Origin of the sequence: Gynuella sp., assembly GCF_050297175.1 — a bacterium.
Classification (GTDB): Bacteria; Pseudomonadota; Gammaproteobacteria; order Pseudomonadales; family Natronospirillaceae; genus Gynuella.
Map to the genome: position 1 here is coordinate 1 of NZ_JBNKSF010000056.1, position 57,671 is coordinate 57,671.

At 47.4% G+C, this 57,671-nt stretch carries 51 protein-coding genes (1 of these 51 running past the window's edge); 31 read left to right on the forward strand and 20 right to left on the reverse strand.

Annotated elements, in window-relative coordinates; all coding sequences use genetic code 11:
- A partial coding sequence (locus tag ACQY6I_RS20980; RefSeq protein WP_428243471.1) for a DUF6531 domain-containing protein occupies window positions 1-4,856 on the reverse strand: 4,856 nt, incomplete at its 3' end.
- A gap of 419 nt (window positions 4,857-5,275) precedes the next feature.
- Here ACQY6I_RS20980 and ACQY6I_RS20985 point away from each other — a divergent pair.
- The 8 genes from ACQY6I_RS20985 to ACQY6I_RS21020 all read left to right on the forward strand — a co-directional run bounded on the left by ACQY6I_RS20985 (window position 5,276) and on the right by ACQY6I_RS21020 (window position 12,393).
- Window positions 5,276-5,902 (forward strand): TetR family transcriptional regulator C-terminal domain-containing protein, encoded by a 627-nt coding sequence (locus ACQY6I_RS20985; RefSeq protein WP_428243472.1) that lies wholly within the window; start codon window positions 5,276-5,278, stop codon window positions 5,900-5,902.
- Window positions 5,903-5,951: 49 nt separating this feature from the next.
- Complete coding sequence (locus tag ACQY6I_RS20990; RefSeq protein WP_428243473.1) at window positions 5,952-6,932, forward strand: MDR family oxidoreductase; 981 nt, start codon at window positions 5,952-5,954, stop codon at window positions 6,930-6,932.
- A gap of 979 nt (window positions 6,933-7,911) precedes the next feature.
- Entirely contained in the window at window positions 7,912-8,523 is a 612-nt protein-coding gene (locus ACQY6I_RS20995; RefSeq protein WP_428243474.1) for a hypothetical protein, read from the forward strand.
- Between the two features lie 105 nt (window positions 8,524-8,628).
- On the forward strand, window positions 8,629-9,087 hold the full coding sequence (locus ACQY6I_RS21000) for an SseB family protein (RefSeq protein WP_428243475.1): 459 nt from the start codon (window positions 8,629-8,631) through the stop codon (window positions 9,085-9,087).
- Between the two features lie 317 nt (window positions 9,088-9,404).
- A complete protein-coding gene (locus tag ACQY6I_RS21005; protein WP_428243476.1) occupies window positions 9,405-9,809 on the forward strand; it encodes a DUF1801 domain-containing protein in 405 nt (134 codons plus the stop codon).
- 557 nt (window positions 9,810-10,366) lie between these two features.
- Entirely contained in the window at window positions 10,367-10,903 is a 537-nt protein-coding gene (locus ACQY6I_RS21010; protein ID WP_428243477.1) for a hypothetical protein, read from the forward strand.
- A gap of 45 nt (window positions 10,904-10,948) precedes the next feature.
- Entirely contained in the window at window positions 10,949-11,320 is a 372-nt protein-coding gene (locus tag ACQY6I_RS21015; RefSeq protein WP_428243478.1) for a glyoxalase superfamily protein, read from the forward strand.
- 161 nt (window positions 11,321-11,481) lie between these two features.
- Window positions 11,482-12,393, forward strand: a complete 912-nt coding sequence (locus ACQY6I_RS21020; protein ID WP_428243479.1) for a DMT family transporter — start codon at window positions 11,482-11,484, stop codon at window positions 12,391-12,393.
- Between the two features lie 7 nt (window positions 12,394-12,400).
- On the opposite strand, the gene ACQY6I_RS21025 is transcribed toward ACQY6I_RS21020, so the two are convergent.
- Window positions 12,401-12,607 carry a hypothetical protein gene (locus ACQY6I_RS21025; RefSeq protein WP_428243480.1) on the reverse strand — a complete coding sequence of 69 codons (207 nt, stop codon included), beginning with the start codon at window positions 12,605-12,607 and terminating at the stop codon, window positions 12,401-12,403.
- A 125-nt stretch (window positions 12,608-12,732) separates the two neighbouring features.
- A complete protein-coding gene (locus ACQY6I_RS21030; RefSeq protein ID WP_428243481.1) occupies window positions 12,733-13,110 on the reverse strand; it encodes a hypothetical protein in 378 nt (125 codons plus the stop codon).
- Between the two features lie 316 nt (window positions 13,111-13,426).
- Between ACQY6I_RS21030 and ACQY6I_RS21035 the strand changes: the two genes are divergently transcribed.
- Window positions 13,427-14,419, forward strand: a complete 993-nt coding sequence (locus tag ACQY6I_RS21035; RefSeq protein WP_428243482.1) for an FUSC family protein — start codon at window positions 13,427-13,429, stop codon at window positions 14,417-14,419.
- A gap of 48 nt (window positions 14,420-14,467) precedes the next feature.
- On the opposite strand, the gene ACQY6I_RS21040 is transcribed toward ACQY6I_RS21035, so the two are convergent.
- From ACQY6I_RS21040 to uxaC, 4 genes are all read right to left on the reverse strand, one after another.
- Window positions 14,468-15,028: a YgjV family protein gene (locus ACQY6I_RS21040; RefSeq protein ID WP_428243483.1), complete on the reverse strand. Its 561-nt coding sequence runs from the start codon at window positions 15,026-15,028 to the stop codon at window positions 14,468-14,470.
- A 50-nt stretch (window positions 15,029-15,078) separates the two neighbouring features.
- Window positions 15,079-16,566: a UxaA family hydrolase gene (locus ACQY6I_RS21045; RefSeq protein ID WP_428243484.1), complete on the reverse strand. Its 1,488-nt coding sequence runs from the start codon at window positions 16,564-16,566 to the stop codon at window positions 15,079-15,081.
- Between the two features lie 7 nt (window positions 16,567-16,573).
- Window positions 16,574-18,022 carry a tagaturonate reductase gene (locus ACQY6I_RS21050; RefSeq protein WP_428243485.1) on the reverse strand — a complete coding sequence of 483 codons (1,449 nt, stop codon included), beginning with the start codon at window positions 18,020-18,022 and terminating at the stop codon, window positions 16,574-16,576.
- 153 nt (window positions 18,023-18,175) lie between these two features.
- Window positions 18,176-19,594 carry a glucuronate isomerase gene (uxaC, locus tag ACQY6I_RS21055; RefSeq protein ID WP_428243486.1) on the reverse strand — a complete coding sequence of 473 codons (1,419 nt, stop codon included), beginning with the start codon at window positions 19,592-19,594 and terminating at the stop codon, window positions 18,176-18,178.
- A 390-nt stretch (window positions 19,595-19,984) separates the two neighbouring features.
- Here uxaC and ACQY6I_RS21060 point away from each other — a divergent pair, with 390 nt between their 5' ends.
- From ACQY6I_RS21060 to ACQY6I_RS21085, 6 genes are all read left to right on the forward strand, one after another.
- A complete protein-coding gene (locus ACQY6I_RS21060) occupies window positions 19,985-20,980 on the forward strand; it encodes a TRAP transporter substrate-binding protein (RefSeq protein ID WP_428243487.1) in 996 nt (331 codons plus the stop codon).
- Window positions 20,981-21,029: 49 nt separating this feature from the next.
- Window positions 21,030-21,542 carry a TRAP transporter small permease gene (locus ACQY6I_RS21065; protein WP_428243488.1) on the forward strand — a complete coding sequence of 171 codons (513 nt, stop codon included), beginning with the start codon at window positions 21,030-21,032 and terminating at the stop codon, window positions 21,540-21,542.
- Complete coding sequence (locus tag ACQY6I_RS21070) at window positions 21,542-22,843, forward strand: TRAP transporter large permease (protein ID WP_428243489.1); 1,302 nt, start codon at window positions 21,542-21,544, stop codon at window positions 22,841-22,843. Before ACQY6I_RS21065 ends, ACQY6I_RS21070 begins: the two co-directional genes overlap by 1 nt.
- 234 nt (window positions 22,844-23,077) lie before the next feature.
- On the forward strand, window positions 23,078-23,863 hold the full coding sequence (exuR, locus tag ACQY6I_RS21075; protein ID WP_428243490.1) for a transcriptional regulator ExuR: 786 nt from the start codon (window positions 23,078-23,080) through the stop codon (window positions 23,861-23,863).
- A gap of 313 nt (window positions 23,864-24,176) precedes the next feature.
- A complete protein-coding gene (locus ACQY6I_RS21080) occupies window positions 24,177-24,632 on the forward strand; it encodes a hypothetical protein (RefSeq protein ID WP_428243491.1) in 456 nt (151 codons plus the stop codon).
- Between the two features lie 86 nt (window positions 24,633-24,718).
- The gene (locus tag ACQY6I_RS21085) at window positions 24,719-25,270 is read left to right on the forward strand and encodes a hypothetical protein (RefSeq protein ID WP_428243492.1); all 552 of its coding nucleotides are present in this window, start codon (window positions 24,719-24,721) and stop codon (window positions 25,268-25,270) included.
- Between the two features lie 8 nt (window positions 25,271-25,278).
- On the opposite strand, the gene fepB is transcribed toward ACQY6I_RS21085, so the two are convergent.
- On the reverse strand, window positions 25,279-26,277 hold the full coding sequence (fepB, locus tag ACQY6I_RS21090; RefSeq protein WP_428243532.1) for a Fe2+-enterobactin ABC transporter substrate-binding protein: 999 nt from the start codon (window positions 26,275-26,277) through the stop codon (window positions 25,279-25,281).
- A 234-nt stretch (window positions 26,278-26,511) separates the two neighbouring features.
- Here fepB and ACQY6I_RS21095 point away from each other — a divergent pair, with 234 nt between their 5' ends.
- The 4 genes from ACQY6I_RS21095 to dhbA all read left to right on the forward strand — a co-directional run bounded on the left by ACQY6I_RS21095 (window position 26,512) and on the right by dhbA (window position 31,083).
- Entirely contained in the window at window positions 26,512-27,699 is a 1,188-nt protein-coding gene (locus tag ACQY6I_RS21095) for an isochorismate synthase (RefSeq protein WP_428243493.1), read from the forward strand.
- Window positions 27,700-27,702: 3 nt separating this feature from the next.
- Complete coding sequence (locus ACQY6I_RS21100; protein WP_428243494.1) at window positions 27,703-29,355, forward strand: (2,3-dihydroxybenzoyl)adenylate synthase; 1,653 nt, start codon at window positions 27,703-27,705, stop codon at window positions 29,353-29,355.
- Between the two features lie 94 nt (window positions 29,356-29,449).
- A complete protein-coding gene (locus ACQY6I_RS21105; protein ID WP_428243495.1) occupies window positions 29,450-30,322 on the forward strand; it encodes an isochorismatase family protein in 873 nt (290 codons plus the stop codon).
- Window positions 30,322-31,083: a 2,3-dihydro-2,3-dihydroxybenzoate dehydrogenase gene (dhbA, locus tag ACQY6I_RS21110; RefSeq protein ID WP_428243496.1), complete on the forward strand. Its 762-nt coding sequence runs from the start codon at window positions 30,322-30,324 to the stop codon at window positions 31,081-31,083. The genes ACQY6I_RS21105 and dhbA overlap by 1 nt, the downstream gene beginning before the upstream one ends.
- Window positions 31,084-31,290: 207 nt before the next feature.
- Here dhbA and ACQY6I_RS21115 read toward each other — a convergent pair whose 3' ends face one another.
- The 7 genes from ACQY6I_RS21115 to ACQY6I_RS21145 all read right to left on the reverse strand — a co-directional run bounded on the left by ACQY6I_RS21115 (window position 31,291) and on the right by ACQY6I_RS21145 (window position 40,043).
- Window positions 31,291-33,474, reverse strand: a complete 2,184-nt coding sequence (locus ACQY6I_RS21115; protein ID WP_428243497.1) for a cellulase family glycosylhydrolase — start codon at window positions 33,472-33,474, stop codon at window positions 31,291-31,293.
- Window positions 33,475-34,256: 782 nt separating this feature from the next.
- Window positions 34,257-35,081, reverse strand: coding sequence for a phosphodiesterase (locus ACQY6I_RS21120; RefSeq protein ID WP_428243498.1), 825 nt, complete (start codon window positions 35,079-35,081; stop codon window positions 34,257-34,259).
- Window positions 35,075-36,184, reverse strand: a complete 1,110-nt coding sequence (locus tag ACQY6I_RS21125) for an ABC transporter ATP-binding protein (RefSeq protein ID WP_428243499.1) — start codon at window positions 36,182-36,184, stop codon at window positions 35,075-35,077. Before ACQY6I_RS21125 ends, ACQY6I_RS21120 begins: the two co-directional genes overlap by 7 nt.
- Before the next feature lie 120 nt (window positions 36,185-36,304).
- Complete coding sequence (locus ACQY6I_RS21130) at window positions 36,305-37,117, reverse strand: ABC transporter permease (protein ID WP_428243500.1); 813 nt, start codon at window positions 37,115-37,117, stop codon at window positions 36,305-36,307.
- Window position 37,118: 1 nt separating this feature from the next.
- On the reverse strand, window positions 37,119-37,928 hold the full coding sequence (locus tag ACQY6I_RS21135; protein ID WP_428243501.1) for an ABC transporter permease: 810 nt from the start codon (window positions 37,926-37,928) through the stop codon (window positions 37,119-37,121).
- A 75-nt stretch (window positions 37,929-38,003) separates the two neighbouring features.
- The gene (locus ACQY6I_RS21140) at window positions 38,004-39,011 is read right to left on the reverse strand and encodes an ABC transporter substrate-binding protein (protein WP_428243502.1); all 1,008 of its coding nucleotides are present in this window, start codon (window positions 39,009-39,011) and stop codon (window positions 38,004-38,006) included.
- A gap of 12 nt (window positions 39,012-39,023) precedes the next feature.
- Window positions 39,024-40,043 carry a substrate-binding domain-containing protein gene (locus ACQY6I_RS21145; RefSeq protein ID WP_428243503.1) on the reverse strand — a complete coding sequence of 340 codons (1,020 nt, stop codon included), beginning with the start codon at window positions 40,041-40,043 and terminating at the stop codon, window positions 39,024-39,026.
- Between the two features lie 283 nt (window positions 40,044-40,326).
- Between ACQY6I_RS21145 and ACQY6I_RS21150 the strand changes: the two genes are divergently transcribed.
- Window positions 40,327-40,806 (forward strand): L,D-transpeptidase family protein, encoded by a 480-nt coding sequence (locus ACQY6I_RS21150; protein ID WP_428243504.1) that lies wholly within the window; start codon window positions 40,327-40,329, stop codon window positions 40,804-40,806.
- A gap of 22 nt (window positions 40,807-40,828) precedes the next feature.
- On the opposite strand, the gene ACQY6I_RS21155 is transcribed toward ACQY6I_RS21150, so the two are convergent.
- From ACQY6I_RS21155 to ACQY6I_RS21165, 3 genes are all read right to left on the reverse strand, one after another.
- On the reverse strand, window positions 40,829-41,629 hold the full coding sequence (locus ACQY6I_RS21155) for a DUF817 domain-containing protein (protein WP_428243505.1): 801 nt from the start codon (window positions 41,627-41,629) through the stop codon (window positions 40,829-40,831).
- 124 nt (window positions 41,630-41,753) lie between these two features.
- Window positions 41,754-42,251, reverse strand: coding sequence for an N-acetyltransferase family protein (locus tag ACQY6I_RS21160; RefSeq protein ID WP_428243506.1), 498 nt, complete (start codon window positions 42,249-42,251; stop codon window positions 41,754-41,756).
- A 395-nt stretch (window positions 42,252-42,646) separates the two neighbouring features.
- The gene (locus ACQY6I_RS21165; RefSeq protein WP_428243507.1) at window positions 42,647-43,057 is read right to left on the reverse strand and encodes a DoxX family protein; all 411 of its coding nucleotides are present in this window, start codon (window positions 43,055-43,057) and stop codon (window positions 42,647-42,649) included.
- 310 nt (window positions 43,058-43,367) lie between these two features.
- On the opposite strand from ACQY6I_RS21165, the gene ACQY6I_RS21170 reads away from it, so the two are divergent.
- From ACQY6I_RS21170 to ACQY6I_RS21210, 9 genes are all read left to right on the forward strand, one after another.
- Window positions 43,368-44,243: a HEPN domain-containing protein gene (locus ACQY6I_RS21170; RefSeq protein WP_428243508.1), complete on the forward strand. Its 876-nt coding sequence runs from the start codon at window positions 43,368-43,370 to the stop codon at window positions 44,241-44,243.
- 166 nt (window positions 44,244-44,409) lie between these two features.
- A complete protein-coding gene (locus ACQY6I_RS21175; RefSeq protein ID WP_428243509.1) occupies window positions 44,410-45,102 on the forward strand; it encodes a CTP synthase C-terminal region-related (seleno)protein in 693 nt (230 codons plus the stop codon).
- A gap of 130 nt (window positions 45,103-45,232) precedes the next feature.
- Window positions 45,233-45,745: a hypothetical protein gene (locus tag ACQY6I_RS21180; protein ID WP_428243510.1), complete on the forward strand. Its 513-nt coding sequence runs from the start codon at window positions 45,233-45,235 to the stop codon at window positions 45,743-45,745.
- A 653-nt stretch (window positions 45,746-46,398) separates the two neighbouring features.
- A complete protein-coding gene (locus ACQY6I_RS21185) occupies window positions 46,399-47,001 on the forward strand; it encodes a LemA family protein (RefSeq protein ID WP_428243511.1) in 603 nt (200 codons plus the stop codon).
- Between the two features lie 22 nt (window positions 47,002-47,023).
- Entirely contained in the window at window positions 47,024-48,139 is a 1,116-nt protein-coding gene (locus ACQY6I_RS21190; protein ID WP_428243512.1) for a hypothetical protein, read from the forward strand.
- A 285-nt stretch (window positions 48,140-48,424) separates the two neighbouring features.
- Complete coding sequence (locus ACQY6I_RS21195; protein ID WP_428243513.1) at window positions 48,425-48,808, forward strand: DUF5071 domain-containing protein; 384 nt, start codon at window positions 48,425-48,427, stop codon at window positions 48,806-48,808.
- 100 nt (window positions 48,809-48,908) lie between these two features.
- On the forward strand, window positions 48,909-49,676 hold the full coding sequence (gene blaOXA / locus ACQY6I_RS21200) for a class D beta-lactamase (protein ID WP_428243514.1): 768 nt from the start codon (window positions 48,909-48,911) through the stop codon (window positions 49,674-49,676).
- A 166-nt stretch (window positions 49,677-49,842) separates the two neighbouring features.
- Entirely contained in the window at window positions 49,843-50,193 is a 351-nt protein-coding gene (locus ACQY6I_RS21205) for a hypothetical protein (RefSeq protein WP_428243515.1), read from the forward strand.
- Window positions 50,194-50,541: 348 nt separating this feature from the next.
- Window positions 50,542-50,691, forward strand: coding sequence for a CGNR zinc finger domain-containing protein (locus tag ACQY6I_RS21210; RefSeq protein ID WP_428243533.1), 150 nt, complete (start codon window positions 50,542-50,544; stop codon window positions 50,689-50,691).
- Window positions 50,692-51,374: 683 nt separating this feature from the next.
- Here the strand turns inward: ACQY6I_RS21210 and ACQY6I_RS21215 are convergent.
- Window positions 51,375-52,601, reverse strand: a complete 1,227-nt coding sequence (locus tag ACQY6I_RS21215; RefSeq protein ID WP_428243516.1) for a hypothetical protein — start codon at window positions 52,599-52,601, stop codon at window positions 51,375-51,377.
- A 787-nt stretch (window positions 52,602-53,388) separates the two neighbouring features.
- Between ACQY6I_RS21215 and ACQY6I_RS21220 the strand changes: the two genes are divergently transcribed.
- Window positions 53,389-53,850, forward strand: coding sequence for an FAD-binding oxidoreductase (locus tag ACQY6I_RS21220; protein ID WP_428243517.1), 462 nt, complete (start codon window positions 53,389-53,391; stop codon window positions 53,848-53,850).
- A 315-nt stretch (window positions 53,851-54,165) separates the two neighbouring features.
- Here the strand turns inward: ACQY6I_RS21220 and ACQY6I_RS21225 are convergent, their stop codons facing one another.
- Window positions 54,166-56,298, reverse strand: coding sequence for a TonB-dependent receptor (locus ACQY6I_RS21225; protein WP_428243518.1), 2,133 nt, complete (start codon window positions 56,296-56,298; stop codon window positions 54,166-54,168).
- 196 nt (window positions 56,299-56,494) lie between these two features.
- On the opposite strand from ACQY6I_RS21225, the gene fes reads away from it, so the two are divergent.
- Window positions 56,495-57,671 carry the 5' portion of an enterochelin esterase gene (gene fes / locus ACQY6I_RS21230; RefSeq protein WP_428243519.1) on the forward strand. Its footprint extends 128 nt past the window's final position, so the window shows 1,177 of its 1,305 coding nt (coding positions 1-1,177); its start codon is at window positions 56,495-56,497; its stop codon lies off the right edge, out of view.

The following is a 57,671-nucleotide window of genomic DNA, read 5'->3' on the forward strand; positions in this document are numbered from 1 at the left end:
ATCGGATCATGACTGATATACCGCCCGGTCTGAGGATCATAATACCGATTAAAGTTCTGATACAACCCGGTTTCGATATCTTCATATTGCCCTGCAAAGCGTAATTTGGGATCAACCGCAAAGCCATTTCTGGGATGATTCTTGTGGCTCTGGCTGTTTTTGGTCCTGCCATACACCTCATGCTCGGTCGCCCAGAGCTGTTCTCCAGTATCGTGGTTGTATAAGGCCTTGGCGGTGCCGAGGTGATCACTCTCGATATCAAGCAAGCCTAACTCATAATCATACATGCCTACGGGTTTATGGCTGTAAGGCTCATACAGATAGTACTGCTGGAAGGTGCGGTTATTAAGGTTGCAGTCGATATGCCGGGTCTGGATTAAATTGCCGCCGTTCCAGACATAGCGCTCGCCATAGTGATACCACAAGTCTGGCTGGTTGCCGGCTGTGTAGCGTTTGTAGTTTGTCGCCCATTCGGTTTGTTGCTCGGGTTTGTCCTGTTTGAAGACGGATTTCTCGATTCGTCGGCCAAACGGATCATAGCGGAAGGTCAGCGCTTGTTTGAGTGTACCATTGATGCGTTCTTCAAACTTAATCAGTTGATGCTTGGCGTTGTACTCCAGTCTTTGAACAATTTTCTGATCTTTGCCTTTTTTGATCTGAACGAGATTGCCGTATTCGTCGTAACTGAAATGCCGGTCGCCCATAAATGGCAGGCGATTATTGTCGAGCTTAGTGAGTCCTTCCGGCAGACGGTTGCCAGCAGCATCAAAATGGAGGTCCTGCTGACCTTCCCGATCTTCAACTTTGGTCAGCAAATCGAGATCGTTGTAGTGATAGCGGGTACTGCCATGCAGTTCATCAATCCCGGCAATACGGTTTTTGTCATCGTAATGATAGTGCCGTTGATGCAGAGTAAGATGATTTGGATCGTTCTGCAGCGACGTACGTTGATACTGTTGTAAACGCTGCTCAGGATCATAATTCCAGGTCGCGGCATGCTGGCCTTGATGACGTTTAACCAATTGATCATGGGTATTAAATTGCTGATCAAACAGCAATACAGGTGATATGGCTTCATGTGGGCACACGCTCATACTGCTCAGCATACCGCGTGCGTTCCAGGCGTAATTCTGCTCAAACGTCCACGCCTGACCGATGCTGTCGCGATGAATAAAGTCGAAGTACCCACCACGCTGATAAGGCTGGTGTGCGGAGTAACGCACTGAGCTGATATAGCCGGCGTCGGTGTATTCGACAAAATCGATATCATGCTTAAATGACTGGTACTCACCGTTATAGTCGACAAAGCGCTGGCGGGTGTGCTCTTTCGACAACAGGCCGTTTGTGGTGTAACCCAGTTCGACTTTGGCGTGTTCGTTGACTGCGCCGGTGAGGCGGCCATTGCGATCATACTGATAGGCTTGCAGGACATTTTTAGCCGGGTCGTTAGCATGCTGATAGTGTTCGCTGATCAGTCGACCTAAGGCATCCCGCTCAAAGGTGGCGGTGATGTCCCCTTCGTGTTGTTCGATCAGTTTGCCATTGCCGTCGTAGCGGTAATGGATGGTTCTGCCATCAACGCCGATTTCGGTGCTAATGCGCTCGCAGCCATCATATTCAAACCGGTGCGCCTGGCCATTGCCGTTGATGATGGCGGTGAGATTCCGCTCTGCATCGTATTCGTATTTGAGCTGGCTGCCATCGGGCAAGGTCTGCGCCAGCATCTGGGCGTAAGCGCCATAATGCCGTTGAGTGGTTCGGCCACTGTGATCGGTATAGGCAATGACGCGTCCCATGCGGTCATAAGTGAATGTTTCGTGTTGACCCTGGGCATTCGTTTTGAGGATGAGCTGGCCTTGCTCGTTGTATTGAAAGTGCTCGTCCTGGCCGCGCAGGTTGCGTTGGCGGTGCAAACGGCCCTGGTCGTCATAATCGAACCAAACCTGCTGGATGGGTTTGGGCGGCCAGGTATCGGCCTGGGGATTGCGTTGCCAGGTGCTGCGCACTTCATTGAGCAGATCTGGTAACTTCGGATCTGGATATGGCACGTCTTTATGGAACAGCCGGTATTCGGCCAGCGTGCCCCAGCGGTTATCCCAGAAGTAATGATGACAATGGCCCTGGCGGTCAAAGTAGCGCTTGAGGGTCTGGCCGTCATAGTCCCAGTGCTCGGTCTCGCCGCTGGGGTGTTTGACGTGAATGAGTTGATCGAAGCCATCATAGAGGTAATGGGTGGTGTCACCGGTGTCTGGTATACCGTTCGTGTCAGCCTGCCAGTGCTGAGTGATGCGGCTGGGCAATTGGGTTTCACGCCAGTAACTGATGGCTTGAATGTGGCCTACGGGATTGGTGTAGCGGATCAGCCGTTGCCGGTCATCGTATTCATAGTGGTGTTCACCGCCATTGCCATCGATGTGGTGAGCGATATCACCTTTGTCCGTATAGGACCAGCGTTGTTCATGACCTTCACCATCCAATCGACGGATTTTTCGGCCCTGATCGTCATTCTCATAAACTTCGACACAACCCCGGCCATCGGTGACTTCATGGGTGTTGGGCCGAATGTGCCAGGCAAAGCGATAATCATAATGACCGTCTTCAGCAAATTGCCGTATACAGCGAGCATGAGGTGATAATTCATTCCACTCAAAGCCGAAGCGTAAACCACTGGGGGTTTTGTGACGGACAAACAGGTGATGATCATAGCGGAACTGTTCACCGGGTTTGCCGGGTTGTTTGCTGGCGATCAGATCACCATCCCGGTTGAGGCGGTAGCGGATCAGACATCGGCGGGTCTCAGCTTGAGCGTGATCTTTGCCAGTGTAATGTGTGTCAATGGCGCGCCAGCCACCATACTGACCCACACTGAACCATAAATGCTGTCCCCAACTGGAGTGGGCGGAGATCAGTTGCCCCTGGACTGGGTCATAACGCAAGTTCCAGTGATGGGCGTGATCACGGCTGCGCACTTGTCGCAGACGGTACTCATCCACGGTGCCGGGACAGGTTTCAAATTCATAGGCCAGACCCTCCTTGATCAACGTGAAATCATCACCGATGACCTGAAGCTGTAAACCACAAGGATGGTGAATGTTGTGCACGGACGAGGATGACACGTCATTCACCGGAATCGGAAATGCAGCCGACAGACCTTCCTCTGTGCGCACGGTCATCACCGTCTGTTCCGCCGTGGTCGTGGGTTGATTTGCATCCTCTGCTGGAATTTCAATAATCTGAGTACTGCGCTTCAGCGTGATATCCCAGGGATGGCTCCAGCCAAACCCGAGCTCGCTTTTGCGGCGAATCGCGCTGGAGCGGTAGACCCGTTTCCAGATCAGCGGAATCGGACCGGGCACACTGAAATCCGTGATTTCGGTGATCTCTTCGCCAGTGACCATGGAGATTGGATGGCCTTTGGTGTCGCATTTGGCATTGACCGGTGAGCATTCGCCATTATCATTCTGGCTTTGGTGCCGGGCGTCTTCGGGCTTTTTATGGGTAAGCGCTTCCTGCTCGTAATGGTGCTGACCATTGGCGTGGTGTTTGTCTTTTTCCAGGCGCAAGCGGATCGGTTTGGGCAGGCGGCCTTTAAAGGTCAGGTATTGGAACAGGGTTTTGAGCAGTTCGGCGATGCGCACCAGATGACGGGATTTGCTCAGCAGACTGACGCCAGCGACGGCAACTGCGCCGACACCACCAGTGGCAATGGCACTGCCGATGATCAGGATCAGTTCCAACGCTGCTGCACCAAAGAATTTGGCTTGCTCGACACGGGACATGGAACCAAACCAGTCGATGGGAAAATGGATCAGCGCTTGCCAGACCTCGGCATCGGTGGCCAGCCATTTTAAGATGGTATAGGTCTGGCGGGCCTGATCAATGGCTTCGCCAAGTTCACTGCACACAGTGGCGTAATCGTCCTTGAGTTCCGCCAGGCTGTAACCATCGGCAAGTTTGTCATACAGCGCCGCCATGAGTTTCTGAGTGCCGGTGGCGATGTTGACAAAAGGATCAATCACGCCTTCAACGATTTCTACAGACTCATCAAATAATCCATGTAAAAACGCCACGCCCAGAATCAAGCCACGCTCAGCTGCGTTGTATTCCATCAGCAGGTTATCGAGCATTTGTTTACGCTCACGCCGATCTTCGATCATCTCTGAAAGAGTGGATTTAAACTCGATACGAATACGGTTTATCTCGGCCTCGTCGACAGAGAACGAAACTTCGGCTTCACCATCTGGTAAATGCTTGATTTCGGCCTTGCCTTCCTCATTGAGTTGGCCTTTATAGGCCACGCCATCGACGGTAACGAGGTATTTGAGTTTAGGCACCGATGCACCATTCTGATCGGTATAGTTCAACAACAGATCGTGATCTCTGCGGGTAACAACAGATGTTGGTTGGAAGTAAGTCACAGTTGGGATTTCGGACCCTACAGACCGGGGAGGTGAGGATGATTCTGTGCCAGCATTACCGCTGTGGTGAACATCTGCCTGACTGCGCGTCAAGGAACAGTCACGTAACAGGAATAGCGTGCTGTCTGTATTCGTAAAGGTATTAGCTGATGCATAGTGTGACAGACGATAAGTGCTTCCATCACGAACATAAATACGGAATATATCCTGATCAGAACTTAGCCACCGCTGTGCCTCGTCCGTGGTGATACGGCCCCAGTCTGACCAGTGGCCGGGCAGTTTACTGCGTACCTCTGCAGGCAGGCGTGAAACGATGTCTTTATTACCGGGAAATTTAGTTTTGGGTGGTTCGGTCGTAGAGGTTGGCGTAGTTGGTTTGGCGGAGTATTTGGGATACAGCTCATCATCCCCGGGTAGTCCCCAATAGGAATCGCTCATCTTGTGTCCTTGTCCATGATGAAAGTAAGAACTCAACTCTGCAGCATGCTATTTTATGCATGCGTGGCATTCCGCGAAGCAGGCCGCATAACGAAAAAAACAAAGGTATTCTCATATTAAAGGATGAGTTTTTTGTCTCCATCTTGGCACTACATCGTCTGTGCGATTTGTGTCAATAACGATTGATTATGGGGCTGATCAAGAAGACTTACATGTTACATCAAAAAACTGCGGTTATTTGTTGAAACTGGGAAGTCTTTCATGTGAGCGCCTCTACCAACTGATTGACCCAGCGACACAAGACTCTTTCACCGACTTCACGTAACCGGCAGGAATTAACCAAACTATAAAACACTTGACTTCCAAGGAAATCAACAATATTTTAGACCGAACAGTCTAATTTCTATTATTCACCATAAATGTCAGAGTTAAAGCGCAAACGCGGTCGCCCAAAAGTACGACCCGATAGCCATACAGATACCAAAGAAGCACTGTTGCAGTCTGGATTGGAATGGCTAACACAATCCGGATTTTGCAGCAGTAGCCTTGATAGCATATTGCGTTCCATTCAGATTCCGAAGGGATCCTTCTACCATTATTTTGCCAGCAAAGAGGATTTTGGATTGGCAGTGCTTGAGCGCTATCGACTCTTCTTTGAACACAAACTAGACAAGCATTTACTGGATGAAAGTCATTCCCCTATCTCAAGATTAAAGAACTTTATGCATGACGCTACCATGGGGATTGAACGTTATCAGTTTGCACGAGGTTGTTTGGTAGGCAACCTGGAGCAGGAAATTCAAACACTACCAGCGAACTTTAAACAGGCCATTGTTGATACCTATCTGAGCTGGCAGAAGCGTGTGGAAATGTGTCTTATAGAGGCTAAGCAGCAACAGCAAATTGGCCCGGATGAAGATACCGAAGCATTAGCGAAGGTGTTTTGGATTGGCTGGGAAGGCGCGGTATCACGAGCAAGATTACTGCATTCATCAGCGCCGCTTGAACAATTTGGGACTTTTTTTCTAGAAAGGCTACAGCGGTAGCTTTTTATTTATATTTTAGTAGACGATCAGTCTAAATTAGGAGATAGCAATGTTTAACGCAATTTTGATCAATAAAAACGAACAAGGTTATCAATGTGAGCTTTCTCAAGCCTCTGAAGCAGATCTCCCTGACGGCGATGTTGAAATCGCCGTGCAATACAGCACGCTTAACTATAAAGATGGTTTGGCTATTACTGGAGCGTCACCCGTTGTTCGTCAATTCCCCATGGTACCGGGTATCGATCTGGTCGGAGAAGTGACTGAATCACAAAGCGAGCGCTTTCAGAAAGGTGACCTGGTGCTATTAAACGGGTTTGGTGTGGGTGAAGTGCATTGGGGCGGACTCGCTGAAAAAGCCCGACTAAAAAGCGATTGGCTCATTAATTTACCCAGTGCGTTTTCCGGGGTGCAAGCCATGGCAATTGGTACGGCGGGCTATACCGCAATGCTGTGTGTACAGGCCTTGGAAAAACATGGCGTAATGCCCGAATCTGGCGATATTTTAGTCACTGGTGCGAATGGCGGCGTTGGCAGCTATGCAGTGCGTCTGTTAAACAAGCTCGGCTATCGCGTGGTTGCCAGCACAGGACGCCCGGAAGAGCACGATTACCTAACCCAACTCGGCGCGAGCGAAATCATTGATAGGGCGACTCTGTCCGAACCGGGTAGGCCATTACAGAAAGAACGCTGGGCAGGTGTTGTCGATTGCGTCGGTAGCCATACTCTAGCCAATGCCTGTGCCAGCACAAAATATGGTGGCGCTGTGGCCGCCTGCGGTCTGGCCCAAGGCATGGATTTCCCGGCCAGTGTCGCACCGTTTATTTTGCGTGGTGTGACGCTCTGCGGCATCGATAGCGTAATGCGGCCTTTGCCTGATCGCGAAAGTGCATGGAGCCGTCTAGCAGAGTTATTAACGGCTGAAGATATTGATCAGATCGGCAAGACAATTTCATTAGATGACGTGATTCCTACCGCCAAAGCATTAATGGAAGGGAAAGTACGTGGTCGTGTAGTGGTCAAAATCCAGTAAGGTGCGAGAACTCACCACGGACAGGATTTAGTCGCTTCGACTTACCTAATCTAAATTCCGTGTTGATGGCTATAGCCAAAGCTGAAACCTTACATATGGTTGCCTTTAGGGGATCCGATACTGAGCCACGGTTTGGATCACGTATTGAGCCCCTTAACAAATATGACAAACGTTTCTCATGATTCAACAGAGCGTATGGCGGTTACCATAGATGACATATTCGGTCAGGGTCGAAGCCACCCATTAAATTTGAAGGTCATTCTGGAACCTCTGAAAAATGGCCTATTTTCGCGCTGGACGTTGTCAGCCCCCGTCTCACCTCCTCCCTCATTTACGCCCGTAAATTGCGGTGTTGCGAGTGGTGTTTCCTCGCCTGCATCAAAACGATTCCTATTTTTCAGAAGCCCCTTAGCAACCCATGCTTTCAGGCTCGAGGGTTTTATGAGAAAAATGGCTATGTACTCAAAATGGCGCTTGAAAACTGCCCGGAAAGAGGACAACTTCACTATTTAACCAAGATTCTTGTGTAGCCATTAACCGGACAAAGGGCGTTCCCGCCAAACCGATTATCGGCAGGTATGGGATAGGCCACAGATTGAAAACATACAGCATTAAGGAACTGCCAATGAGTTCATGGGTTCGATGCAAATGCGGTCAGCTTGTGCATACAAATATGTTTTGTGGTACAGGCATATCACTCATCGTCGAAGAAGATTATTTGGATGAAGAAAGGCCAGGAAAATCCGCCGAAGATCTTGTGTCTGAAATGGTTATCACGCGAACACGCTTACTAGTGTGCAATAATTGCAATAGAATCATTGTGCTTGATGACAGGAATGGAATCATAAAATTCTATGCGCCTGAAACCGATGATTAACCAATAAATCCAGTGATTTTTGCACCAGGCAGCTTCAATTACGCTTGTCACGTTTCAGCTGTCAACCTGGGTGCATTATAGGTATAAGTGAGGCTAAAGGTGATGGACGATTGGAAGCAGTCAGCGACATTTCAAAATGATGTAAAAGTAGATATTGGCTTTATGGCAAGCGATGATTTTTATTTCGGGCCTGAAAACGGGTTTACTCCCGAGCAGTACGAAGCAATGAGAGTGTCGCTTTATCAGCCAGCACTGAAGAAATCGGGAAGTTTTATTCTCTCTTCTGATGTTATTGGTCATGAAAAAGAGCTGATAAAACATTATCTGGATGTTGCAAAAAAATATGCTGAGTATCAGAAGGATATTTCCAAAAGCACCCACTTTTGGAATCGCCCCGTTATTTATAATTCTAACTTTGTTATTAGCTTTCCCTGGCACGACAACTTCAGAGAAGGCAGACACGTTCTGGATAGTTTAACGTCTATTGAAGACGGCAATATCTATAGGGATATGGACCAAGGTTGGGAGCTGGAGATTGTCGCGCGAGGTGATCTTATGTATGTACGAGAATGGGACCCTGATGACGAAGAAATACACTGTCAGGTAAAGTTTGATCGAGCTAATATTCGCCAGCAAGCTACGGCACTCACAACAAACGTATCGGTTTTAATTCAGCAATTATCTGAAGCACTTGGCCATGACCACTGGACGTAAAACGCGTCATAATGCTCAACCGCTGATTTTGGTGGTAAGGTTATGGTGACCTGTAGAATTAAATTTAATATCGGTAACCCACTTACCATTCGGAGTACATGAAAGATGACTCAGGAAGATTCAAACATCGACGTTAATAAGGCTGTCGACAATCCGGTTTTGGTTGCAGCCATGGAGCGTGTCGCCCACGAAGGTTCGGATGAGGCAAAAGATGAGTTAATAAAACAGCTTTTGCAGGCAAATTACCTGGCAGCCATGTTCACGGAAGACCTCAAAATATCGTCTGATAAAGAGAACCAACAAACCATTGAACAGGGCAGTACATTTGGGGTCTTGTGTGCTGAGAACGACGGTAAAAACTACCTGGTTTTGTTTACAGACTGGCAGGCGCTGGGTGCATATACCGATCAAAAGGTTTCCGGGTGGATATTGCCTGGCCAACAGGCCTGGTCTTTTGCTTTGCAAGGCGATACCTATGACGGTGTTGTCATCAACCCTGCACATAATGCGCTGCCGCTGGAGCGCCCTATGCTCGAATATTTGTTGCACCATGCCGGTGAATGAGCCTGACAAACCAATCAACTGCGCTTTTCATCCGCTGGCTATGATGAACCCGGCGAGCATTTGTGTCGGGTTCATCGTATGATGTTGGGATGCTCCGAGGTGTCGGAGCTCACCATTGGCCACCGCCAATACGAACCCAGGGAAATCAAGGTGTTTCACTCACACTGCCGAGTTTCCAAAGGCGACAATCAAAGAGATCAGGACGACCGGTTTGATTGTTGGGTTAGTTAGGAGGCCTCTGAAAAATAGGAATAGTTTTAGCGCAGAGCAATTTTCAGAAGCTTCTTCGAGTATTTGTGTGAGATAGGAAGACTAAAATGAAAGCAGAGGTTCAAGCAAAGTTCGATAGTTATCCAAAGCACATCAAACCCCTTATTCTTAAATTAAGGACGCTGATTTTAAGTGTTGCAGAAAATATGGATTTAGGTGGCATTGAAGAAGCTTTGAAATGGGGAGAGCCAAGCTATCAGGTTAAATCTGGTAGCCCTGTACGTATGGATTGGAAAGAAAAATATCCGAATCAGTATTTTCTTTTCTTTCATTGCCAAACGAAGCTGGTTGATACATTTCGTGAGCTGTATTCGGATGTATTGGAGTTTGAGGGTAATCGCGCTATCGTGCTTCATGTTGATCAGAAGTTACCAGAGCAAGCGGTACAGCACTGTATAGAAATGGCTATGAAATATAAAAACATAAAGCATTTGCCGCTACTTGGTGCATAGGTAGAAAAATCACATTATCATTTCATCAGACCAAAGCTCCTATTCATACTGTGCGCTTCTCTCTCGCTTTTTGATAATCGTTATGTCAGAGCGGATTAGTAGGTTCAAAAAAAGACACCAGAGCAGAAGAAACTGTTTCGTGAAAAAGTTATCTTCAGCTCCCGGCACTATCACCAGATAGTGTGGTGCCACCTATGAAAAATCATGCACATATTCTCTCAATCAATCGACCAAGGTTAGGGGCCTCTGAAAAATAGGAATAGTTTTGATGCAGGTGAGGAAGCACCACACATAACACCGCAATTTATGGGTGTAAATGAGGGTGTGAGACAGGGGCTGACAACGTCCTGCGCGAAAACAGGCCATTTTTCAGAGACTCCTTAGATTGCCGGTCAATATTCATGGTGCTTTAGGAAATAATGTTAGAGCGCCAAATGTCTGACAGAACCTACAAACCTATGAATGCACCGGGAGATATTTTTTCATATCCGTACTGGAAACCACGCGTTGCTTTTTTCAACACAGTGGCTACGATGACGAGACATTGGTCAACAACTGTGAGTAACCGTCATTTGGGGGCTAATCAGGTTATGAACATTGCAGAAGCAGTGGAACGTTGGGACGGAAAATCGGCAGATGACATCGGCGATATTTATCATCACCACCACCAAGTAGATAGTTTTGTGCCAGAGCTCATTGAACTCTGCGGTCAGGCTGGTTTTGAAAAGGGAGCCACATGGCTTTTGAAGTGTCATCTTGAAAAACAACATCCACTGAAGGCCGATCAGATCGCGGCGCTCTATAAGATGGCTGCAAAATTTGAAAGCTGGGAAGCAAAGCTGCATGTTCTGCAAAGCATGCCGTATCTGCCTGTTGGTCAATCAGAAAAAAACAGTGTCGAGTTTTTGTTGAGAGAGTGCCTCATGGATAAAAATAAATTTGTCAGAACATGGGCATACAACGGTTTTTACGAATTATCTGTTCAATATCCTGAGTACGCAGATGAAACCAGACTGTTTTTTGAAATGGCGATGAAAGATGAAGCCGCTTCGGTTAAGGCCAGAATCAGGAATATCCTGAAAAAAGGCTTTTAAAGTTATATTGCTTAGCCTGGTAATACATTTTTTTGAGGGTCCGATATGGAATACCAGACAATTCCCATATTCAGAATATTTGATGAAATACGTGCCAAGGAGTTTTACCTTGGTTTTTTAAACATGTCGCTCGATTGGGAACATCGCTTCGAGCCGGAAGCCCCCATTTACATGCAGGTATCCAAAGGCGATCTGGTGTTTCATCTGAGCGAACACTCTGGTGACTGTACACCGGGCAGCAAGGTTTTTATCAATGTGCAGGATCTGGAGACACTGTTTGCCGAAATCACTTCAAAGCCTTATAAATACAATCACCCAGTTCTAGAGCTGGCTCCTTGGGGTGACCGTTGTTTCACCGTGACGGATCCTTTTTCAAATAAAATAATGTTCAATGAGCCAGCCAGAAAGCCTGGCTGATGTAGTTGTTTAATGCCCTGCTCCTCCCCTATCGAATTGTCAGCTGACTGCCCGCAAAAAAACCATGTCGTTGTCTCGAGTCAATCAGTATTGGGCTATTTAACCGGTAACAGGAATACCTTATGCTGCGTAGCCTTTTTCTTGACGTGAGTGCGTAGATCATGGAAACCAATGCTACTCTGGGTTATCTCCTGGCTCTGGGTGCAGCGACCTGCTGGGCCATCGGCAGTATGTTGTCGACCGGGCCGGTACGAAAATTCGGAGCCATACATTTTAATATGCTGCGGATGTTCATCATTGCCTGCATGCTGTTTGGCTATGTCCTGATTACCAACAGTTGGGGGCAATTGGTTCTCGGCGATGTCTCGATCTTATTGGTCTCTGGCTTTACCGGTATTTTTTTGGGCGATACGCTGTTATTCACGAGTGTTAAAAAACTGGGGCCTCGCCTGGCGGGTCTGCTGTTTGCGACCAACGCACCGATGACGTTTCTGGTGGGATTTTTACTGCTGGGTGAGAACCATAAGGTTTCTAATTTCGTGGGTGTCTCGTTGGTCTTCAGCGGCGTTCTGATTGCGCTGATGTTTCGGGATACCAACAAGGATCTGAATACGTCGTGGGATCATCAAAATGATGGCTGGATCTGGGGCGTGGTGGCCGGTCTGGGTGCCGCATTGTTTCAATCCATTGGGTCGTTGATCGCTCAACCGGTGATTCAGAAGGGCTTCGATCCGGTGTTTGCCTCGGCCATTCGGGTTAGTATCGGCTTTATAGCATTACTGGTCACTGCCAGCAGCAGAGGTCCACTGTTACAACAATACCGGGATAAGCAGTTAAACCGCCGCGATGTACTGCATATTACCGCCAGTGGCATTTTTGGTATGGGTGTGGGTATGACGCTGCTGCTCACGGCAATGAAGTTTGCGCCTGTTGGAACGGTTGCCATCCTATCGGCCACTACCCCGATTATTTTGTTACCCATACTTTGGTACATCACCCGTAAGCCGCCCAATATTTATTCTTTATCAGGTGCACTACTGGTGGTGATCGGCACAGGCCTGGTATTCGCCTGAAACCGGTTTAAACGGCAATGAATTTTGGCAAAAGCATCAGTCCCACGGCCAGTCCAATCATGACAACATTATTATCGACCACATAGGGCAACCCCATGAGGCCGATACCACTGATAAACGGGATAACTGATTTTTGCTTTTTGCCATACAGGAAATAGCCGAAACCGATAGAACCAAACAGAATACCCCAGAAAAGATTTGCATAGTCGCTCATGTTTTTTGCCACTGTTCAGGATGAACCTTCAGGATACGAAATTATGCTGACCAGAGCACGGGACTGGCAAAAATTTACAAGGATTAGCGTCATTTTTGGGGCGGGGTGTTCAGCACTGACAAACGTCACACATACTGCCGGGATAGAATTTCCAGAATCAGAGGCTTGGTATATTTTTCTTCTGCGATGATATCTTTGTCATCTCCCCGATGATGGTACTCGCCGGCATCAAATGCGAGATAAACATCGTATGCGGGTGATGGCAGAGTATTGTTATTCGATGCCAGAAATGTTTCGCCGGTCATAAACCCAAACAACCAGTTGGCGGCATTGTCGCAGAATGCAAAGTCATAGCGCTGTTCCCGATAACTTTGTGCCAGCGCCAATGCAAATAAGTTGGCAAACTGAACCAGCGTCAGATCATATGACTCGGCGTGTTCGATGGCTGTCCGCTCACTCAACTCATTTTTACTGGCCAAAACCAGCAGTTCAGTAAGGTTCACGTTCCTTCAGCTCCGGTGACCGGTTAGTATGAAAATAACAAAATTCTGGTGAGAAACAAGTGCCTAATGGTGTTTCCTGACGGAATTAAGGCACCTGCTGTTTTTCAAAGGGACGCTGCGCTATCAAGATAACCGTATATCGCAGCTCAGAGCGTTTCACAAACAACTTGCATGATGACGCTGCGGATTACCTTGCCTTTCGAGTATACTGCCGCAAAATTTTAGTCATGGTGTTTTAGTCTTGAATTCAAATCCATCCTCCGTCCAACAGTTTATTTTCCAATTACGCAGTCTACTTAGCTTTAATAAGGTGAATGTGCCATGGCACTGGGGTCTGCTGGCCGCTTTGGCTGTCGGCCTGCCCATGTTATTTGGGGCACATTTCGGACACTTCGACAGTTCGGTCCTTGCGGCTCTCGGCGGCATGGTTATTTTATACATGCCCAACACCGGAATTCTTCATCGCATGACGGTACTGGCAGTATGTTCGTTTGGTTTTTCTGTGTGTTTTACGCTGGGTTTGACAGCCAGCTTGTTTCCGTTTTTGTCTCCATTGATACTCTCCATCGTCACGTTATTAATTACTATCATTTGCCGTCTGTATCGCGTACCACCGCCCGGCAGTTTCTTTTTTATTCTGATTACCTGTATCGCCACCGTGGTTCCGTTTCAAGCAGAACAACTGCCCGCTCAGATCGGAGTGGTCACAATAGGTGGTATGGTTGCCTGCCTGCTCGCATTAATTTACGGCCTTCTGGTGGGTACTCACCCGGCTAAAACCAGTGTCACGCCAGACGAGAAACACATGGCTGCGATTTTTCTGGAAGCAGCGGTTATCGCAATATTCGTTGGGCTTTCCATGCTGACAGCTCAGCTACTGCAATTGCACAATGCTTATTGGGTGCCCATTTCCTGTGCTGCTATTTTACAAGGCGCAACATTTAGGATGATCTGGCATCGCAATATTCATCGGATCGTCGGTACCGTCATCGGTATGTTTTTGGCCTGGGGTATTTTTTCCCTGCCACTGACACCATTACAGCTGGCGCTGTTGGCGATGCTGATACAGTTTATGATTGAGTCTCTGGTGCCGCGAAATTACGGGTTGGCCGTCATTTTTATTACGCCTATAACCGTCATATTTGCAGAAGCCGGCAGCCTGGGCACCAACCCGGACAATCTGATTACGGTCCGCATGATCGATATTTTGCTCGGCAGTGTGATCGGTTTTATTGGTGGCTGGGTCATTCATCAGACGACGTTATTCACCCGGTTGGAAAACAAGCTTAAGCAGCACTGGAAACACTGATTAACTAATCGCTTCCAGAGTATATGGTAAATAACCGATCATCCGGGATTATTCTGCGACAACGGACGCTTTCTGTTCCCGCCAGAGCCGATAGAGCGTGCTGGCGTTGATCAGCAGAAAACTCGCTTCGATGATCGTTCCGCCAATAGAGCCAATAGTTATGTTATGGGTTAACCAGCAGACTGTACCAATCATCATCATCAAGCGCATCCGCATGCCTTTTTCTCGAAACAGTGCCCAGGTGCCCAGGCAAGCAGCAAATAGCGGCAAAACAAAAATCCAGGCCGTAATTTTGGGAACCACCAGGACAATATTGATCAGCATGAACGCGAACATCCACACCAGGCTGTTGGTCCGCCGCGATGCCCACGCACGGGTACCACTGACCCATGCACTGATTGCGCCGGGATAAGAGCCCATAAGCAGGAAATGCAGACCAATCACCGCACAATAGGCGCTTAAAAATTGTTTCAAACGGAGATCATCTTTTTGTGCGAATGCCAAAAAGCCGGTAACCAGAGCCACCATTCCCAGGCTCTGGGCCACGGGATGCTGCAAATACAACAGCCTGAGAGACTCTATTGCAGACATCAAAACATCAATACCCATATTTCCTCGATGCGGAAACCCCGCCTATGGCACAGACGGGATACCATCCACTACAACGTCACACCACTTTTAAAAATGGCGATTTCCTGAAACTCGTTACGTTCATTGCAGGTCTGCCTGCCATTGGCAATATCAACGATCAGTGCAACAAACTCAGCCAGCAACTCATCCATCACGGCACCTTGCAACAGAGTACCGGCATTAAAATCAATCCAATGCTTTTTCTTGTTTGCCAGAGCAGAGTTGGTGGCAATTTTGACCGTCGGGACCGGGCCACCATATGGCGTCCCTCGACCGGTCGTAAACAACACCATATGACATCCGGCAGCAGCCAGCGCAGTCGTGGCCACAGCATCATTACCAGGCGCACTCAGCAGATTAAGACCGGGAAGATGCAACTTCTCACCATATTTCAGCACATCCACCACGGTACTGCTACCGGCTTTTTGAGTACATCCCAGTGATTTTTCTTCCAATGTGGAAATACCTCCGGCCTTGTTTCCAGGTGATGGATTTTCATAAACCGGCTGCTGGTGGTCGATATAGTATTGTTTAAAATCGTTGACCATGGAAACTGTTTTAGCGAAAACATTTTCATCGGCACATTTGGTCATCAACAGATGTTCAGCCCCAAACATTTCCGGCACCTCCGTCAAAACGGACGTACCGCCATGGGTGGTGACATAATCGGAAAAACGTCCCAGCAACGGGTTGGCGGTAATGCCGGAAAAACCGTCAGAACCACCACATTCCAACCCAAAACTGAGTTCACTCAACCGCCCCGGCTCGCGCTTGTCTTGTTGCATACGTTCAAACAGTTTGAGCAGGCGCTGGCAACCGTCTTCCACTTCATCGTCATAATGCTGGCAAACCATGAAATCCACTCGCTCAGGATCGAAGTCTTTGAGCGTCTGCTGAAACCGGGAGACCTGGTTGTTCTCGCATCCAAGCCCGACCACCAATACGCCACCGGCATTGGGATGGGTCACCAGATTTTGTAGAATCACACGGGTATTTTCATGATCTTCACCCAACTGAGAACATCCATATGGATGCGTCAATACATGCACGCCATCTATCGCCGATAAATCCACCATTCGTTCGAGCGCTCGTTTCATCTGCTGACCAACGGCATTTACGCAACCAACCGTCGGGATGATCCACAGTTCATTGCGGATCCCCGGTCGGCCATTTTTGCGGCGGTATATACTGATTTCGTGATCTCCCATCGCTTGAGTGATAACGCTCAGATCAGGCATATAACGATATTCATTGAGATCCTGCAGGTTTGTTTTCAGATTATCCTGATGCACCCAACTACCAGGCCCGATATCGCTCAGCAGATGACCAATAGGATGGCCATACTTGATCACATGAGCACCAGCAGGTATCGCCTGCACACTGAATTTATGGCCTTTGGGGATATCCTGCTGTAAGGTCACCTGCTGATCTTCGAGTGCCAGTACCTGTCCTGCTGTCAACTCTGTCAGTGCCACAGCAACGTTGTCGAGCGGATGAATTTTTATGAATGGATTCATAGCCACCTCACAGTGCACTCAGCGCGTGGCGCAAACCATCCGCCAATATTGCATTAACGTACGCATCCACTTTTTCAGACAACTCAGGAATAGTGGTCAAATCAATGCCCCAATGACTCTCCAATGACAGCACTTCGATCACCAATGCTGAAATATCGGTCGGTTGTTCCCAAAGCTGTTTGAACCGCACCAACCAGTGTTCATCATCCTGCAACGGAATGGTTTCGCAATTACGCATACCGCGATAAAACACCAATAACGCGGCCAGAGAAAACACCAGCCGGGAAGGTAATCGACCGTTCAACTGCTGATACTTCAACAACTGTGGCAGAATGCGGGTCTTGAATTTGGTCATGCTATTCAGCGCGATGGCAATCAACTGGTGCTGAATGAATGGATTACCAAAGCGTTTCAATACATCATTGGCAAATGACACCAGTTCATCTTCGGGTAAATCCAGCGTCGGTATGATTTCGGAAAAGATAGTCTGTTCAACAAATTCGAACAGTTGCGCGTCATGCATCGTCTCGCCAACGGTATCAATACCGGCCAGATAAGCAACTGGCACCATCGCCGTATGCGCGCCATTAAGGATAGCCACCTTGCGTTCTTTGTAAGGCTTGATGTCATCGACCACCCGAATATTCATGGAGACATCCACCGGCAGCTGATCCAGACTCAGTAACTCACGCACCCATTGAGGGCCTTGTATTACAAACAGATAAAAGTATTCAGCGGTATCCAGAAACTGATCCTGGTAACCAAGCTGTTGTTGCAGTTCTTCATGTTCGGATCTCGGAAATCCAGTCACAATCCGGTCTACCAGGGTTGAACAAAATGTATTGGCCGTCACCAGCCAGTCGATAAAACCTTCACCCAGCTGCCATTGCTCGGCGTATTGCAGCATGATTTCCTTCAGCCGTTCACCGTTGTAATCAATCAGTTCGCACGGAAACAGAACCAGACCTTTATCAGTCATACCATTAAAGTGCTGATAACGGGCATGAAAAAACTGTGTCAGTTTTGCTGGATAGCTGACGGGGGGCGCATCATCAAACCGATCAGTTTCGAGATAAGCAATACCCGCTTCGGTCGTATTGGAAAAGACCATCCGCAACTCTGGCGAACGGGCAATTTCCATAACCTGATCATAATCAGCGTAGACATTTAATTCCCGATTAACCGAACGAATGATTCGCGACTGCCGCACGACCTCACCCTCGTCATCAATACCACGAATGACCGTGGTATACAGTCCATCCTGAAGATTGAGTGAAGGTGGAAAATCAGTGTCGATGGGACGTACCACCGTAATGCCGGCATTCAGGGGCGTGTGTTCATTTAAAATATCCAACTGCCAGTCAATAAATGCGCGTAAGAAATTGCCTTCACCAAACTGGATTATTTTTTCCGGATAACTTGCACCGGGAAAAGTAGAACGATTGAGGGTTACCATAACCATACCTATGTATATCCGTTAGACTTAACATCACCTCAGTCGGGCTGTTGAGTAACCTATCCATAGTCAGCTCTCAACATCCGCTGACCGCAACGCCAGCAACCATCCAACAATCAACGTAAGATTGCCGGTCGTTTAAGAAACCTGTGATCAGCGGCTTGGCAGCTCAATACCAAAATAACGCTCCGCATTACCAAAACAGATGTTTGCCACCATATCGCCCAACAGTGTCAGATCTGCCGGAGCTTCCCCTTTTTGCACCCACTCACCGATCATGTTGCAGAGAATTCGGCGGAAGTATTCATGCCGGGTATAAGACAAAAAGCTGCGACTATCGGTCAGCATGCCCACAAAACGACTTAACAAACCCAACTGTGCCAGCTGGGTCATTTGCCGTTGCATGCCATCTTTTTGATCGTTAAACCACCAGCCGGAACCAAACTGCATTTTTCCGGGAATACCGTCACCCTGATAATTTCCGATCATGGTGGCCAGCACTTCGTTATCTTTAGGGTTCAGACAATAGAGAATGGTTTTTGGAAGCGTATTGGTCCGCTCCTGGGCATCCAGCAGTTTTGCCAGCGGCGCTGCAATCACGGTGTCATTGATGGAATCAAAACCGGTATCCGGCCCCAGCTCGGCCAAGCGACGACTGTTGGTGTTACGCAGTGCACCGATGTGATACTGCTGCACCCAGCCCCGACGTACATATTCTGCCGCCAGAAACAACAATACGGCAGTCTTGAAGGCATCTACCTGATGACCGCTCAAGGTCTGGTTTTGCCGACGGGCACTCAGAATGTTATCGAGCTCAGCCACGCTGGCCTCGGCATAGGGCACGGTATCCAGAGCGTGATCGGAAATACGGCAACCATGAGCGGCGAAATGATCCATCCGCCGGCTCAGGGCCTGTGTCAGATCAGCAAAACAACCGATATGAGTATCGCTGACCTCCGCCAGGGTATCGATATAATCGACGAATCCCGGTGCATCGATGTTAAAGGATCTGTCCGGACGCCAGCTCGGCAACACTTTGACGTCGAAATCCCCATCTTCTGCAATCTGCTTGTGAGCCTGAAGGTCATCAACTGGGTCATCGGTCGTTCCGACCATTTTCACATTCATCTGTTGCATGATGCCGCGGGCGGAAAAGTCCGGCTGCTGTAATAACGCATTACAGTCCTGCCAGATGCTTTCTGCTGTTTCAGGTGACAATAAGCGATCCGCAATACCAAAGGGACGCCGCAACTCCAGATGGGTCCAATGGTACAAGGGGTTACCGATGGTATGAGGTACCGTGGAGGCCCAGGCCATAAATTTTTCTTTATCACTCGCATCACCGGTACAAAAGCGCTCGTCCACTCCGTTGGATCGCATGGCCCGCCATTTATAGTGATCACCCTTGAGCCAGATTTGATAGAGATTTTCAAATTGATGGTTACCGGCGATCAATGCTGGTGGCAAATGACAGTGGTAATCGAAAATCGGCTGGTGTTTGGCAAATTCGTGATACAGGCGGCGGGCAAATTCAGTTTCAAGCAAAAAATCATCGTTGATAAAAGCAGTCATGCGACCTCTCCAATCGGCTTTCATTTATATTTGTTATACCAATTATTAGGAATCGGCATAGTCATGTCTACCAGATTAATCTATTTAGGCGAAGATAGCGTATATATACGATTGTTATTCCTGCAAAGTTGTCATATAACTTGAGCCAGATCAATTTTTGGTCTAACAGGTATGACATGATCTGCCGCCGAAAAACATGCAAATCTGGGTCATCGCTCTCGCAAATCGTGCTATTTTTGAGCTGGAAAGACATAAATTCGAAACGTCAGACAGCAATTTTTCTGACGAATATGAATTTGTTATACCAATTCAAAACGGCAAACCAAAAATACCAGTCCGCATGCATTACACCCCAGAACTTATAATGACAATCACTGAGGTCTATCAACCATGAAGCTAAACCCCAAACACCTGCTCGCCACCCTGATGCTCGCAATACCTCTGGCACTGGCATCAATGTCCAGCCTGGCCGTTGAACGGGTCACCCTGAAACTTGCCCACAATCTGGACAGCAATCACGTGGTCCATCGCGCATTGGCACAAATGGCCAAAGACATCAACGAAGCATCCGGCGGCAAGATGAAGCTGCGAATTTATCCCAGTGGTCAGATGGGCGGCCCCCGCGAAACTCTGGAACTGATTCAAAACGGCGCTCTGGATATGACCAAAGCCAGTGCCAGCGAAATGGAAACCTTTCAACCGGCGTACTCTATTTTTTCACTGCCGTATGTTTTCAAAGACAGCGCCCACTTCGAGAAGGTCATTTACGGACCTGTTGGCCGGGAACTGATGAATGAAACCAAAGATATCGGTTTCACTGCGATTGCTGCCTACGTAGCAGGCACCCGGAGCTTTTACGCCAAGAAAGAAATCCACTCCCCAGCAGATATGAAAGGCCTGAAAATCCGTGTGGTAGCCACTCCCACAACGATTAAATTGATTGAACTGCTGGGTGCCGCTCCAGCACCCATTCCATTCGGCGAGGTATATACAGCCCTGCAACAAGGCGTCATAGATGGTGCTGAAAACAACGAGCCTTCTTACGTTCAGACCCGTCATGTGGAAGTGGCCAAATACTACATCGAAGACCAACACACCTCTGTCCCCGACTTCCTGGTGGTGTCTACCAGCACCTGGAATAAGCTCGATGACGAACAGAAACAGATCATTATCGATGCCGCCAGAAAGTCTGAAAAATATGAACACGAACTCTGGGATCAGGTGGTTTTGGAATCACGGGAACGAGCTGAACAAACCGGAGCCACATTCATTCAGGTCGATAAAGCCGCATTCCGCGAAGCTCTGGCGCCACTGTACGATGACTTCCGTGCCGATCCGGTGAAAGCCGAATGGCTGGCAAAAATTGAAGCTGCCGCGGGCGAATAATCTGTTATCAGCACTGGCAGAGGCATAAGCCTCTGCCCTGGAGAACATTATGCGATTTCAAACATTCAAGAAGCCGGTGGATTACGCCATTGCCGGATTCTGCATTCTGATCATGACCTCCCTGGTCTTCTGTGTTGTCTGGCAAGTCTTCAGCCGTTACGTCATGAATCAACCCAGTACTTTTACCGACGAAATCGCCCGCTTCGCGATGATTTGGGTCGGGCTTCTGGGAGCTGCATACACCACCGGTCTGCAGAAACATCTCGCCATCGACTTGTTCAGCAGTCGTTTTGCAGGGCGCAGTCAATACGTCAGCGTATTGTTCATCAATCTGTGCATTTTAGCGTTTGCCGCCAGCGCCATGATCTGGGGTGGCTGGACGTTAGTGGCCAAGGTTTATAGCACAGGCCAGGTTTCACCGGCCATGCAAATGCCCATGGCTTACGTTTACGGTGTCCTGCCAATCAGCGGCAGTATCATCAGTTATTACAGCCTGTTATTTATTCTGGATGCGGCGATAGATCTGCTTACTCAGCCAAAACCGGTTGAGGAGGGTTGCTAATGGATTGGTCAATTACACTGGTCATGTTCGGGTCTTTCTTCGTGCTGGTCTTTCTGGGTGTGCCCATCTCTTTTTCTATTGGTCTGGCTTCACTGGCTGCAGGCTTTATGATGCTGCCGGTAGAAACCATTCTGGCAGTGGTGGGGCAGAAAATGGCCACGGGTCTGGATAGTTTTTCACTACTGGCCATTCCATTTTTTATCCTCGCTGGCATTTTGATGAACAGTGGCGGAATTGCCCTACGGCTGATCAATTTTTCTCAAGTATTGGTCGGTCGCATGCCTGGTTCCCTGGGGCATGTTAATGTTCTTGCCAACATGTTTTTTGGGTCAATATCCGGTTCTGCGGTGGCGGCTGCAGCGGCCGTCGGTGGCACTATGTCACCACTGCAAAAGAAAGCCGGTTACGACCCCGCCTATTCAGCCGCAGTGAACGTAACCTCCTGTATCACCGGGTTGCTGATACCACCTTCCAACGTACTGATCGTTTATGCTCTGACAGCCGGTGGCATCTCAGTAGCCACCCTGTTCATGGCTGGTTATCTGCCTGGCATGTTGATGGGACTTTCACTGATGGCAGTCGGTACCGTTATTGCCCGTAAACGCGGCTATCCGGTTTCTGAGAAACCTACGCCACGCATGGTATTGGCTGCGTTTATTGATGCGGTGCCAAGCCTGCTGCTGGTGATCGTGGTAATGGGTGGCATCCTTGGTGGCGTGTTTACCGCGACCGAAGCATCAGCAATTGCCGTGGTATATACATTTATCCTGTCAGTATTGATTTATCGGGAAGTGAAATTCAAAGACCTGCCCGGCATCATGCTTGAAGCAGTGGTCACCACGTCTATCGTTTTGCTGCTGATCGGCATATCAGTCGGCATGTCCTGGATCATGACCAATGCAGACATCCCCTACGCCATCGCCGATGCGTTGATGAGTGTTTCTGAAAACCCCTTCGTCATTCTCATGATCATTAATGTGATCCTGCTGGTAGTCGGTGTTTTCATGGACATGACTCCGGCAGTACTGATCTTCACTCCTATCTTTCTGCCCATTGTCACGCAGCTCGGTGTCAATCCCGTGCATTTTGGCATCATGATGGTGGTCAATCTTTGCATTGGTCTGTGCACTCCACCCGTTGGCAGCGCTCTGTTTGTCGGCTGCTCAGTATCCGGCGTGAAAGTTCAGGAGTTGATCCGGCCAATGATGCCATTTTTTCTCGCATTATTGGTCACCCTGATTGCCATCACCTATATTCCACAAATCAGCCTGTTTTTACCTGGTCTATTTGGGATGCACTAACAGCCATCAAGGCATGATGCAGAAGAGTGCAGGCTAGATCCTCCTGCCTCTTCCTGCTATTTTCACCTATAATGCCGGTGTCTCAGCCTGTCAGCTGGACCGGCAACGTTAACAGGCTAATGACTCACACAAACACAGATAATCGAAAGGGATTTGTGAGCCCTTGCAACACCCGGCAATCTCATGCGGTTACGCCAGTTTTAAGGGGCACAACATTCTGTTCACGAGGAATACATGGTTACCATAGAACCTAAAAGGCTTTATCAGAAAGTCGCCAGTAATCTGAAGACACGGATCCTGAACCAGGAATATAACATTGGTGATCGTCTACCGGCAGAACGGCTGCTGGCTGAAGAAATGGCTGTCAGCCGAACGGTTGTCAGAGAGGCCATCATCATGCTTGAGGTTGAAGGCATGGTAGAAGTGATCAAGGGTTCGGGTATCCATGTAGTATCCAATACTTCCCGCTATGAGCCGCACGAACCTGAAACAACATCCGGGCAGGATGCATTGATGACAGCCGGCCCATTTGAGCTGTTACAGGCACGCCAGCTAATTGAAAGCAACATCGCAGAATTTGCCGCGACCCAGGTGACCAAGCAGGATGTCATGGAGCTGATGAGAATCCAGGAACTGTCCCGCAAAGAAGACCGTGCCCGAGATTCCGAATGGGATAAGCTGTTTCACATTCAGGTGGCAAAAGCGACACAAAATTCAGTGCTGGTAAGCGTGATCGAACAGATGTGGTCCTATCGGGAACAAAACCCCTACTGGCGCAAACTCCATGAGCACATTGAAGACAAAGACATGGATAGCTGGTGCCACGATCACGATCTGGTACTGAAAGCACTGTTGCGCAAAGATCCGGAAGCAGCCAAAACTGCCATGTGGCAACACCTGGAAAACACCAAAGAAATGTTGTTCAAAGCCAGTACATTTGATGACGATATGGAGAATGACCGCTTCTTGTTTTCGGATAACCCAGTGATACATCTGAGCAGTCAAAAACGCCAAAACTGAAGATCAACAGACATCAGCACTCACTCAACACCTCTGTTCGAGCCAGGCCAACCAGAATAATTCATACCAATGTATGGGAATTTGGACCCATATATTTATGTTATGGTTAATACCTCAAACATTTGCAGAAATAATAAAATTACCGTTATGCAAATGATTTGCAATAAGCCTATCAGATTCGGCTGTCTGCTTAGTGTCTTATAAGAAAATCGATCAGATTAATCCAATTCAAAATTCGACTTACAAAATTTCGAACAGGACAAATATTACTCTGTCGAAAATATTTCCAACATACCAGTAATGGAGTTACACCATGCAAAAACAAGCTCTGATATTTCTGACATCTGCCATTGTTGCATCCACATCCATAGGCGCCCAGGCAGTGGACCGGGTAACCTACACCGCCGACAAATCCACTCGCGGTACGACTGTTACCATTCCAGAATCCAAGGTCAAAGAACTATGCGGTGATCAGGATGGCTGCAAGGTCAGGTTGGCAATGTATGACTGGGACGGATTGCGCCGCCACGCTTCCCGGGAAACATTGTTTTTCTACAACCCTGACAACAGAAACTGGCGTGACTCGGCAGGAGACACCTCAGGCACCTCCAGCAACAATGGCACCCAGCACGTCGAACAAGCCTGGGCTTGTTACTTTACTGACGGGAAGTATCAAAGCTGGACCAACCTGGGCGATGTCGATGGCAATTTCGGACTATTGTCATGGGATCAATATAATGCCACCTGCGAAATCACACTGATCGATTGAGTGATGATTACAATGCTGTGAGATGACATCACCAACAGACCCGGCTGTGTCTGACCGATATGACCGGGTCAAAAAAGGAGCCGATTATGGGCGCGGTAAAAATTTACATGGTCAGTGCTGCTGTCATTTTTGGCATGTTCTTATTCTGGTACCGCCCAGTATCACAAATGCCCCAAGATCAGATATTGCGAAACAACAGCAAAGAAACCTCCAGCCCATCCAAGCCATCACCAAATTCGACTATAGCTTTCACTTCGACCATACAAGATCAGGCGCACTCTAGCCCGGCCCCCAGACAAAATCCTACTATCACAGAAACCGAATCCCCCGAACCACAACCGATACCGGCTGATCCCAATAGCACGGACCCTTACCTGCCTGCAACGGGTGAACATGCCGATGAAGTCAATCTGGCTGTAACTCCCTGTACCGACTCATGTGCCGGAGCAGAAACAATTACTGTGCAGGCAGACGGATACTTTGCCGGGCAAGTCAATGCCAAAGGCTTGCGGGAGCGAGCATTACTTGATGGCGCCATCGATCCAAATGCCGATCTCGGCATCCCCTTAACGGACCAAAGCGACACCCCTCCTCCACCCACTGGGTTGGGTGAATATATCGTCATTGATGACTTGTGATACCGGCTTCAATGAACGGAAGCTGCAAACAGCGATTCAATCTGATCCAGCATATGCCGGGAACTGTAGTAGTCCAGCCTGAAAGTATCTGGTCCCATTGCATACAACTGATCATTCCTGATCGCTGATACATGTGATAAAAAAGGATTCTGCCTTAGCTGGTCAATCATGGTTTCGTCTGCAGCAAACAGCAACAACGAAGCGCCATTCAGGCCATCGGCAAACTTTTCACCTGACAACTGAACAATATCATGGCGCTTACCCTGACTCTCATTTCCACGTACAGATTGGGGAATATCGGCGAGAGTAAACCCAAGATCTTTCAGTAGCCGCCCCTGCGCAGACTCCTCAGTCCATACATTAGCACCACTGCCATCCTCATAATACACCAGCGCCGTACTCGGTTGTGGCGGTAACTGTATTGCCTGATGCACACGCCTAACCCGTTGATCATAAGCTCGGACCAGCTCATCGGCATCTTGTTCGTGACCGGAGATTTCACCAAACAGGCGGGCCAGTTGCTGCCAGCTTTTATCATCGTAACTGACGACCATGGTCGGAGCCACTGACGCCAGCTGGTCATAAAGCTTTAGCGCCGAATCACCGCCAGTAGCGGCGATAATAATCAGATCGGGATTCACGCTAACAATGGCTTCAGCATTGGGCTCCATTTGATACAGCGGCTTGACTCCACGCGCGTGTGCAACCGTTGACCACTGCCGGAAAAATCCGCTCTGATCTGCGACGGCAGTATTGGCATTAGTACCACCACTGGCGATCACTGGGGCGTTGACCGCCAATAGGGATCCAGTCAATGTAACACTGGTTGAGACAATTCGATGAGGCGGTTGGTGCAAAGTAACCTCTCCCGCAACGGTCGAAAAAGTCCGCGGCCAACCCTCAATATCAGTCTCGGGTAATGCAGAGTGTTTATCCTCACTCGCAGAATGGCAAGCGGTGAGCAACCAGACAAGACATAACACAGTGAGCTGGCCGATAGGTAGCATTACTGTCCTTTCGGCACGGATGATCGTGTTTAATATAAACAACTTAATTTAACTCCCTATCGATAATGTTCTGAGACAGAAAAACGCGTCGAGGAATCGCCCAATTGTTCTTTAAAAGTACCGTGAACAGATTCAACGTAAACATGGCACGCATAAAATTTCTGCATTTCTTTTCTTTATTTTAATGAGAATGATTCTTATAATCATTAAAAATATTATGAACAGGAGCTGTTTGTGGATATTCTCGCCTCTTCGTCACACCTGGATCTCACCAAAACCCTCGCTAATGATCCCACCACCTTGCTGTTCATGTCAGAGCATCGAAAGGTGAGAACCTCTGGCGCAATTTCACGCATTGAAACCCCAGCGGAAGGTGGATTCTACCAAGACAGTCCGTTACAAATGGCCATTGCAGAAGCATTTCAAAGGGCCCGGGATCTGGGTCAGAAGAACCCGATTGTGATTGGCGCAATTCCGTTTGATGTTTCACAACCCTCTGCTCTGATCGTTCCGGAATGGTACGAATTCATGCCGCACTTAGCGGTTAATACCCACCAACCGGTCAAACTCGAACCTCTGATGGTCAGCGAGTATCGTTATCAACCCAACCGAACCGACTTCAAAAATATCGTCAGCGAGGCAGTCCAACGATTACAACACGGGCAACTGGACAAGGTGGTACTGTCGCGCATCCTGGAACTGGAGCTGGATCAGAACGTGGATTGCAGTGCCATCCTGCAAAATCTCATGACCCAAAACCCTGCGGCATACCAATTTCATATCCCACTCAGCAATAACAACACCCTGATTGGTGCCAGCCCGGAACTATTGGTTCGCAAACAGAAGCACAGCATCATAACCAATCCTCTGGCCGGTACCTGCAAGCGCCTGGCAGATCCACAACAGGACCATCTTAATGCTCAGCGGTTATGGCAGTCAGCCAAAGATCAACATGAACACCGTCTGGTCATCAATACCTTACGGGCTCAGCTGAGTCCGCTGTGTAAGCAACTGGATATTCCCACCCAGCCGGAACTGATACAAACCTCCAATCTCTGGCATCTCTCCACCCGGATTCAGGCCACCCTCAAAGAACCGGCCACCACTGCATTGCAAATGGCCAGTCTACTACACCCAACGCCCGCGTTATGTGGCTCACCAGCTGTGACGGCCAAACAACTGATTGATGCACTGGAGCCCCATGACCGAGGCCTGTTCAGTGGTATTGTCGGCTGGTGCGATAGCGAAGGTAACGGTGAATGGGCGGTCACGATTCGCTGCGGCCTGGTTCAGGCAAAACGGATTCGCTTGTTTGCAGGGGCCGGTATCGTTGCAAACTCAGACCCGGAATCGGAGTGGCAGGAGACCCGTGCCAAACTAGACACCATGCTGAATGCTTTCAATATTGGCAACGGAGAATGACCCATGCCTATCACCTTCACTCCCTGGCCAGACCAATTTGCACAACGCTATCGAGACAAGGGTTATTGGATTGATCAACCATTGACCGATATTCTGAACCACGGTCATGAAGACCATACAGCCATTATCTCGGCAGACAAAAATTACACCTATTCTGAACTGCGTTATTACGCCCAGCGTCTGGCCCGCCAATTCCTTAAACGGGGTGTGCGCCGAGGTGACACCGCAATCATTCAATTGCCGAATGAAGCTGATTTCTATGTCGCCTACTTCGCTGTTTTGTATGCCGGCATCGTACCGGTTAACGCGCTGTTCAGTCATAACCGCCATGAACTTCTGGCGTATGCCCAACAGCTCCAGCCACGATTGCTGATCGCATCGGGCCAGCATCCACTGTTCACGGATGCAACATTTATTCAGGAAATGACAGTAACAGCCCCAGCACTGACAACTGTGATGATTGATGGCAGCACTGATTTCGCAGAAGATCTGCAAGCTCTGTTGCATGAGGATTACAGCGTATCAGAACCACTACCCGAGCCAACCGCAGCCGATCAAGTAGCGTTTTTTCAATTGTCCGGCGGCAGTACTGGCACACCTAAACTGATTCCGCGTACCCACAACGATTACTATTACAGCATTCGCCAAAGTGTAGAGTTGTGTGGTGTCACCGCCGCAACTGTTTATCTGTGCGCCTTGCCAGCGGGCCACAACTATCCCATGAGTTCACCTGGCGCACTGGGTATCTTTTTTGCCGGAGGTACAGTCGTCATGGCCAGCAGCCCGGATGCCTGTTGTTGTTTTGATCTGATCCACCAACACCAGGTCAATATGACTGCATTGGTTCCACCTGCGGTGGCTTTGTGGTTACAGGCCGCACCGGATCAGCGCGATAAACTCAGCAGCTTAAAATTATTACAGGTTGGCGGTGCCAAACTCAGTGAAACCCTCGCACGACGTATTCCGGCAGAACTGGGATGTCAGTTACAGCAGGTACTGGGCATGGCCGAAGGACTGGTGAACTACACGCGTCTGACAGATCCGGACGAACTCGTATACGGCACCCAGGGCTGCCCGATGTCAGCTGATGATGAAGTACGCATCTTGGGCGAAGATGGTCAACCGGTCGCTGATGGCGAAATCGGCGAACTCACAACCCGCGGCCCCTACACCATTCGGGGTTACTACAACGCCCCGGAACACAACGCCAGGGTTTTTGATGCCGACGGTTTTTACCATTCCGGTGATCTGGTGCGTCGCGACAACCGTGGCTATCTACAAGTGGTCGGTCGGGACAAGGATCAAATCAACCGGGGTGGTGAAAAAATCGCCGCTGAAGAAGTGGAAAACCTACTGCTAAAACATACTGCCATCACGCATGCTGCACTGGTGGCTATGCCCGATGACAATATGGGTGAAAAAAGTTGTGCCTTTTTGGTTCTTCAAATGGGTTATGACGCTCCCAAAGCCATCGTCCTACGTAAATATCTACGCAGTCAGGGTATTGCTGAATACAAACTGCCTGATCACTTTGAGTTCATTGACCAGCTGCCACTCACCCATGTTGGCAAACCGGACAAAGTCCGCTTACGGGCAATGATCGAAGCAAAACAGCAATCACCGCATCGCGATACAAAAACAACCCCTGAAGCATAAAGAGTAGTTTTCGTCCAACATGACCATAAACCATGTTTTAGAAACGACCTCATGCCATCGAACACAGACCAACAGAATAACTTAAGGAGTTCTCATGTCTATTCCCTCACTTACTGATTATGTCATGCCGACAACGGAATCACTGCCAACCAATAAGGTCAGCTGGTCACTGGAACCTGCCAAAGCGGTGCTGTTGATTCACGATATGCAGGATTATTTTTTAAAATTCTATCCTCAAGACTCCGCCCTGATCAGGCAATTAATCGACAATATCAGCACCCTGAAAACATTTTGTCGCGAACACGAAATACCCGTGGTGTACACCGCCCAGCCGGACAAGCAATCCCCCAAGGACAGAGCATTGCTCAATGATATGTGGGGGGCGGGTGTCAATGACCATGCCAAGATGAAAAAAATCTGCTCTGCACTGACACCCGATCCTCAGGATACGGTATTGGTTAAATGGCGTTACAGTGCGTTTCAACGCTCCAATCTGGAAAACATGATGCAAGAGCTGGATCGGGACCAACTGATCATTTGCGGTATCTATGGTCATATTGGTTGCATGATAACGGCAGTGGATGCATTTATGCGCGATATCAAACCATTTATGGTTGCCGATGCCGTCGCCGACTTCAGCGAAAAAGACCATCATATGGCACTCAATTATGTCGCCACCCGTGCCGGTACCGTGGTCAATACAGCAACCATTGTCGAAACCACCAGACCACATCCGCAATTAACCCTGGCTCAGCTTAAGGCCCAACTGTTATCCGTCATTGACGAAAATGAGGATGATTTTGACGCCGATGAAAACCTGGTCGATTACGGGCTCGACTCCGTACAAGTGATGAGCATGATTAATGACTGGCGCAAACAGGGTATTGAGATCAACTTTGCCGAGCTGGCCAAAACCCCCAGCCTGAATGCCTGGTGGAAACTGATCGGCGACAAACAGGCTGGGTAATGATGACGGAACTGGATTTCAGTGGCCACAGCGTCTGGGTAACCGGTGCCGGACGCGGTATTGGATTAGCGACTGCACAGCGTTTTGCCGCACTGGGTGCTGTCGTGACTGGCCTGGACCGCAATTTTGACCGGGCGAATAAATACCCGTTTGATTGTTATTCTGTAGATCTCAGTGATGCGGATCAGGTGGCCGCGGAATGCAATGCCATCCTATCTCAGCAACCTCACATTCACAGCCTGATCAATGCTGCCGGCATTCTCCATACCGGGGCCACGGAAGATATCTCCAGACAGGCCTGGCAGGATTGTTTTAATGTCAATGTCGGCGCAGCGTTCAACCTGTTTCAGCAACTGATCCCACAATTCAAACAGCAACGCAGTGGCAATATTGTCACGGTCAGTTCCAACGCCGCACACGTTCCAAGGATGCAGATGTCAGCTTACTGTGCCTCCAAGGCTGCACTGACCAGTCTGAATCACTGTGTAGCCCTGGAACTCGCCAACCACAACGTTCGTTGTAATGTGGTATCGCCCGGATCGACGGATACCGATATGCAACGCTCTCTGTGGCATACAGCTGATGCCAGACAACAAACCATCAACGGCTTTCCGGATCAATACAAACTGGGCATTCCGCTCGGCAAAATTGCAACTGCGAATGAGATTGCCAACACAATTGTGTTTCTGGCATCAGATATGGCCAGTCACATCACCCTGCAGGATATTATCGTGGATGGTGGCGCTACGTTTTATCGATAAGGATTTGGTTGAGAGGTCAAGATCAGCAAACACGCCCTATAGGCCCGAATGCACCCTTTCATGCGATCTACGGTCTGAAACAAGGAACTCTCATTTCCAAGGCCTCATGAGTCACTAAAACGCTGATAATATGGACGAGAAGTGTGTTACATGATGGATGAGTGCCACTGGGGTGGCCTGCTGGCCACCCCCTATCAGTTACCTGGCTTACTGATTGTACTGCCAGAATTTATGCAACAGTTCTGTTTTTCGGTCATCGAAAATACTGCCACCGCTACCATCACCCCAGGTACCCCATTGGTCCTTGGCTGTAATCGGATCATATTTGGTTTTGATCCAGCCGTAGGTATCTGCAGATTCAGGGTTGATGGACCAGTAACAGGCATGAATATTGTTATCCATCATGTAGTTAACAAATTTATGCTGCCATTGGGCATCGACATTCGTCTTAATATGGGACCACTGATCTTTGGTGGCCTGAGAGGATTTACTCATCGGCCAATCCATGTTGCCGCCAAATTCACCTACAACCACCGCATAACCCTGATCTCTCAGGAAACCAAAATGCTGATGCCAGCTTTTACGCATCTTGTTGGAATCAATCACGATGTTACAGTCTTTGGCGGCTGCTTCATCACCTTCCAGACCTTCACATTCAGGCTGTGCCGGATCCATAAAATGGGCCTGAACATGCACCGATGGACCATAAGTGTGCGGTGCCAGCACCAACCGGTCTTTTGGAATGTTCAGAGGATCAGAAACAAATCCATAAAGACTTTCACCCCAGTTGGGCCTGAACTCTTCTGACGGGCCAAACTCACTCTTGGTGCCAATACCTTCAACAAACACCAGAAGATCATTGTTCACTGAACTAATGGCACCATAGGCTTTCTCTGCCAGGGTACTCCATTCGCTCCAGGTGTAATCCCATGGTTCATTGAAAATATCGATACCGATAACATTGTCGACATTCAGTTCGGTAGGTAACTGAGCCAGTTTTTGCAAGTCAGTCAACCATTTATCTTCATCATAGGCCCGCACATTCATGGTCACAGTACGACCATCTTTCAGAGTGACCTGTTTGCCCTGATCCGCTGTGTTACAGGACCATTCTTCACGGGTAAACTCATAGCCGACCCGGTCTGCATCAGTCCATGGTGGCGCAGCGTCAAGACGACCCGCACGCCAGCCCACATAGCTGGAGCATGAATGCATATCCAACAATACTTTGATGTCGTATTTATTGGCGGTCACCAAAAACTCCTGCAAACCATCCAGAGCATTTTCCTGCTGTACACTCGGATGATTTTTCAATGCTCCGCCATTTTTCTGAGAAGCATCTCCCATACCTTGCGGGTCTGTTGGATTAAGTGTCTCTGGTGAAACCGGCAACCGGACCATGTTGATCCCCATGGCTTTGATTTCCTGCATATCGCTATCCAGCGAGCGGCCTGACCCCTGACCTCCGTTAAACCACCACATGTTACCAATGTACAACTCCATGGAAGCACCATCGGCATTATTATTTCCGTTCTTGGGTTCCTGCTGACCTTCCAGGCCAAACCAGTTACCACAACGCAACGGCATAACCTGGCCATCCTCAGTGATATCGCCATTCTGGTCTACACGGAATTTTCCTGGCAAAGATGTGCTGTTATTGACCGGTGTTACCACGGGGTAATTGTCTTCCCATTCACTGGCATAATCTCCCGAGACAGTATCGTTCGGGTCTTTATCGCCATTGTCTGATCCACCGTTGTCTGATCCGCCGTTATCGGAACCGCCATTGTCAGATCCACCGTTATCGGAACCACCATTGTCAGACCCACCGTTGTCTGACCCACCGTTATCGGAACCACCATTGTCAGACCCACCGTTATCGGATCCACCGTTATCGGATCCGCCGTTGTCAGATCCACCGTTGTCAGAACCGCCGTTGTCTGATCCACCGTTGTCTGATCCACCGTTATCGGATCCACCGTTGTCAGAACCGCCGTTGTCTGACCCACCGTTGTCAGAACCGCCGTTGTCTGATCCACCGTTGTCAGAACCGCCGTTATCAGATCCGCCGTTGTCTGATCCACCGTTGTCTGATCCACCGTTATCGGATCCACCGTTATCGGATCCACCGTTGTCAGAACCGCCGTTGTCTGATCCACCGTTATTGGAACCGCCGTTATCGGAGCCCCCGTTGTCAGATCCACCATTATCGGACCCGGAACCATCACTGGCATTACCGCCATCGGTATTGTCTGTATCAGTGACCGGACCACCGTTACTACCATTGGCAGAGTCGGTTCCACGATCGATGCTGACATCACATGCACTCAATGCCAATGAGATCAAGGCAATTGAAGTACTCAAGCCAATTTTTTTAAATCTGATTCCCATGCTTTCCTCGTTATCAAAAGACTTTTAAAGCAGATTTCTTACTACGCAAACCGGTTGATAATTTCGTACTCACACATCGCTATCAGCGAAGACATCATGACAGAATTTTCATCATTCAGAAGGACACAATCATATTCCGATCTGCATCCTGATGCTGTTGAACAAAACCCGGACAGCTGACCACACCACCGTGTGGTACAGCTAAACTCCGTCATAGGAAATTACCTGAACCAATTTATTGCTTTTCATAAACACTGTGTTTCTATTTAAAGCCAAATCCATTTTTGATAGAACCGGATTTTTTCCAAATCGATAAGCCTGTCACTTATCCATTAGTCAGAACTGATAAACATGTCACCTTTCGTTTTACAAAACGCTCGGGACTTTTTAAAAACACAACAAAAAACCAGATACCAAAAGATTACCATCAAAACAAAAAATCATTTTTTATGACGCATGGATCACACCAAAACTAAAACAAAGTATCATTATTGCCCGTGATAATAATTATCATCAAAACAACATAACGATATCCTCCTCACAAAACACCATTATCCGACCAAACTAAAACGATATTTTTCGAGCCAAGGCGCAGAATTGCCGCTTATTTGAGATTTTTCGTTAGCCTTGTCACAGCAAACGATAAAGGCAAAAATGTCGATGTGGATTTGTAAAGACTTTCAGGGAGCCATCCGCCCAGGCCCTATTCAAACGGTGGTTAAACGATTAACCCGGCAATCAAACAGATCGCTCTGATCATGTTGATAATTACCGGGTTCAGACTAATCAATCAGCTTGTTATGCTCATCAAAGAACGGGTAAGGCCCCTGAGTTTTTCCTGTTTTGTCGATATAACTTATGTGGCTAACAATACTTTCCGGGGCCAGCTTAAACAGCTGAATCGCCGGTGCTTCCAACGAAAAACTGGAGGGTGCATCCACACGTAGATCCAGGGTAACCGCGTGGCTATGGGAAGGTCCTATCCAAACCGGCAGGCCATGCCAGGTACCATAGATCGGCCGATGCAAATGCCCCACCACCACCCCCTTCACCTGCGGATGATGACGCACCACGCTCCAAAGTTCGTCATCATTCAGCAGTTTTTGCACATCCATATGTTGTAGTCCCACATCCATGGGTGGGTGATGAACAAACAACAACGTTGGACAAGCGGACGACGCTACCAGGCGATCCGCCAACCACCTCAACGAGGTCTCTGTCAGATGCCCATGAGGTTTCCCAGGCACAGAGGAATCCAGTCCGATCAACAGGTAGTCACCTGCTGGCTGCACAAAATGACAATAGTCATCATGATCAAAGGTCACAAAGCCGGTGAATGCCTCGCGCAATGCTGTTCGCTGATCATGATTCCCCGGAATAACCTTCACCGGCATGGCCAGCTGTTTTAATTCAGGTACCAGTACTGAGTACTCATCAGGCCTGCCAAAATCGCCCAGATCTCCCGTCACAACCACCCAGTCCGGCCGAGGCTGCAAGGCATTAATGTGCGCAACAGCCGCTCGTAGACATTGGAGGGTATCGACTTTTTTATACGCTATTTTGCCGCCTTTCTTGATATGGAGATCCGTCAGTTGTGCGATTAACATGACACACTCCCAACTGACTGCATCGGCAACATCACCAGGCGAGAAGCCGGAATCACCAGCCCAACAGTTTCCCCTTGCTGATAGGCCCGGCGCTCAAAACAGTCCACATAGATGCAATCCGCTACCCCGGATACCTCAACCAAAAGGCGTGTCCGGTCCCCCAAAAAAACACTTTGCGTCACACTTCCCCGAAGTGTCGCTTCCGCACAATCGATGATGCGAATATCTTCTGGACGGGCCATACACTGGATCGACGCACCATCACTTAAGGTACCGCTCTTCAATGCAGGCCATAAGGATTGTGGTAATGGCATCGACTGCTGATCGAAACATAGATGCTGACCATTCAGTTGCCCTGAGAAATGATTCATGTGGCCAATGAAATTGGCCACAAATGCACTGTTGGGTGCTTGATAGATCTCTTGCGCTGAGCCAATCTGAACAATGTCACCGTGGTCCAGAACGGCAATCCGGTCCCCCATCGCCATCGCTTCTTCCTGATCGTGGGTCACATAAACGGCCGTGATTCCCAAACGCTTCAACAGAGCATTGATGTCTGTGCGCAAACGCTTTTTCAAAAATGCATCCAGCGCTGATAAAGGTTCATCGAGTAACAATACTTCCGGCTCTGTGATGATGGCGCGTGCCAGGGCGACACGCTGACGCTGCCCACCAGAAAGCTGGTCAATGTGTCGATGGGCATAAGGTTGCAGATCAAATAAGGTGAGCATTTCTTCAATCTTTTGCGCCCGGACCGCCTTGCTTTCACCACGTACACGCAAACCATAACCAATATTTTCACTGACGTTCATATTGGGAAATAGCGCGTAGGATTGAAAGACCATCCCCACCCGGCGCTGCTCAATGGTGATCTTGGTAACATCACGATCACCAAATAAAATCTGCCCACCTGGATCACAAAACTCCAGCCCCGCTATCAATCGCAAGGTCGTTGTTTTACCGCAACCAGACGGTCCGAGCAGGACAAGAATTTCGCCTTTTTCGATATACAAATCCTGCGGTTTTAAGGCAACAGTGCCATCTGCAAACGTTTTTTGAACGTGTTTCAAAGTAATGGCCACACTGGCCTGAGCGTTATTCATTGGACACCAAAATGGTTGTATCTGGGTAAGTTGTTATCATCCTAATTCATACATTCAGGATGTTATCTGCATTATGATCGGCACCGCCATGGGCATTAAAAGACGGATGAGTCCCGTCATTTAGGGCTCGCCCTCGCCCGCCTGCTTTAGAGTTTTTTTGGGTTTACGGTTAAACCATTGCGCCGCCACTAATAATGGCAAAATCATGACCAGGAAAATCAGGGTATAAGCGGAACTTACTTCCAGACGCATGGACGCATAGGAATCAGCCAGCCCAACCGGCAGTGTTTTGGTCAGCGGAGTATGCAGCATCCAGGTCAGATTGAATTCGCCCGCCGATAGCGTCAGCGTCATCAACACACCACTGATGATGCCGGTCTTGCAGTTCGGCACAATGACATGAAAAAAGCGCTGCCAGAAACCTGCCCCAAGACTGGCTGCTCCTTCTTCCAAAATACGGAAATTAATACTCTGCAGTACCGCCAGAACCGACTTGACCATAAACGGCAAAGTAAACACCACATGCCCGATCAGGATGAAATACCAACTCATGCGCAACGCACTGAATCCGCCATAAACAGACAACAACCCCAACGCAATGGCCATCCCGGGAACGGCTATCGGTAAGGTGAGGCATTCGTCCAGCCAGGCCGAAAAGCGGCTGCGGGTTCGCGCCAGGTAATAGGCGCACGGGACCCCTGCGCACAAATTCACCAGCGTGGTCGCCAGTGCAATCCATAAGGTCAGCCAGATGGTGTCTGAATACAGATCCCATACCTGAGTCAGCCAGCGCAACGTGAAACCACTGGAGATACCGACAAAGTAATTATTGGTCAGGCCGGCGGTTATCGACATCAGCACCGGTACAATCAAAAATGCACACACCAGCAAGGTAAAGCTCAGTTGCAGGTAGAAAACGATGCCTTTTTTCATATCAGCCCCCCATCGCCAGCGACGTGCCACCTTGGCGTCGGGCAATGGCCAGGCATAACCAGGTCATCAACCCCAACAGCAGGCTTAACGCCGCCGCCATGGCAAAGTTGGCATTGAGGGTAAACTCACTGTAGATCGTCATAGGCAATACATTCAGATCCGTCGCCAGTGTAAATGCAGTACCGAATGCCCCCATGGAGGTTGCAAAGCAAATCGAGCCGGATGAAATCAAACCCGGCATCAGTGCCGGCAAGGTAATGTCACGCAACATCTGCCAGCGATTGGCCCCTAACGAGCGACCGGCTTCAATCAGGTTGAGATCGAGTTTCTCGGCTGCGCCCATAACCGTTAACACCACACGAGGAATGGAAAAATACAGATAACCCACAAACAAACCTGAAATGGAATAGGCAAACGTCCAGCGTTCACCTGCCAGCGCCAATCCCAGCTCAGCAAATAAACCTTGCCGGCCAGCGAGCATGATGACAAAGAAACCGATCACCACACCGGGAAACACCAGAGGAAAACCCAGCATTGCCACCAATATCGCTTTTCCGGGAAATTCATGGCGCGTCAAAAACAACCCCACCACCGTGGCGATGGTCAGACTTGCCAGCGTCACCGTGACGGATAACCACAACGTTGACCATAAACTTTCAAGGTAAATCGGTTTGGTGAGAATGTACCAATAGCTGATCCCCTGCTCAGAGATGGATAACCACAAAAGCATCATCATTGGCAGAACAAAGAAAGTCACACAAATGATCAATGCGGGAATCATCAAAAAAACATACGGACGTTTATGCGTCATAAGACAAATTCGCAACCCAAAACAGTCAAGATAGAAATGACCCTGGAATTGTGCTCCAGGGCCAAATGCGGTTCCTTAGCGAACTTCGTTCATATAACGCTCGGCAAATCCGTTTTGCACTTCAGCCATTTTTCCAAAATCCACGGTTGCCGCTCGTGCGTACTCTGATGCCGGCAAAAACTTCTTCTGAATGTCATCCGTCATCGCCGATGTGATAACCGGACGCAGATACGCTTCAGCCCACAAGCGCTGGCCTTTATCAGACAACACAAAATCCAGCACCTTGTGGCCGTTTTCAGGATGCGGCGAATTCTTCACCGCACTCATGACATAAGGTACAACCAGCGAACCTTCTTTCGGAATCACAAACTCAACGTTTGCGCCGTCTTTGTATTTCGCACGGTAGGCATTGAAGTCATAGTCCAGAAGAATAGGAATCTCACCCGAGATCACGCGCGCGTATGCAGTTTGCTTGGGCACAATAGGACGATTCTTAGACAGCGCTTTGAAGTAGTTGATCGCTGGGGAAAAATCATCCGTGTTACCACCCATCGCCTGATTGACAGCTACTGCGCTGGCATAACCCACAAATGCACTGGTTGGATCAAGATAACCGATCATGCCTTTGTATTCCGGCTTCAACAGATCCGCCCAGGATTGCGGCACCGGACGACCATCGAGCGCATCTTTGTTCACAAAAAAACCAATGGTTCCGGAGTGAATCGCAAACCAGCGACCATCCGGATCTTTTAATCCACGGGGTATCTGATCCCAGTTTTTAGGCTTATAAGGAGCAACAACATCTTTTTCCGCCGCCTTAATACCAAACGACACACCGTAGTAAACAACGTCAGCCACCGGGCTGTTTTTTTCTGCCAGCAATTGAGACAGAGACTGACCAGAGTTCTTGTTGTCCATCGGAATAGAAATACCCAGATCCTGTTTGATCAGTTGCAACTGACCTCCCCAGTTGGCCCATTCTGGTGGACAGTTATAGCAAATCGCATCCGCTGCGTAAGAAACACCGCCGCTTAAACCTAATGACAGCAAAGCCACTCTGGCCGCTTGTTTAATGACATTCATAACACTCTCCTGCTAGTGATCAAGATATTCGCTGATAGATGATTGGGCTTTAGCTACCGTGCCCGAAAAATGCGGCTGGTAATCAAGTTGTCGGGCAGAGGGCAAGGCATTCTTACACTTTGCGTTGAACAACAGATCAACAGCGCACAATCCCATGTCGCGATGAGGTACTTGTATCGACGCCAATGGCGGTGACACAATCTGCCCCAAAGCCATGCCGTCAAACCCCACCACAGACACATCGCCGGGTACGCTGACACCCTTTGAAGTGAGATGGTTAATGAGCTTGAGGGCTAATAAATCGTTACTGCAAAACCATGCCGTCGGTGCCGACGATGATTCCAGCCAAGTGGCCTGTATGGCGTTAAATGGCGCCATTGAATAGGGATCTACTTCTACCAGTTGCGAGGTCAGATTGGCGGTTTCGTTAAGACAATCGATAAACCCCTGATAGCGTTGTTGGGCGCGGTCAGACGATAAAAAACGCCCGGCCACCACCCCAAATTGGAGATGTTCAAGTGTGAGCAAGTGAGCGGCAACGTCCCACCCCGCCTGATAGTTATCAACATACACACAAGGTTCATCGGCTGACTGGTTATGAACCAGACAAAAAGGAAACTGGAACTCTCGCAACAACGACAACGCTTCGTTATCCGCCACTGACGAGGTTGTCAGGATAACGCCGGCGACGCGCTGTCGTATCAAGTCAACAATCGCCTGCTTCTCACGGCTGCGCTCATATTGGGTGTCCACGACGATGACGGAATACCCAAAATGGCGTGCCCGGGTTTGGATACCCGCAACAATTTCAGAAAACACCGGATTCAACAGACTGGGAATCATTACCCCAATCGTCGGATTGTGATTCCACTCCATGGGTTTAGTGACTTGATGAGCGCTGTAGCCTGTCAACCGGACTACTTTTTCGATACGGGCACGGGTTCGTGTGTTGATTGGCCCGGTATTATTTAAGCATCGCGACACGGTTGCCGGAGAAACACCTGCTAACGCCGCCACATCTTTAATATTCATCACCCCTCCCCTTCCAATGCAGCGCAATATAAAAATTAAAGATGAAGGATTTGTGACTAAAAATGTGGCTTAAGGGCAAACTAACACGAATTTAAATGCAAGATATCGTCATTTTCTTGAATTTTCCTACATGAAACATAATTGTTTCATCGTTAGAAACCACCCCTGAGGCGAACAAAAAATAATCAATATTTTTTGTAACAAGCAATTCTGACAAATGATCACCATGACCTGCGACTTAAGATTCCTTAGAATTCACCCAAACCCGCGATGGACATTTCTCATGCTACGATTTTTTGTGTTCATACTAACGATATTGATTGGCCTACCCGCATGGGCCGAAGCGACACTGGTGAAGGTAGATAAATCCGAGCAGCGTATGACGCTGTTTGAGGGTGACCAGATTATCGCAAGCTACCATATTGCCCTTGGCGGCAACCCAAAGGGTCATAAACAACAGGAAGGCGATGAAAAAACACCGGAAGGGAATTATGTCCTGGACTATCTCAAGGAGGATTCGGCCTATCACAAAGCCATGCATATTTCCTACCCTAACCAGACTGATCAGCGCAACGCCAAGGCTCGTGGTGTATCCCCGGGCGGTTTTATTATGATACATGGCCAGCGTAATGGCCTGGGCTGGCTATCAGGCATCGTTCAACGATTCAACTGGACCGACGGCTGTATTGCTCTAACAAACAAAGAGATGGATGAGTTCGTAGCACTGGTGCCCATCGGTACACCGATCAGGATAGACTGGTAAACCACCCTGACCGGAAAAACGGTTATCTGCTCACTGCCTGCGTCCCAACCGGCCGGTGTCTCTGAATATCATTGATCAAGGTCACCAGCACAAAGCTTAACTGCATCAACAAAAACCAGGACACCAGTTTAGAGGCCGAGACCATGTGCCAGCCATCGGCCTGATCCGGATAAATCCAGACATTACAATAAGTGGCAATATTCTCTGCAAACCAGATAAACAACGCCACCAGAAACCAACCCACCAATAACGGCATATAACGATGTGTCCGCCGTATTTTGAAATAGACACCCGTTTTGAAAAACATAACACAGCTGGCCAGCAGCAACAGCCAGCGCATATCCCAGATAAAATGATGGGTGAAAAAGTTAAGGTAAATCAGCAACACCAGTACAACCGTATACCACTTGCCGGGATAAGCACTGTACTGGAAGTTAAACAGACGCCAGACCCGGGCAATGTAACTGCCGATAGCGCTATACATAAAACCGGTAAATAATGGCACAGTGGCGATACCAAACACGTACGCTTCCGGATACGTCCAGGAGCCAATGGCTTCTGAAGTCTTGAACAATTCCATAACCGTTGCCACCAGATGAAACACAACGATGACCAACGATTCCCGCAGCGTCTCCAGCCGGGTCAGCAACATCAGTAACTGAAAACCAACCGCCGCCAGAAAAATAAAATCATAACGGTGCAGCCCCTCCAGTGGATACCAATATCTGGTTACCATCATCACCGCCAGTAAAAAACCACCGAACATACTGGCATAAGCCTGCTTGAGACCAAACAGCCAAAACTCCTTGATGAAACTTCGCATCTTTAAACACTTCACTCCCTAAAAAGCGGCATTGTAGCTGATGATCGGCTGTAAACCCACACACCAGACAAACCACATCAATGACCGCACCGAACGTCCTTTCCTGCCTTGGCAAATCTGAAACCTACAACCCCCATCCCTCAGGCATACAAAACCGAATATTCCGATGCTGTTGTCCGTCCAGAGAAAAATAATCCTCGCCAGCCTCTTCCAACCCCATAGCCCGATAGAACTGAATTGCCGGAGAATTTCCTTCCCAACAACTCAAATAAACCGCCCCATCAACGTTGACTCGTAGCTTTCTCAGAAAAGCTCCACCGATTCCCATACCTTTGAACCGCCTCAACATATAGAGCGTCTCAATTTCACGATCCACCGGACTGAATACCATGACGCCAACGAGCCTGCTGTCCAGTTCAGCAATCCAGACAACCTTTGAGCTGATTTTCGTTTGCATATTGGCTGGAGAAAACTCGTCTAACATATAGTCTGCGTAGGCTGGCTCCAGCCCATAAAGCGCGTAAGTATCTGTCCAAACCGTCAAACACAACACAGAGAGCATGGCAGAATCCGACAGCTCTGCGGCTCTGATAACCATTTGATTCATAGATAAAATACTCACCGACACAGACACCTGGCATTAAAAACCAAGTCATACCGATGCATCAAGAAAGACGCGAGGTGGGATCCTCCAGTCTAGTGTCTCAAATAAAACGCATATTTAAATGGGCCGCCGAATTCACTTCACCAATCTACGTTAAGTTCAGCCAACGGCGTCCCACTCTTCGAGAAGCCCTCAAGACGTCCACCGCTTCGTTCCAGCTCTTGACAAGGGAGTGGCATTGCCTGCGAGCTGCGCCTTGCGGTGAACATCTTGAGGTGCTTTTTTAAGATAGGTTTTATTCAAGACACTACGCTAGCAATGACATTTCATAACCAGAGGACAAACAGGAAAATAAAAATAGAGCGAAGATCAGAAAAAACGAATGCTCCGCTCATGATCCAGGTAGAAGCCTATCAGCGATCAGCCAACAATGCGTACTTACCTGACCCCAGAAACATCATCGCTACCGCTGAAAACAAATACACACCAACACCCTCTGCTCCCCAGGCACCGTGCTGGTCCAGCACAAACAAATCACCCATATGAACCAGATAAGTAATAAAGAAGCAGGTACCAATTACAATGACCGCCGCGAAACGAGTGAATACACCCAGGATCAACATCACCGGAGCCACCACTTCCCCCAGATATACCCCATAAGCAATAAACGCTGGCAGGCCATTTTGTACCAACAGCCCCTGGATAAAATCCGTACCACCGTGGATCTTATGAATGCCATGCAACAAAAACATCAAGCCAAAACTGACACGCAGCACCAACTTTCCAACATCTGGCATATCCAACATCGCGTTAAACTTAGACATCAAGGCATTCATTATAATTTCCTAATTAATAGTTAAGTACATTTAAATACTGTAACCGACCGCACATATTGCGACAATAGGAATAATTCTCATTTTGAAATGCATTGATCTGCGGCAATGTACCGTGTTACCGCCCAACACCGGTAAAACAAAAGGCCAAGACTCAATCCCCAAGCATTGTCAAAATCGATCAAGGACATCTTGGAAGACACATAGATGATAAAAACAGCACCATCCTGGGCTATAGACATTCCCCCTTTCAACCTGCACACTAACCCACCATCCTGATCAAAACCCAACCACGCCAGCCATGAAAACCAGTCTTGACCATCTGCCGGAATCCAAGCAGCAGGAACTGCACACCATATCGACGATCTTGCGCGATACGCTGGAGGATTACCTGCAAGGCAAGACGAAACGCAAAACCGAATACCGGATTCTGAAGATCATCCTGTTTGGCAGTCATGCCAAAGGAAACTGGGTGAGCGACCCGGACAACGGCTATATCAGTGATTACGATATTCTGGTGATCGTGAACAAACCGGCACTGGTTGACGAAGATATCGTCTGGCAGCGGGCAGAAGAACAAATTGGCCGCAAAGTCTCGTCAGCGCCGTTAGGCCTCATCGTACATGACCTGGAAGACGTGAATAACCGGCTGCATCAGGGTCACTATTTCTTCAAGGATATCCGGGACGAGGGCATAGAACTGTATGCTGCGACACCAAGGCCATTAGCAACACCCGGCAACCTCAGCGAAGAAGAACGAAGAGAGATTGCGCAAAAGAATTTTACGCAATGGTTTTCCAGCGCAGATGATAGCCATGCCATGTATCGCTACGCACAAAAAGATAGTCGAATAAAACAAGCGGCTTTCGAGCTTCACCAAACCACGGAACGCCTCTACGCCTGTGCACTACTTGTCTGCACCAACTACCTTCCCAAAACCCACAATATCGAAAAACTTCAACATCTCTGCATACAGATTGATCCGGAGTTTACCGACCTCTTTCCACTCGACACAAAATTCCACCGTCGTTGTTTTCGTCGTCTGCAACGCGCCTACGTCGAAGCCCGTTACTCACTCCACTATGAAATCACAGAAGAAGAACTGAAGTACCTAGAATCCGAAGTCGCAAAACTAAAAGTACTGGTCGAAAAAGTCTGTCAGACTCGGTTGGTTTAAAGTTCTACACGGCAGAAATACTGCGAACCGAATAATCATAACGCCTCTCAAAGCATTCCATCGAAAATGAGATAGCACCTGATGTTTAGTTAAGCGATAATCATCTTCCATGATTTAATAATCAACATCCGCCAAAACGCACTCACAAACCAACAGAGAAAGAATCATGGAAACATCAATAGCCCTGGTCGGCGATTATTCAGAGCACATAATTGCGCATCAGGCCATCAACCAAACATTTGAGTTACTCACCAACACTGATTTTCCTGCCAAGGCGACCTGGGTAGGCACAGAAACCATAACCTCAGCCCAGGACCTGAACGGCTACAACGGTATCTGGCTGGTACCCGGCAGCCCCTATCAAAGCCTCAATGGAGCACTGACAGCCATTCAACATGCCCGGACAAAAGGTATCCCCTACTTTGGCAGCTGCGCCGGCTTTCAACACGCCATCATGGAATACTGCGCCAACGTACTCGGCTGGGAAGGTGTCACCCATGAGGAAATAAACGAAACAAGTCAAGGCCTGGAGATTATTTCAAAACTCAGCTGCTCACTGATGGAAGAATCAGAACAACTGCTCCTGAGTGCTGGCAGCATACTCGCTCGGGCATATCAGGCCGCTTCATTCCAGGGCACCTACCACTGCAACTACGGACTCAATCCAACCTATCGCGAACAACTGTTTGACACCCATTTAACCGCAACCGCATTTAACGAACAAAACGACATCAGAGCGTTTGAACTCGCCAATCATCCATTCTTTGTCGCCACACTGTTTCAACCAGAACGCAGCGCACTCCAGGGCCAGATATCCCCCATTATTCAGGAATTTATCAAAGCCTCTGCAAATACTTGATAGCAACAACCACATTGAAATAACAACACCCAAGCAAGGTGATATTAGTCGCATGAGGATTGCACAAACCTTATGCAGCAACATGCGATTTTCTACAAACAGCGGCATTAAGTAAAAGAGAGGTTTTGAAGTGTCAAAACACAGCAAGAGAGATATCCTGATTCATTTTGACGAAGAAACAAATGAAATTATTCTATACACGGTGAGTGTTGATGACACGAATAATATTCGCGAGAAGGAGTTCGATGGTGCAAGATTGGATCTTCCTTTTTTTTTAAAAAAAACTGCTGATGAAGCAGAGAAATCGCTAGGTGAAATAATTTTTTCCCTTATCGACACATTTTCTTTCAAAAAGACCGGAATTAGACCATACGAAGCTATAAACAAAGAACGCCATAAACAGGATGTAGCAGAATGGGAAACAGCAGCCAAAAGCGGTGACCCTGAAGCTCAATATATGCTGTTTATGGAGTATCATTCGAGAGCACTCATTAACAATGACTCTGAATCTCTGGTAAAGGCAGAGCAGATGCTGGATTCATCGGCTGCAAAGGGGTATTCCAACGCTGTCAAAAGCAAGAAACATTGGCCGTTAATGCGGGCTGCAATTGAGAAAAAGTTAAAGCGCAGGCCGCAAGCCTAAAAAGTGCTTTGCGACCTCTATTCCGTCGATCTTTGCAATAACCCGCACATAACCACCGACATCAATCCAGCGCCAGACAGCGATATTAGCCACATATGAACAACACTGGAAACCTGTGAAAAAATTTGGCTAAAGCCGAATTTGAAGATCAACTTTGGTTGCTCAAGTGTATTAGTCTCGACTTGATCTGGCAGCGACAGATTTTTCAGAAGGTGTTTGTCAGCTCAAATTCAATTCACGAACGAGCAAGCATGTGCGCCACTTCACAAAGTAAAACTTATCAACAGAGAGCTTATTGAATCCGTTATAACCATCACACAAGCTTTTGCCTGACATTTCAGTCCGTTAACAAGACCACCAGATTGACCGTTTTACGCCTTGACCTGTCTAACGCCGGCCCTCATTGCAAGAACGATCACATAAGGCTGCCATGCTGACGAAATATCCACCGACTACTTAGGGGTACGAACTTAGCTAAAGTTGTTCTATAGAAGCAAAGGTGTTTATACTTTCTATAATCAATGATGATCTTAGTGATTTTTGGTTAACTAGATTATAATTCCGATAGGAAATACAATTAAAGAGAAGTCGTCTTATTTGGGCGATTAGAGTAAAAACTGGACATGCCTAATGTGTGACCAGAGAATCAGTCAATGGAAACAAGTGGTAATGATAATATGGATATATCAATCTTAATTCTATCTATTGTATTGTTTGTCTTATTAAGCCTTTCAATTTTGTTTGTTACTGTTTATAACCGCATAGTCAGAAATGCCAACAGTGTCCAAAGAGGTTGGGCGGCAGTTGTTAGCTTTGAACAACAAAAAGTCAAAATCATTTCAAATCTCGAAAAGACCTTAAAAGGCTATTTAAGCCATGAAAGCAGTGTCTTTAAGCAGATCACACAGTTGCGATCAAGCATCCCTTCTTTAAACATAGACAGTACCGATACTGATGCACTGTCTGCGATTGAAAAACAGAGTCGGGAGATTGTACAAGGTTTGAATGTTGCTGTTGAAAACTATCCTGACCTGAAAGCTTCGGTGGTCTACAGTAAAGTAATGGAGGAACTGACAGATCAGGAAGAAGAAGTTGGCGCAGCGATAAGAGCATTTAATCAGACAGTAGAAATATTTAACAACTCGTTGCAAATATTCCCTAACAATATCGTTAATGCGCTCCTTAACCGTCAAAAACGGATTAAACCTTATCAGAATCAACATACAGTTGAAGCGTTTTCCTACCAACCATTCTAAAGTCTAAAGAATTCTACAAATCATGAATATCATTGAAAAATACCTCGCATTTTTAAAGTGGTTTTACAAAAATTTTCTGGGCGCTCATTACCATCAGTTTGGTAAAGACGATAATCAGAGAGCCAACAACATGGAATACAGTATTTATCACCATTGGGCAGATGCTAATAGCAGTCGGCTGTATGATGTGCTTCTATCCATGGAAAAATATCTGGGGACTGATGACTACTCAAAAGACATTGAAGAGTTAATTCGACCCTGTCTTGATTTTGGCCCGACACTGAAGTTATCGCTAATCCCCCTGTACAAACCGATAGTGATTTCAATAGTCATTGCCTTACCACTATTCTTTATCACAACGTCGTTCCTTCCTCCTCCAGTTACCGTTCTTATTTTTGTTTTTCCTTTCATGGTGCCGGCGATGTACTCATTGCTGGAATTGATTAAAGTTACAGGGTTGATCTCAAGTGTAAGTTCGAGCCTGATTGAGTATGATAAAAACAAAGACTCGAATCTGCACCGACTTTCTAATATGCAAAGAACTGTATTCTTGCAGTGGTTAAAAGAAAATTTCAAATTTTTTTCCAAACACAAATATCTTCATATCAGCCGACTTTACTCAGGGAAAGTGAACCTGAAATCCGGTAAACGAGAGTTTTATGCCTTCTACATTGAAGTTTTGGAAAAACATACAGACAAGGATGGGAAGGACAGCTTCGAAACTATTGATTCATTTTTTGGTATTCGAATGCCCGGATTTAATATGACTGAGGCGCGCATTTGCTCACTAAAACAAAAAGAAGATGGATTACAACCCTGGACCAGCCTATCACCTAGATTCAATGAAAGATATTGCTGCGAAGTCGCTGACTCAATAGCAGCGACAAAATGGCTTACACCAGCAACGTTGGAAGAAATACTGGATGCGGATATAAAGCTTGGTGCGCTGGAAATTATGACCACGAAGGATGGCCATCTACTCACCTTATTCAAGAAAAATATCTTTGCTGAAAAACAGAGTATTTCGACAACACTAAAGACACCTTCAGCATTTTTAAACGATCTCTTAGTATCGGATCAGTCTTCAGAAAATCTGCCGATTGCTCTGTCTCTAATTGATCTCATGATTGATCAATGAACGTATTATCGAGGGGCCTCTGAAAATAGGAATAGTTTTGATGCAGGCGAGGAAGCACCACTCGCAACACCGCAATTTACTTGTGTAAATGAAGATGTGAAACTGGGGCTGACAACGTCCTGCACGAAAATAGGCCATTTTTCTGAGGTTCCCCAGCAGCGGGAAAATCTACGAATAGATGACTTTTTACGTATCAGCCGACGTCACATTTTCATTTTCGAATAGCTTAAACGGTGGCCTGCTTCCTGCTGGTTTCCGATTATTAAGGCACTATCCAAATAAACCATGAGAATCGTTCCAAACAGTAAAAGCGATGATGAAGCCTGCGAGCATCTAAGCAGAGCAACTGACGCTGAAATCATTCCGCATATTTATGAACTATTAGAATGGCTACAGGATATGAACTGGCCTGTCGCCCTAAATGTAGCAGAACGCCTTTCAAAACTGGGAATAGAATTAGTAGAACCAGTATGGACCATACTGGATGGTACTGACGAAGTATGGAAGTACTGGATTGTTTCCCACCTGCTACACGCCGTAAACAAACAGGTGTATCAATCCCTGAAATTTAAATTATACAGAATGAAGTCTCAGCCCACACAGGGCGAAATTAAAGAAGAAGTATATGATGCGGTATGTGAGTTGCTTTATACTCGAAAACAGGTATAACCCGCCAATCAACTTCACGTCTTTATGTCCGGTCAGCTCATACCGTGCTTCGTACCAGTCAACGGCATAAAGGAACCACATACCCATTAAGAGTTACGTAATGAACAAGCTAGTAATATTTATCTGTTTTATATCCATGAACGTAGTCAGCAAAGAGGTAGATCTTGAAAAAGTCTTCTCCAACTCCCCGGTAGAGGGAACGATTGTCATTGAAAATATGGATGGCTCAACAAGCTACGTTTATAACAAAACACGCGCAAGCACCAAGCTTGCTGTCGCATCAACATTCAAAATACCCAACACCCTCATTGCCGTGGATGAAAACCTGGTATCCGGAAAATCCAGCATCTTCGAATGGGACGGAACAGAGCATGATACTAAAGAATGGAACCAAGACCTGACACTCGCCTCTGCATTTCAGCTCTCGTGTGTATGGTGCTATCAGGAAATCGCCCAAAATGTAGGCATAACAAAATATAAAGAATATATAAGCGCTATGAACTATGGCACCTTGCCAGACAACTTTGATCTTCAAAATTTCTGGTTGGATGGCACGCTAAAACTCTCAGCTTACGAACAGATTCACTTTTTAAAAAGATTATACCAGCATGAACTGCCCTTCAGCCCTAAAGCATTTAATGTATTAAAAGATATCATGCTTGCAGAAAACACTGAGAAGTATTCAATGTTTGCCAAAAGCGGCTGGGCAAGAAGAGTCGAAAATCCCGTGGGTTGGTATGTGGGTTATATCAAGAGCCCCACTGGCACTTGGTTTTTCGCAACCAATTTAGCAGTGAAAAACGCAGAACAATTATACCTGAGAAAACAAATGACCATGAATGCGCTGAAAAGTGCCGGAATCATTTAACAGATGCAGCAAGCACACGAACAAATTTCTGGTTGGTTTTTGGGCTGGCTTCGCTATACGATACCGAAAGCACCTGTAACCTGTTCGTGCTATTGGTGTTACATATCAAAGATATATTGTGATTTTTAGGGTAAATTACTCCCTTGCTACTCGCACGAAGGTACATATGAATCTAGAGATCGGTGTAACCTATTACAGACTCACATTCGCAGACGCAAAAATGACGATGCCTGGGCTGGAACCTGTGGTTTATGTTGGCAAAAATCTATTCGATGAACCCACAAGCGAAGAAGTTTATTATTTTCAAAATACTGTTTCAGTCGTAAGGTTTGGAATTCTCGGCGGAAACGAGGATGTTTACGTAGAAGCGTTTAAAAAAGATGATTTAGGCTCTTCAGTTACTACCCTTGAACAGGCCATTACAATCATGCAGGAAGCTAACGAGAGATACATTAGAGAAGGAAAGCCCAAACTCAAGAAGGCTAATGGAAAATGGAAAACTATCCATACCTCCTAAAAAAGAGTATCTGAAACTTGCCCGTGTTATGAAGAGCCCTGCTATTCGTCACGTCATGCTACGTATTATTTCTTACCTATGTTCAATCTGCTTCATGCTAGCTGAATACAGCCTCCACACCAAACCAGTAAACTAAGGGGCCTCTGAAAAATAGGAATAGTTTTGATGCAAGCGAGGAAGCACCACTCGCAACACCGCAATTTACGGGCGTAAATGAGGATGTGAGACCGGGGCTGACAACGTCCTGCGCAAAAATAGGCCATTATTCAGAGGTTCCCTAATGATAACGTTGAAATCCTACTTGAGCCTATTGCAACTTCTGTAGCAAGTTTACTTTGTAGTGATGACCTGAAATACGTTCGCCAATACGAAGCCCATGATTGTACTTTGGTATTTTTGGATACCACCAAGTCTCATCGCCGACGTTGGTGCAGTGTGGTTCTTTGCGGCAATAGGATGAAAGTTGCGGCATTTCGTTCACGCAAGCATGATGTTTGATCAAGTCCCCTGCCCATTCTCTGTAACTTGCCAATATGGCGATTTTTAATGAAGATGAGGCTATAATCATTTATTTTCATCCACCTAAATATAACTGCCATTTGGAAGCCGAACGATTTCTCTACTGGGCTAGGCCTCACGGCTATCAGTCCATATAGGCAATTTAAAACAAAGAAACTGCAGTTTTTACTTGAAGCTACGTATCATGAAAGCATTAAAAATAATTACTTTATTCATAGCATGCACATTGGCAATCACTTTTAGTCGCATCTATGGTCCAATAAGTCAGTTACCAAATTTTTTTGTCGTCGACGAAAATTATTTAAGAGTCTTATATAACCAATATATTTTTATGGCAGTGACATGCTCATTGGTTGTTATCATTCTTAGTTATGTACTCAAAGTGAAATTAATGGCGGCGACACTGGTCATGTTTCTGGCAGCCGTATATTTTGTTGTACTGACAAACATGAGCTCCTTGAACAACTTAGAACTGCTTATAAATTCACTAGTGGGATTTTCGGTACCGTTCATGGGCACTTGGGCAATAACAGTAGCAGTAGTCGTTTTATTTAGGAAAATCTTTGCCAGATGGTCGAAGAACATGCAAGGATCCTGATGGATTGGCTTTCTGTTTTTGGATTTAACAATAGCAGCAGCGAGCATCCAGGTTGATACAGTTATTATATTTCCACCCTCAAGCACCGCAAACTTCTTTTATCTTCTAATGGACCACTAAAACATAAATTTCCATCAACCTCTTTAGGCCGTTCATTACCATAGTAAGGGTTTTGCATCGCGTCAGGTTTTAGTTGCAAGTGATGAACCTGATTAAACATCGCCAGCTTGGCCTCAAAATCAGAAAATCTGGTAACATACTCATCGAAATCAGGTGAAATTTCGATTAAAACAGCACCGACATAGTTTCTTAGTTTTGAAGTAAAGGGCCTGATTTCATCTTCGGTTCCGAGCTGTTTTATCAGTTCAGAAGGAGATAATTGAGCTAAATGCTCAAGTCTATAATATATTGGAGTGGTTGCATTTATTGTCATATTTGGCTTATACACCATGCGCGTAATCCAACCTGGAAAATTACCACCTGTTTCAAAGAATTCCGGGTTCTTATCGAGACTTTTGAAGGTGTGGTAAGACATTCCAAATTCTCTTGCGACGACCATGTGAAAACTTTTTTCTGATTGACTCAAACTGGGAATATCTTCTGTCTGCATATTTTCATTGGATAGGATGATGCTCGAAACATCCAAAACTTCTGAAAGCTTCATGAGAAAAACCATTTTTCCAATTAAACTGTCCTGCAACTCCATTGACGTCCTTAAGTCCGAAAATTGCTCTAATAGAGAGTCAACAGCCTTTCTCGCATCTCCATCCTTATAAAATGATATTGCCTCAATAGTGTTAATACGCTCAGCAGCAGTGATGTATTGATAAGGAGGATATATTTCACTGACACTTGGTTCTGAAAGCGTTTTATATTCATTAAATTCATGGAACTTTTTGGAGCGAAGAAGCAATGTTTTGTTTTCGCTTAAGAGGGCATCAACATCGATTTCCGACGAGAACAGATATTCCAAGCACCCCTCCTCCCATGATCGACAGAATGCTTCACCGTTAGGCAGTGGTAACTTATCGGAATCAGGATAGGCGACCCATTCATGTGATCCATCTGCGAGAGAATTCTGATACTCTGCCAATAATCTTTTCCCGACCTGTTCTGGGTTTTCAGTTTCCTTTGCATAAATTCCATACAGGTATAGGTATGCCTCACTTTCGACGTTTTTTTCCAATCTGTTGACAAGGTTAATGGCTTGTTCGTTCAATTCATCATCGATTTGAGTAAACACCCCCAAAAGGATAATCGCTGGAATGATGATTGATAGTACTTTTTTCATGGTCAGATATAAGTCCAGTATTTTTTGGTTTGCCAGGAAACCTCTAATGTTCATTCCAAAACATGATCAATCGTTAACATAGCTCAAAACAAGATCGAACTTGATACTTGACTCGTTGATCACATATCACCTAACAATTCGATTGATACAAATAGTAACCCGTATGATCATTTGCTTGCTAATTATCTGAATAGAGGTTTCGATTTTTTTGACGGACATCATATTGCAAAGCAGCCTTGGCTTAAATATGCGTATTCATTCAAACTTATCGGACATGTCCTTGCACGGATAGTGAAACCTGTAATTAATCGATATACGAAAAGGTGATATACCAAAATTGCATCCATTATCCATCTTTATAAGGCAGCGTGATCGCTGATTTTTTTCGCTCCATCTAGTTCCCACCAAGCATCCTTTCATTTTTCCTTTTAATTCGAGCCTTTCTAACATATTGCTCACATCCCTATTATCGATACCCTAAATTACGAAACCAGAGGATTCTTTGCTGTCAAAATGTTTAATGAAATCAAAGATATTTTGCCAAACAAAATGTTCACTCTTCCTCTTTTCCTGGGTCGAACTTTGTGACAAATTCGTGGCATGATGATTTGAGTCTGGACGAAAATGTCAGTAAAAATACCCGATCTCTTTGTCATATCCTAAATGGTTTCATCAGCTCTTTGGCGAGTGAAGATGATGCATATGGTTAAAAGTTGTTCTACCTTTTAACAGGAGGATGGACCGAAAGATACTTTCTTCAGGCATTAAAATTTTTAGGAGTTAGCACATGCGCAGGCGCACGTTGAAAGAAGCCATAAAAGTCATATTGCCGTTACTGTTGTTGCCGGGTATCGCACTCGCTGACGCCGAACTCAAACCCTTTACCACCGACGGTTGCAGTATTTTTCCAGATGGCACTCCGGCCGCCAACAGCAAGTGGATCGAATGCTGCATTCGTCATGATTACGCCTATTGGAAGGGTGGTACATTTGAGCAGCGCGAACAGGCGGATACAGCCCTGGAACAGTGTGTCAGTGATATGGGTGAAAACGGTATCTCGATACTGATGCATGCTGGTGTTCGAATGGGAGGGTCGCCCTACTTTCCGACCTGGTATCGCTGGGGTTATGGCTGGCCGATGTTTCGTGGATATAAAGCATTGACTGTAGAAGAACAACAACAAGTACAGCAGCAACTGATGGTGTTTCACAATTTGATTGGCACATTGGTCGAGGAAAATGCGGAATAATCTGATTGGTTTTATCGGGATGGGAAAAACAGTGAGGGAATATCCTTTCCCTCCAAGATCAACTTAAATGCCCCTTTCTCCGGCTCAACCCCCAAGACGATAGGTTGAGTCTGATTCGAGAAACTCATCATCCTCCCAATGGCTGCCAACAACAACCCAACAGCCCCGCATTTACGGCGAAATCACTTAGTGTGTAACTCTGATTGACAATCAGTCCGGAAAAATACATCAATCTCCGGTCTGCAAAGGTAAAAACCGGAGCAACAAATTTGTTCTTCCGGTTTTAATAGGACCCACTGACGCCCCGCAGTGATATTACATTTTATATTCCACGGTCATACCAATCGTTCTGGGTGCCCCCAGAGTGGCTTCCTGATAACCGGCATCAAACCAGCTGCTGTAGCTGCTTTGCGACAGTGTAACCCGTTCATTAAACAGATTATTAACATAAGTACCGACCGTAATATTGCCCCGGCTGTAGGTCAAATTAAGATCAACCACGGTGTAATCACCGGCAATACGATCTTCATCGTTGTTGATGGTTGAGTAGTACTCACCGACATAATTGGCATCCAGGCCAGCGGACCAACTGAGGCCAAGGTATTTTTTCAAACCCAAGCCAAAGTTAATGCTCGGTGCGTAATTGAATTCATTTTTCTTCCACTCAGGGTTTTCATCGGTTGATTTGGTCACCAGGGATTTTAACAACCCAACGGTTTCGTACACCTCAAGGGTTGGTGTTACCGATGAGCGCACTTCTGCTTCAAATCCATAACTGTAGCCTTCTGGAATATTTTCGATTTCGATACCACTCAGTGCCTGGTAGTCCTTGTATTGATTGTAAAAAGTATTGGTACTCACATTCAGGCGATTATCCAGAAACGTACTACGGGTGCTGAATTCGTAAGTCCAGACTTCTTCTTTATCAAACGTATAGTATTCATCATCACTATTCAGTGTCGCACCGCCGGCGTTGTATCCTTTTCGGGCGGTGAGTCCAAGTACGGTGTCAGCGGATACTGCATAGGTCAGCCCGATTTTTGGCAAAAACATGGTTTCATCCTCTACCGCGTCGATGGTCGGTGCATCCTGCCAGGCGCTGGCAACGAAATCGCGGTCCTGGCGCTCGTTCTCCAATCGAGCACCGAGAATCAGGTCCAACGGCTCCAGCAGGTTGTAAGTCATTTCACCAAATATCGCCAACGTGGTGGTTTCATCGTCAGAGGTAAACAAGTCGTTAAATACATTCTCGGTCGGCTCGATCAGTACATCGAGATCCTTCTGACTGTTGTACAGATAAAAACCGACCATACCGCTGAGATGTCCTTGTGCAGGCGCATATACCACTCGATTTTCCAGAGTGGTGGATGTTTCAATCAAATCCATCTTTCTTGGCCAGTTATCGGGATACACTTCAAACGAAGCGTGATAGTCGCTGTAACTAATACTCAGCACATTGCTCAATGCATCGTTGAACGCATAATCAATATCCGTTGAAAACGAATTTACCTCCGAATCCTGATAGCGGGTATTGGTGTAGTCGCTCATAGTCAGGGTGTAATCCGATAGTTTGTGACCATCGAAGTTATTCACAAAGTTCAGATACTCCCCTTCTGCCTCACGGTGATTCACGGTTAACTTGGCCGATAAACCGGCAATGTAGTCAGGCTCCCACAACAGTTTTCCGCGCACGTTGATGTTTGTCTGTTCGGACGGATCCCAGGGCGCCTTATCGGTTCCATCGGCATAATCGTAATCGATATAACCGTTGCCATTCAGGCCATCAATAGCCAGCCGAAACGCCAACTCATCGTCGATGATCGGTCCGGAGAGCATGCCCGCCAATTGATAACGATTGTGGTCATTGGCGGTTTCAAAACCACCACGAATCCCCGCCTCCCAATCAAAACTCGGGTCTTTGGTTTGTACAACAATAGAACCACCGATGGAATTACGCCCCTGATTAGTGGATTGCGGTCCGCGTAAAACTTCGACCTGTTCGACATCCCACAAATCACCGTTGACGAACATGTACCCGGCCCAGGATTCTGCAATGCCGTCAATCGATGTGCTTACTCTCGGTCGGCTACCGGAAATAAACGACACCACACCGGTTGCTGCACCACCGCCGTCGACTCCACGTATATTAGTAGCACCACTACCGCTACTGATAACATTAGGAGCCTCGGTCACTACATCGGCCACATCTTTTTTATCACCATCACCAATTACATCGCCGGTTAACACAGTGACACCAGTGGTGGTCTTTTTAGCGGATTTATTAACTTTCTCTCCGGTCACTATCAAAGTGTCCAAATTGATTGAGTCTTCATCGGCATAGGCCATATTCGGCAAAAATGAACCATTCGCAAAAACAATCGCCAGCGCTAGTAGCGCAGGAGCATGAATAGTTGCGGTTTCTCCGCTAGCGGACTTGGTTTTCGACATGAATGTACTTCCCCATGTGTGAACGCACCAATCAAACGTCAGTGCAAAATCTGAATTGCAGAATGTCAGCCGCAATGTCTGCGACCATTCCCTCGAAATTGAATCGATATTTACAAATTTATTGAAAATGAGAATGATTCGCAATAATATTTTCTAAAGATATCCTGCCAATCCTGATTGAGAGCAATAGACACTCATGATTCCAACAATAAAGCCTGCAATGAGCGCCTCCCCTATCCGTCATCCATGGCTGACTATGGCTGATACCGGTTCGCCGGCATGGTGGCAAAAGCTTCGGGCATGTGGGACACCCGTCATTGAAGAACACCACGACAACACCTGTACAGTGGCCTTTTTCTGGCGTGATCCGCATGGTAACGAACATCAGTCGGACATCTGTCAGGTCCTGTTGGATATCAACTCCGTGACCGATCATCATAGCTGGACACCCACGTCATTAGTGCGTATCAGCGGCACCGATATCTGGTTTAAGACACTAGCCCTCGATGCGACCTGGCGTGGCAGTTATAGCTTTATTCCTCTGTGTGCCCACGATGTACCGGATGCGCAACGCCAAAATGGCGATGACGAACAGCAGCGCCAATGGTGGCTGTCTGTTGTCTCGAATGCAGTGACGGATGAGTGTAACCCCTGGCGCTCTCATGGCGGAGGCTGGGGCCAGGCGTCGGCTCTACACCTTCCGGGTGCCATTCCGCAACAGCCTTGGAAAAACATCGATTTCGGCAAAACCGATCCCTGCCAACCAGCCACTCTGAAAACTCTGAGCTGGAACAGCCAGCGGCTGCAACGGCAACGCCCGGTCTGGGTATATTCATCAGCCCCTCACCCCAGTGACAACCTGCCATTGATAATTCTGTTAGATGGCCGGCGCTGGATTGAAGCCATGCCGATATTGCCGGTTGTTGCCGAACAAACTCAGGCAGGACATATGAAACCGGCAGTCTACGTACTCATTGATTCAATCGACGGTGCGATCAGAAGCGAGGAACTGCCCTGTAACAGGTGCTTTTGGGAGGCCGTACAACAGGAGTTGCTGCCACTGGTCAGACAGTTTCACCGTTTTACCGATCAGCCGAAACAAACCGTCGTGGTCGGACAAAGTTTCGGTGGCCTGGCGGCATTGTATGCAGCATTGCACTGGCCGGAGAGATTCGGCGCGGTGGTTTCGCAGTCTGGATCATTCTGGTGGCCGCATGATCATTTGATTCGGCATGAAAGCTCTCTGAAAGTTCAACCATCAGATGCGGTCGGATGGCTTGGAGAACAAATACAATCCGGCCTGGGTGCCCGCGACCGGCTCACGGTGTTTATGGAAGTCGGCCGGCGCGAAGGGTTGATGAATAGTTTCAACC

Bases quoted from the DNA above. Each gene is read 5' to 3' on its own strand.
- ACQY6I_RS21150 (WP_428243504.1), top strand. From the start codon at position 40,327: ATGCTACGATTTTTTGTGTTCATACTAACGATATTGATTGGCCTACCC.
- ACQY6I_RS21115 (WP_428243497.1), bottom strand. From the start codon at position 33,474: ATGGGAATCAGATTTAAAAAAATTGGCTTGAGTACTTCAATTGCCTTG.
- exuR (WP_428243490.1), top strand. From the start codon at position 23,078: ATGGTTACCATAGAACCTAAAAGGCTTTATCAGAAAGTCGCCAGTAAT.
- ACQY6I_RS20990 (WP_428243473.1), top strand. From the start codon at position 5,952: ATGTTTAACGCAATTTTGATCAATAAAAACGAACAAGGTTATCAATGT.
- uxaC (WP_428243486.1), bottom strand. From the start codon at position 19,594: ATGACTGCTTTTATCAACGATGATTTTTTGCTTGAAACTGAATTTGCC.
- ACQY6I_RS21140 (WP_428243502.1), bottom strand. From the start codon at position 39,011: ATGAATGTCATTAAACAAGCGGCCAGAGTGGCTTTGCTGTCATTAGGT.
- ACQY6I_RS21195 (WP_428243513.1), top strand. From the start codon at position 48,425: ATGAGAATCGTTCCAAACAGTAAAAGCGATGATGAAGCCTGCGAGCAT.
- ACQY6I_RS20995 (WP_428243474.1), top strand. From the start codon at position 7,912: ATGGACGATTGGAAGCAGTCAGCGACATTTCAAAATGATGTAAAAGTA.
- ACQY6I_RS21155 (WP_428243505.1), bottom strand. From the start codon at position 41,629: ATGCGAAGTTTCATCAAGGAGTTTTGGCTGTTTGGTCTCAAGCAGGCT.
- ACQY6I_RS21065 (WP_428243488.1), top strand. From the start codon at position 21,030: ATGCGATTTCAAACATTCAAGAAGCCGGTGGATTACGCCATTGCCGGA.
- blaOXA (WP_428243514.1), top strand. From the start codon at position 48,909: ATGAACAAGCTAGTAATATTTATCTGTTTTATATCCATGAACGTAGTC.
- ACQY6I_RS21170 (WP_428243508.1), top strand. From the start codon at position 43,368: ATGAAAACCAGTCTTGACCATCTGCCGGAATCCAAGCAGCAGGAACTG.
- ACQY6I_RS21225 (WP_428243518.1), bottom strand. From the start codon at position 56,298: ATGTCGAAAACCAAGTCCGCTAGCGGAGAAACCGCAACTATTCATGCT.
- ACQY6I_RS21175 (WP_428243509.1), top strand. From the start codon at position 44,410: ATGGAAACATCAATAGCCCTGGTCGGCGATTATTCAGAGCACATAATT.
- ACQY6I_RS21185 (WP_428243511.1), top strand. From the start codon at position 46,399: ATGGAAACAAGTGGTAATGATAATATGGATATATCAATCTTAATTCTA.
- ACQY6I_RS21130 (WP_428243500.1), bottom strand. From the start codon at position 37,117: ATGAAAAAAGGCATCGTTTTCTACCTGCAACTGAGCTTTACCTTGCTG.
- ACQY6I_RS20985 (WP_428243472.1), top strand. From the start codon at position 5,276: ATGTCAGAGTTAAAGCGCAAACGCGGTCGCCCAAAAGTACGACCCGAT.
- ACQY6I_RS21070 (WP_428243489.1), top strand. From the start codon at position 21,542: ATGGATTGGTCAATTACACTGGTCATGTTCGGGTCTTTCTTCGTGCTG.
- dhbA (WP_428243496.1), top strand. From the start codon at position 30,322: ATGATGACGGAACTGGATTTCAGTGGCCACAGCGTCTGGGTAACCGGT.
- ACQY6I_RS21025 (WP_428243480.1), bottom strand. From the start codon at position 12,607: ATGAGCGACTATGCAAATCTTTTCTGGGGTATTCTGTTTGGTTCTATC.
- ACQY6I_RS21120 (WP_428243498.1), bottom strand. From the start codon at position 35,081: ATGTTAATCGCACAACTGACGGATCTCCATATCAAGAAAGGCGGCAAA.
- ACQY6I_RS21020 (WP_428243479.1), top strand. From the start codon at position 11,482: ATGGAAACCAATGCTACTCTGGGTTATCTCCTGGCTCTGGGTGCAGCG.
- ACQY6I_RS21000 (WP_428243475.1), top strand. From the start codon at position 8,629: ATGACTCAGGAAGATTCAAACATCGACGTTAATAAGGCTGTCGACAAT.
- ACQY6I_RS21045 (WP_428243484.1), bottom strand. From the start codon at position 16,566: ATGAATCCATTCATAAAAATTCATCCGCTCGACAACGTTGCTGTGGCA.
- ACQY6I_RS21005 (WP_428243476.1), top strand. From the start codon at position 9,405: ATGAAAGCAGAGGTTCAAGCAAAGTTCGATAGTTATCCAAAGCACATC.
- ACQY6I_RS21060 (WP_428243487.1), top strand. From the start codon at position 19,985: ATGAAGCTAAACCCCAAACACCTGCTCGCCACCCTGATGCTCGCAATA.
- ACQY6I_RS21190 (WP_428243512.1), top strand. From the start codon at position 47,024: ATGAATATCATTGAAAAATACCTCGCATTTTTAAAGTGGTTTTACAAA.
- fepB (WP_428243532.1), bottom strand. From the start codon at position 26,277: ATGCTACCTATCGGCCAGCTCACTGTGTTATGTCTTGTCTGGTTGCTC.
- ACQY6I_RS21050 (WP_428243485.1), bottom strand. From the start codon at position 18,022: ATGGTAACCCTCAATCGTTCTACTTTTCCCGGTGCAAGTTATCCGGAA.
- ACQY6I_RS21105 (WP_428243495.1), top strand. From the start codon at position 29,450: ATGTCTATTCCCTCACTTACTGATTATGTCATGCCGACAACGGAATCA.
- ACQY6I_RS21145 (WP_428243503.1), bottom strand. From the start codon at position 40,043: ATGAATATTAAAGATGTGGCGGCGTTAGCAGGTGTTTCTCCGGCAACC.
- ACQY6I_RS21220 (WP_428243517.1), top strand. From the start codon at position 53,389: ATGCGCAGGCGCACGTTGAAAGAAGCCATAAAAGTCATATTGCCGTTA.
- ACQY6I_RS21040 (WP_428243483.1), bottom strand. From the start codon at position 15,028: ATGGGTATTGATGTTTTGATGTCTGCAATAGAGTCTCTCAGGCTGTTG.
- ACQY6I_RS21125 (WP_428243499.1), bottom strand. From the start codon at position 36,184: ATGAATAACGCTCAGGCCAGTGTGGCCATTACTTTGAAACACGTTCAA.
- ACQY6I_RS21100 (WP_428243494.1), top strand. From the start codon at position 27,703: ATGCCTATCACCTTCACTCCCTGGCCAGACCAATTTGCACAACGCTAT.
- ACQY6I_RS21135 (WP_428243501.1), bottom strand. From the start codon at position 37,928: ATGACGCATAAACGTCCGTATGTTTTTTTGATGATTCCCGCATTGATC.
- ACQY6I_RS21015 (WP_428243478.1), top strand. From the start codon at position 10,949: ATGGAATACCAGACAATTCCCATATTCAGAATATTTGATGAAATACGT.
- ACQY6I_RS21215 (WP_428243516.1), bottom strand. From the start codon at position 52,601: ATGAAAAAAGTACTATCAATCATCATTCCAGCGATTATCCTTTTGGGG.
- ACQY6I_RS21085 (WP_428243492.1), top strand. From the start codon at position 24,719: ATGGGCGCGGTAAAAATTTACATGGTCAGTGCTGCTGTCATTTTTGGC.
- ACQY6I_RS21165 (WP_428243507.1), bottom strand. From the start codon at position 43,057: ATGTCTAAGTTTAACGCGATGTTGGATATGCCAGATGTTGGAAAGTTG.
- ACQY6I_RS21205 (WP_428243515.1), top strand. From the start codon at position 49,843: ATGAATCTAGAGATCGGTGTAACCTATTACAGACTCACATTCGCAGAC.
- ACQY6I_RS21080 (WP_428243491.1), top strand. From the start codon at position 24,177: ATGCAAAAACAAGCTCTGATATTTCTGACATCTGCCATTGTTGCATCC.